Annotated in this window: 53 protein-coding genes and 1 tRNA gene (2 of these 54 running past the window's edge); 34 read left to right on the top strand and 20 right to left on the bottom strand. The window is 65.5% G+C overall.

Features of this window, described 5'->3' with window-relative positions; all coding sequences use genetic code 11:
- Positions 1-1,586 carry the 3' portion of a SulP family inorganic anion transporter gene (locus tag VHP37_07560; protein HEX2826185.1) on the top strand. 157 nt of this gene lie to the left of the window's left edge, so only the last 1,586 of its 1,743 coding nucleotides appear in the window; its start codon lies beyond the left edge, outside the window; it ends in the stop codon at positions 1,584-1,586.
- On the opposite strand, the gene VHP37_07555 is transcribed toward VHP37_07560, so the two are convergent.
- Genes VHP37_07555 through VHP37_07545 form a run of 3 tightly spaced genes read right to left on the bottom strand, consistent with a single transcriptional unit; the run spans position 1,541 to position 3,147 of the window.
- Complete coding sequence (locus tag VHP37_07555; GenBank protein HEX2826184.1) at positions 1,541-2,284, bottom strand: CoA-transferase; 744 nt, start codon at positions 2,282-2,284, stop codon at positions 1,541-1,543. The two genes, VHP37_07560 and VHP37_07555, sit on opposite strands and share 46 nt — an antisense overlap.
- Positions 2,281-2,835 (bottom strand): CoA transferase, encoded by a 555-nt coding sequence (locus VHP37_07550; GenBank protein ID HEX2826183.1) that lies wholly within the window; start codon positions 2,833-2,835, stop codon positions 2,281-2,283. Before VHP37_07550 ends, VHP37_07555 begins: the two co-directional genes overlap by 4 nt.
- 3 nt (positions 2,836-2,838) lie before the next feature.
- Positions 2,839-3,147, bottom strand: a complete 309-nt coding sequence (locus tag VHP37_07545; GenBank protein HEX2826182.1) for a hypothetical protein — start codon at positions 3,145-3,147, stop codon at positions 2,839-2,841.
- 90 nt (positions 3,148-3,237) lie between these two features.
- Between VHP37_07545 and VHP37_07540 the strand changes: the two genes are divergently transcribed.
- Positions 3,238-3,795 carry a cysteine dioxygenase family protein gene (locus VHP37_07540; GenBank protein HEX2826181.1) on the top strand — a complete coding sequence of 186 codons (558 nt, stop codon included), beginning with the start codon at positions 3,238-3,240 and terminating at the stop codon, positions 3,793-3,795.
- 27 nt (positions 3,796-3,822) lie between these two features.
- On the opposite strand, the gene VHP37_07535 is transcribed toward VHP37_07540, so the two are convergent.
- On the bottom strand, positions 3,823-3,909 hold the full coding sequence (locus tag VHP37_07535) for a YfbK domain-containing protein (GenBank protein HEX2826180.1): 87 nt from the start codon (positions 3,907-3,909) through the stop codon (positions 3,823-3,825).
- 63 nt (positions 3,910-3,972) lie between these two features.
- A complete protein-coding gene (locus tag VHP37_07530; protein ID HEX2826179.1) occupies positions 3,973-5,001 on the bottom strand; it encodes a tellurite resistance/C4-dicarboxylate transporter family protein in 1,029 nt (342 codons plus the stop codon).
- Positions 5,002-5,150: 149 nt separating this feature from the next.
- On the opposite strand from VHP37_07530, the gene VHP37_07525 reads away from it, so the two are divergent.
- On the top strand, positions 5,151-6,143 hold the full coding sequence (locus tag VHP37_07525) for a tripartite tricarboxylate transporter substrate binding protein (protein ID HEX2826178.1): 993 nt from the start codon (positions 5,151-5,153) through the stop codon (positions 6,141-6,143).
- 72 nt (positions 6,144-6,215) lie between these two features.
- Here VHP37_07525 and VHP37_07520 read toward each other — a convergent pair whose 3' ends face one another.
- The 4 genes from VHP37_07520 to VHP37_07505 form a co-directional block, all read right to left on the bottom strand.
- The gene (locus VHP37_07520) at positions 6,216-7,184 is read right to left on the bottom strand and encodes a tripartite tricarboxylate transporter substrate binding protein (protein HEX2826177.1); all 969 of its coding nucleotides are present in this window, start codon (positions 7,182-7,184) and stop codon (positions 6,216-6,218) included.
- A gap of 34 nt (positions 7,185-7,218) precedes the next feature.
- Positions 7,219-8,187, bottom strand: coding sequence for a tripartite tricarboxylate transporter substrate binding protein (locus VHP37_07515; protein ID HEX2826176.1), 969 nt, complete (start codon positions 8,185-8,187; stop codon positions 7,219-7,221).
- Positions 8,188-8,354: 167 nt separating this feature from the next.
- Positions 8,355-9,329 carry a tripartite tricarboxylate transporter substrate binding protein gene (locus VHP37_07510; GenBank protein ID HEX2826175.1) on the bottom strand — a complete coding sequence of 325 codons (975 nt, stop codon included), beginning with the start codon at positions 9,327-9,329 and terminating at the stop codon, positions 8,355-8,357.
- Positions 9,330-9,367: 38 nt separating this feature from the next.
- A complete protein-coding gene (locus VHP37_07505; GenBank protein ID HEX2826174.1) occupies positions 9,368-10,258 on the bottom strand; it encodes a DUF3014 domain-containing protein in 891 nt (296 codons plus the stop codon).
- A 257-nt stretch (positions 10,259-10,515) separates the two neighbouring features.
- On the opposite strand from VHP37_07505, the gene VHP37_07500 reads away from it, so the two are divergent.
- The 11 genes from VHP37_07500 (at position 10,516) to VHP37_07450 (ending at position 19,473) form a co-directional block, all read left to right on the top strand.
- Complete coding sequence (locus tag VHP37_07500; GenBank protein ID HEX2826173.1) at positions 10,516-11,514, top strand: ABC transporter ATP-binding protein; 999 nt, start codon at positions 10,516-10,518, stop codon at positions 11,512-11,514.
- Positions 11,511-12,542, top strand: coding sequence for an oligopeptide/dipeptide ABC transporter ATP-binding protein (locus tag VHP37_07495; GenBank protein ID HEX2826172.1), 1,032 nt, complete (start codon positions 11,511-11,513; stop codon positions 12,540-12,542). Before VHP37_07500 ends, VHP37_07495 begins: the two co-directional genes overlap by 4 nt.
- A 38-nt stretch (positions 12,543-12,580) precedes the next feature.
- Positions 12,581-14,197: an ABC transporter substrate-binding protein gene (locus VHP37_07490; GenBank protein ID HEX2826171.1), complete on the top strand. Its 1,617-nt coding sequence runs from the start codon at positions 12,581-12,583 to the stop codon at positions 14,195-14,197.
- Between the two features lie 60 nt (positions 14,198-14,257).
- Positions 14,258-15,229, top strand: a complete 972-nt coding sequence (locus tag VHP37_07485; protein HEX2826170.1) for an ABC transporter permease — start codon at positions 14,258-14,260, stop codon at positions 15,227-15,229.
- Positions 15,222-16,160, top strand: a complete 939-nt coding sequence (locus tag VHP37_07480) for an ABC transporter permease (protein HEX2826169.1) — start codon at positions 15,222-15,224, stop codon at positions 16,158-16,160. The genes VHP37_07485 and VHP37_07480 overlap by 8 nt, the downstream gene beginning before the upstream one ends.
- Positions 16,161-16,358: 198 nt before the next feature.
- A complete protein-coding gene (locus tag VHP37_07475) occupies positions 16,359-16,565 on the top strand; it encodes a hypothetical protein (GenBank protein ID HEX2826168.1) in 207 nt (68 codons plus the stop codon).
- 96 nt (positions 16,566-16,661) lie between these two features.
- Entirely contained in the window at positions 16,662-17,261 is a 600-nt protein-coding gene (locus tag VHP37_07470; GenBank protein ID HEX2826167.1) for a sigma-70 family RNA polymerase sigma factor, read from the top strand.
- Positions 17,258-17,710 carry a zf-HC2 domain-containing protein gene (locus VHP37_07465; GenBank protein ID HEX2826166.1) on the top strand — a complete coding sequence of 151 codons (453 nt, stop codon included), beginning with the start codon at positions 17,258-17,260 and terminating at the stop codon, positions 17,708-17,710. The genes VHP37_07470 and VHP37_07465 overlap by 4 nt, the downstream gene beginning before the upstream one ends.
- Position 17,711: 1 nt before the next feature.
- A complete protein-coding gene (locus tag VHP37_07460) occupies positions 17,712-18,173 on the top strand; it encodes a periplasmic heavy metal sensor (protein HEX2826165.1) in 462 nt (153 codons plus the stop codon).
- 128 nt (positions 18,174-18,301) lie between these two features.
- A complete protein-coding gene (locus VHP37_07455; GenBank protein ID HEX2826164.1) occupies positions 18,302-18,928 on the top strand; it encodes a DUF6448 family protein in 627 nt (208 codons plus the stop codon).
- 77 nt (positions 18,929-19,005) lie between these two features.
- Positions 19,006-19,473: a hemerythrin domain-containing protein gene (locus tag VHP37_07450; protein ID HEX2826163.1), complete on the top strand. Its 468-nt coding sequence runs from the start codon at positions 19,006-19,008 to the stop codon at positions 19,471-19,473.
- Between the two features lie 31 nt (positions 19,474-19,504).
- Here VHP37_07450 and VHP37_07445 read toward each other — a convergent pair whose 3' ends face one another.
- Together VHP37_07445 and VHP37_07440 are read right to left on the bottom strand one after the other, a co-directional pair.
- Positions 19,505-19,942, bottom strand: a complete 438-nt coding sequence (locus tag VHP37_07445) for a TA system VapC family ribonuclease toxin (protein ID HEX2826162.1) — start codon at positions 19,940-19,942, stop codon at positions 19,505-19,507.
- On the bottom strand, positions 19,939-20,184 hold the full coding sequence (locus tag VHP37_07440) for a type II toxin-antitoxin system VapB family antitoxin (protein ID HEX2826161.1): 246 nt from the start codon (positions 20,182-20,184) through the stop codon (positions 19,939-19,941). Before VHP37_07440 ends, VHP37_07445 begins: the two co-directional genes overlap by 4 nt.
- Before the next feature lie 600 nt (positions 20,185-20,784).
- Between VHP37_07440 and VHP37_07435 the strand changes: the two genes are divergently transcribed.
- Complete coding sequence (locus VHP37_07435) at positions 20,785-21,423, top strand: Crp/Fnr family transcriptional regulator (protein ID HEX2826160.1); 639 nt, start codon at positions 20,785-20,787, stop codon at positions 21,421-21,423.
- A gap of 24 nt (positions 21,424-21,447) precedes the next feature.
- On the opposite strand, the gene VHP37_07430 is transcribed toward VHP37_07435, so the two are convergent.
- From VHP37_07430 to VHP37_07420, 3 genes are all read right to left on the bottom strand, one after another.
- Positions 21,448-22,443 (bottom strand): tripartite tricarboxylate transporter substrate binding protein, encoded by a 996-nt coding sequence (locus tag VHP37_07430; GenBank protein ID HEX2826159.1) that lies wholly within the window; start codon positions 22,441-22,443, stop codon positions 21,448-21,450.
- 312 nt (positions 22,444-22,755) lie between these two features.
- On the bottom strand, positions 22,756-23,160 hold the full coding sequence (locus VHP37_07425) for a cupin domain-containing protein (protein HEX2826158.1): 405 nt from the start codon (positions 23,158-23,160) through the stop codon (positions 22,756-22,758).
- Between the two features lie 79 nt (positions 23,161-23,239).
- A complete protein-coding gene (locus VHP37_07420; protein HEX2826157.1) occupies positions 23,240-24,217 on the bottom strand; it encodes an ABC transporter substrate-binding protein in 978 nt (325 codons plus the stop codon).
- Positions 24,218-24,914: 697 nt separating this feature from the next.
- Here VHP37_07420 and VHP37_07415 point away from each other — a divergent pair.
- The 10 genes from VHP37_07415 (at position 24,915) to VHP37_07370 (ending at position 36,292) form a co-directional block, all read left to right on the top strand.
- Entirely contained in the window at positions 24,915-25,862 is a 948-nt protein-coding gene (locus VHP37_07415; protein HEX2826156.1) for an ABC transporter substrate-binding protein, read from the top strand.
- Positions 25,859-26,806, top strand: coding sequence for an ABC transporter substrate-binding protein (locus VHP37_07410; protein ID HEX2826155.1), 948 nt, complete (start codon positions 25,859-25,861; stop codon positions 26,804-26,806). The genes VHP37_07415 and VHP37_07410 overlap by 4 nt, the downstream gene beginning before the upstream one ends.
- A gap of 210 nt (positions 26,807-27,016) precedes the next feature.
- Positions 27,017-28,837 (top strand): ATP-binding protein, encoded by a 1,821-nt coding sequence (locus VHP37_07405; GenBank protein HEX2826154.1) that lies wholly within the window; start codon positions 27,017-27,019, stop codon positions 28,835-28,837.
- A 16-nt stretch (positions 28,838-28,853) separates the two neighbouring features.
- Entirely contained in the window at positions 28,854-29,228 is a 375-nt protein-coding gene (locus VHP37_07400) for a response regulator (GenBank protein ID HEX2826153.1), read from the top strand.
- 4 nt (positions 29,229-29,232) lie between these two features.
- Positions 29,233-30,405: a response regulator gene (locus VHP37_07395; protein ID HEX2826152.1), complete on the top strand. Its 1,173-nt coding sequence runs from the start codon at positions 29,233-29,235 to the stop codon at positions 30,403-30,405.
- A gap of 236 nt (positions 30,406-30,641) precedes the next feature.
- Positions 30,642-31,145: a cupin domain-containing protein gene (locus tag VHP37_07390; GenBank protein ID HEX2826151.1), complete on the top strand. Its 504-nt coding sequence runs from the start codon at positions 30,642-30,644 to the stop codon at positions 31,143-31,145.
- Positions 31,146-31,210: 65 nt separating this feature from the next.
- Positions 31,211-32,200, top strand: a complete 990-nt coding sequence (locus VHP37_07385) for an ABC transporter substrate-binding protein (protein HEX2826150.1) — start codon at positions 31,211-31,213, stop codon at positions 32,198-32,200.
- Between the two features lie 43 nt (positions 32,201-32,243).
- Positions 32,244-34,412 (top strand): SulP family inorganic anion transporter, encoded by a 2,169-nt coding sequence (locus VHP37_07380; protein HEX2826149.1) that lies wholly within the window; start codon positions 32,244-32,246, stop codon positions 34,410-34,412.
- A gap of 73 nt (positions 34,413-34,485) precedes the next feature.
- Positions 34,486-35,475 carry an ABC transporter substrate-binding protein gene (locus tag VHP37_07375; protein ID HEX2826148.1) on the top strand — a complete coding sequence of 330 codons (990 nt, stop codon included), beginning with the start codon at positions 34,486-34,488 and terminating at the stop codon, positions 35,473-35,475.
- A gap of 193 nt (positions 35,476-35,668) precedes the next feature.
- Complete coding sequence (locus VHP37_07370) at positions 35,669-36,292, top strand: ABC transporter substrate-binding protein (GenBank protein ID HEX2826147.1); 624 nt, start codon at positions 35,669-35,671, stop codon at positions 36,290-36,292.
- Between the two features lie 618 nt (positions 36,293-36,910).
- Here VHP37_07370 and VHP37_07365 read toward each other — a convergent pair.
- Complete coding sequence (locus tag VHP37_07365; protein HEX2826146.1) at positions 36,911-37,555, bottom strand: DUF642 domain-containing protein; 645 nt, start codon at positions 37,553-37,555, stop codon at positions 36,911-36,913.
- 596 nt (positions 37,556-38,151) lie between these two features.
- On the opposite strand from VHP37_07365, the gene VHP37_07360 reads away from it, so the two are divergent.
- Positions 38,152-38,397, top strand: coding sequence for a hypothetical protein (locus tag VHP37_07360; GenBank protein ID HEX2826145.1), 246 nt, complete (start codon positions 38,152-38,154; stop codon positions 38,395-38,397).
- 75 nt (positions 38,398-38,472) lie between these two features.
- Positions 38,473-39,450, top strand: a complete 978-nt coding sequence (locus tag VHP37_07355; GenBank protein ID HEX2826144.1) for a tripartite tricarboxylate transporter substrate binding protein — start codon at positions 38,473-38,475, stop codon at positions 39,448-39,450.
- 141 nt (positions 39,451-39,591) lie between these two features.
- Here VHP37_07355 and VHP37_07350 read toward each other — a convergent pair whose 3' ends face one another.
- The 3 genes from VHP37_07350 to VHP37_07340 form a co-directional block, all read right to left on the bottom strand.
- Positions 39,592-40,545 carry an ABC transporter substrate-binding protein gene (locus tag VHP37_07350; GenBank protein HEX2826143.1) on the bottom strand — a complete coding sequence of 318 codons (954 nt, stop codon included), beginning with the start codon at positions 40,543-40,545 and terminating at the stop codon, positions 39,592-39,594.
- An 842-nt stretch (positions 40,546-41,387) separates the two neighbouring features.
- On the bottom strand, positions 41,388-41,816 hold the full coding sequence (locus tag VHP37_07345; protein ID HEX2826142.1) for a hypothetical protein: 429 nt from the start codon (positions 41,814-41,816) through the stop codon (positions 41,388-41,390).
- Between the two features lie 640 nt (positions 41,817-42,456).
- Positions 42,457-42,532 (bottom strand) — tRNA-Asn (locus VHP37_07340).
- Between the two features lie 140 nt (positions 42,533-42,672).
- On the opposite strand from VHP37_07340, the gene VHP37_07335 reads away from it, so the two are divergent.
- Positions 42,673-43,962: a hypothetical protein gene (locus VHP37_07335; GenBank protein ID HEX2826141.1), complete on the top strand. Its 1,290-nt coding sequence runs from the start codon at positions 42,673-42,675 to the stop codon at positions 43,960-43,962.
- 55 nt (positions 43,963-44,017) lie between these two features.
- Here the strand turns inward: VHP37_07335 and VHP37_07330 are convergent, their stop codons facing one another.
- Positions 44,018-45,223: an amino acid aminotransferase gene (locus tag VHP37_07330; protein ID HEX2826140.1), complete on the bottom strand. Its 1,206-nt coding sequence runs from the start codon at positions 45,221-45,223 to the stop codon at positions 44,018-44,020.
- Between the two features lie 133 nt (positions 45,224-45,356).
- Here VHP37_07330 and uvrB point away from each other — a divergent pair, with 133 nt between their 5' ends.
- The gene (gene uvrB, locus VHP37_07325; protein HEX2826139.1) at positions 45,357-47,420 is read left to right on the top strand and encodes an excinuclease ABC subunit UvrB; all 2,064 of its coding nucleotides are present in this window, start codon (positions 45,357-45,359) and stop codon (positions 47,418-47,420) included.
- 11 nt (positions 47,421-47,431) lie between these two features.
- Complete coding sequence (locus VHP37_07320; GenBank protein ID HEX2826138.1) at positions 47,432-47,914, top strand: low molecular weight protein-tyrosine-phosphatase; 483 nt, start codon at positions 47,432-47,434, stop codon at positions 47,912-47,914.
- Between the two features lie 51 nt (positions 47,915-47,965).
- On the opposite strand, the gene VHP37_07315 is transcribed toward VHP37_07320, so the two are convergent.
- Positions 47,966-50,914: an Rne/Rng family ribonuclease gene (locus tag VHP37_07315; GenBank protein HEX2826137.1), complete on the bottom strand. Its 2,949-nt coding sequence runs from the start codon at positions 50,912-50,914 to the stop codon at positions 47,966-47,968.
- 491 nt (positions 50,915-51,405) lie between these two features.
- Between VHP37_07315 and VHP37_07310 the strand changes: the two genes are divergently transcribed.
- The 4 genes from VHP37_07310 to VHP37_07295 all read left to right on the top strand — a co-directional run.
- A complete protein-coding gene (locus VHP37_07310; protein ID HEX2826136.1) occupies positions 51,406-52,389 on the top strand; it encodes an RluA family pseudouridine synthase in 984 nt (327 codons plus the stop codon).
- Positions 52,373-53,029 (top strand): HAD-IA family hydrolase, encoded by a 657-nt coding sequence (locus VHP37_07305; protein ID HEX2826135.1) that lies wholly within the window; start codon positions 52,373-52,375, stop codon positions 53,027-53,029. The genes VHP37_07310 and VHP37_07305 overlap by 17 nt, the downstream gene beginning before the upstream one ends.
- Before the next feature lie 71 nt (positions 53,030-53,100).
- The gene (locus VHP37_07300) at positions 53,101-54,057 is read left to right on the top strand and encodes a S49 family peptidase (protein HEX2826134.1); all 957 of its coding nucleotides are present in this window, start codon (positions 53,101-53,103) and stop codon (positions 54,055-54,057) included.
- Between the two features lie 108 nt (positions 54,058-54,165).
- On the top strand, positions 54,166-57,671 hold the beginning of the coding sequence (locus VHP37_07295; GenBank protein ID HEX2826133.1) for a filamentous hemagglutinin N-terminal domain-containing protein. 5,296 nt of this gene lie beyond the right edge of the window; the window shows 3,506 of its 8,802 coding nt (coding positions 1-3,506); its start codon is at positions 54,166-54,168; its stop codon lies off the right edge, out of view.

Raw genomic sequence — 57,671 nt, 5'->3', positions numbered from 1 at the left:
CGTTCGCGACGATCGCCGGGATGCCTCCCGAATACGGGTTGTACGCCGCGATCGTTCCGACCATCATCGCGGCGCTGTTCGGCTCGAGCTGGCACCTCATGGCCGGGCCGACGACCGCCACCTCGATCGTGATCTTCTCGACCATGAGCGCGGTCTCGTCGCCGTTCTCCAACGAGTACGTGCAGCTCGTGCTCACGATGTCGCTCATCGCCGGGTGCATCAAGCTCACGATGGGGCTGATGCGCCTGGGGGTGCTGGTCAACCTGGTGTCGCAGACCGTGATCGTGGGGTTCACGAGCGGGGCGGGAATCCTGATCGTCGCCGGGCAGTTGCAGTACTTCCTCGGCCTCTCGATCCCGCGCGGCCTGGGCTTCGGCGAGACGCTGCGCTTCATCGTGCTGCGCGCCAACGACATCGATTGGTACATCGCCTCGGTCGCCGGCATCACTCTGCTGGCCGCGTTGGGGCTCAAGCGGCGTTACCCGCGATCGCCGTACCTCATCGCCGCGATGGCGGCGGGCGGCGTGTATGCCTATCTCCTGCGGTTCGTGCCGGGCTTCTCGGCGGCGCACCACATCCCGACGCTGGCGACGCTGCCGGGGCCGGTGCCTCACTTCGCGCCGCCGCGCATGTCGTTCGAAGTGCTGCGCAAGACCATGTCGCCGGCGGTCGCGGTCGCCATCGTCGGACTGACCGAAGCGATGTCGATCGCGCGCGCGATCGGCGCGCGCTCCGAGCAGCGCATCAACGCCAACCAGGAATTCATAGGGCAGGGGTTGGCGAACATCACCGGCGCGTTTTTCTCGGCGTACGCGGCGAGCGGATCGCTGAACCGCAGCGGGCTCAATTACGAGGCGGGCGCGAAGACGCCGCTGTCGGCGATCTTCTCGGCGGTCTTCCTGGTGCTCGCCCTCGTCGCGATCGCGCCGCTCGCGCGCTACCTGCCCGAGGCGGCCATGGCGGGCGTGCTGATGCTCGTGGGCTGGGCGTTGATCGACTTCAGGTACATGCGCAAGGTGCTGCGTGTAGGACGCTCGGAGACGATCGTGCTGACCGTCACGCTCGCCGCGACGCTCTTCGGCGACCTTGCGTTCGCGATCTATCTCGGGGTGATCCTGTCGCTGATGCTGTACCTGCTCCGCACGTCGCATCCGCACGTGTTCAGGTCGGCGATGGACGCGGCTTCGTACGAGGGACTGCGCGAGGTGCTGGGTCTGCCGCCCGGCGACCGTCCGACACAGTTGATCCGGATCCGCGGCTCGATCTACTTCGGCGCGGCGCAGCACGTGCTGGAATCGCTGCTCGACCTCGCCCTGAGCGCCGACAGCCCGCCCGACGTCATCGTCGACCTGAGCCGGGTCAACTTCATCGACACGAGCGGCGCGCGCGTGCTGGCCGAAGTCGCGCTGAGGGTGCGCCGCGGCGGCGCCTCGATGTATCTCTGCGGGGTCAACAACGACGTGCGCCACGTGCTCGTGCGCAGCGGGCGCATACGCGAGATCGGCCGGCGCAACGTCGTCGCCGCGCCCGCGCCGCCGCTCTATGCCGTGACCGCGCCCAGCGTCGCTGCCGCCCAGGACGCGTAGGTACCGGTGTCGATCATCGTGCTGCGTACGTGGCCGCGCAGCGTCGAGAGCTCCTCTTCGGTCGGCGCCGGGGTGGGCGGCGGAACTGTCGAGCCCACGTCGAAGCCGGTGTTCTCGCGTATCTCGTCGAAGCTGTAAGGCGCATGGATCGATTCGAGGCGCAGGCTGGCCGACGCGCGGTCGAACGCGAACGTCGCCTTCGGCGTGATCACCTTGCTGGGCCCGCCGAGCCGCACGGTCTCCGGCGGGCTGCTGCCTGCCGCGGAGATGAAATCCACGCGCTCGACCAGCGAGCGCCGCGTGTGCTCGGTGCGGAAGACGACCGTGCGCCTCGCGGCGTAGTAGATGAGGCCCCCGCCGTAGCCGCCGGGGAAACGCGCTTTCGGGTGGTCGGGATCGGGGCCGAGCTGGTGCAGGTTGTAGTTGCCGTGGCGGTCGATCTGCACGCCGCTCACGAAGAAGAGCCCGAGCTCGCCGCGCTGCGCGAGAAAGTGGAACTGGCGCGACGTCGCGAACGGCCTGAACGAGGTGTTCAGGATGATGAGCTCGGCGTCGGGTGAGTGCAGCGCCTTGGCGAGCAGCAGCGCGGCCGCGGGTATGTGCGACAGCGCGCCGCACGCCGACACTTCCCCGTCGCGCACCTCGCGCGACATGAGCACCGCCATCAGCTCGGAATCGTTGCAGTCGGGGCTCGTCACGTCGTGTGCTCCGGCGCTGCATGGGGCACGAAACGCGCGAGGTATTCGTCGTGGTCGCGCACGTCGAACACCTGCCGCTTCAGATACGCCTCGAAGGACGCGTCGTCGCGCGATGCGGCGACGTACTCGCGCAGCGCCGCGGCGTCGGGCGTGTAGCGGCGCGTCATCCCGCCCGGATATGCGCCGTATGGCGCGTGCACCACCGCATCGACGAGGATCGACGGGATGAACGTGCCGACCGCATTCGCTTCGGTGACGCGGTCGACGATCTCCTCGGCGGTCACCACGACGTGCGCCGAGGCTTCTGCGAGGATGACCGCTTCGGCGTCGTAGCCGCACGAGACGTTGCCGTGGCGGTCGGCCTTGTCGACGTGAAACACCGCGACGTCCGGCCGCATCGCTTTCGCGACCACCGTGACCTTGCCTTCGCCGAACGGATCCGGTGCAAGCACCATGTCGTCGCGCCGCTTGAGCAGATCGGTGCCGACCAGTCCGATCACCGGCACGTAAGGCACACCCATAGACCCAGCCTGGGCCTGTGAAAAGAGCACCCCTCAGGTGTTGTCGAGCGCCCTCACGCGCTCGCCGAGGACGTAGCGCGCGAAGTTCGGTCCGGTGCGCGCGAACTCGCCGAGCGTCACGCTGCACGTATCGACTGCCGCCACCGCGCCCGCGCCGACCAGGAAATCGATGTTGAGCTCGCCGCCGACCACGCCGATCACGCGTAAGGAGCGCACGCGCCGGCGCACGAGCTCGCGCAGGAACGCCATCGGCGAGCGCGTGAGGTTCGCGCTCATGACGAGGTGCGCGCCGTCTTTGACGCACGCGGCCGCTTCATGGAGCGGCTGGAGCTTGCTGCGCATGGCTTTCTCCGTAGAGCTGGACACGCGTCCGATTCTATCGCGGCCGGCATCGTGTCAAACTGCGGCACACGAGGAATGGAGGAGGTCCGTATGAAAGTTCACGAGCTGGTCGCGCGGTGCGCAAAGGCGGTCGAAGCGGACGATCCGATGGCCTCGGCCCGTGCGGTGCTCGAAGCGCTCAAGTCCGACGTCGGCGCGATCGACCGGGCGCTCGCCTACATCCCCGGCACCGGCGGCAACGCGCGCCAGGTGTTTTACCGCGCGCCCAACCTCACGCTCCTCAAGGTGTGCTTTCCGCGCGGCCGACGCACGCCGCCTCATGACCACGGCACGTGGGCGACGATCCTGCTCCTGTCGGGCGAAGAGAAGAACACGCTGTATCGCCGCGAGGACGGAAAGCTGCGCCGCGCCGGCGAGGCGACGCTCACCGGCGGATCGATCCTGTCGATGCGGCACGACACGGTGCACGTCGCCGAGTGCCTCAGCGAAGCGCCCGCCATCGGCCTGCACGTCTACGGCGCCGACATCTTCGAGCGCCCGCGGCTGATGTGGAACCCCGAGACGCTCGAAGAGCACGCGCTCGACTGGACGGTGTACGAGCGCTTCGCGCAGGCCGCATCGCGGGCGGCCGGCGCGCCGCTGGCGTAGCGCGCGATCATCGGGAGGCCGGGGCGCTCAGGGTCTGCGCCCTGCGCGGTACGCGCAGACCAGGGCAGGCTTGAACTCGACCTGCAGCTTCACGTCGTCCGCGATCGGGAACAGCGTGGAGCCGAGCGCTGCGGAGAGCGCCTTGCGCGCTTCCAGCAGCTTTGTGGCGGAAAATGATCATTGCGTGCGAAAGCGGCGGGCGAGGTCGAGCGCAAGACCGAGAAACGCGGCCGACCATGCCGCGAGCGCGACGTACAGGAACGCGTGAGGGACGAACTCCAGGAAGTCGAAGCGCATGGCGACGTTCATCTCGTGCGTCGCGACCGCGTACATGCCCAGCGGAAACACCGCGCCCCAGTACAGCGGGTCGTAGCGCAGCGGGAAGCGGCGGTAGACGTAGCGCCAGACGCCGAGGACGAGCAGCATGGGGATCCACCACGTGCCGGTCGCCCAGTAGAGGATCGTGAAGCCTTTGAGGAACGGCAGCAGCGCGGAGAGGAAAGGCGCGTCCGGCGCGTTGGTCATCAACAGCGACCCGGCGAGCGTGGAGATCGCCATCGCGCCCATGTTGATCCAGTACGGCGGGGCGAGGTCGCCCGGCGCGAGCCGGAAGAAGGTGTAGCGGTAGAAGATGAGCGACATCATCCAGATGTAGAGCATCCCGCCCCACAGCCACATCGACAGCGCGAGGAAGTTGATCTCCAGCCGATGCGGCTGATCGACGTGCGGCGAGAGGAGGGCGCTCAGGACCGCGATCGACTGCGTCGCGACGACCGAGAGCAGCCACGCGCCGCTGATGCCGCGGTCGAGCGTGGGTTTCTCCTCGCGGACCGTGAAGCCGGCGAAGATCGTGTACGTGAGCAGGACCCACAGCGCGATCGCCACGCCCCACAGCACCAGCGCCGCGCCGTAGCTGCCGCCGATCACGATGCACTGGCTGCCGAGCACGCTCGTCGCCGCGACGGTCGTGAAGAACCCGCTCCCGCGCAGGTGGTCGATCATGTCGCCGAAAAAGCGCCGCGGATAGAGCACGGCGCGCGCGATGGTGAGGAGCCACAGCGCGGCATAGGCGGCGACGGCGATGGCGAAGAGGGCGGTCGCGATGGGCGGCGCGCCGAGCAGGTGCGCGGCGATGGAGACGATGCCCGTCGCCATCACCAGTCCGAAGTACGCGGGCGAGAGATCGGCGAGACCGCTGGTTTTCATGGCGCGCGATCATCGCACGGTTCGGGCGCCGCGATCAAAACGCGAAGAGCCTGGAGTGCACTCCAGCGTTGTGTGGGGCGAAACATAGGTTTAGCGTAGGAAGCCCGCATGCCGGACGGACTGCGGACGCCAAAACGAGGAGGCTCCACATGAAGCGTGCACTCAGCATAGGGCTCGCAGTGGTTTGCACTTTCGTTTCGACCGCGCACGGCGCTGCGTCCGCGCCGGCCAAGCCGGAGAGCTACCCGACGCGCCCGATCCGCGTCGTCATCGCGCAATCGCCGGGCTCGTCGATCGACACCATGAGCCGCGTCGTCTTCACCAGGATGAGCGAGCTCATCGGCCAGCAGCTCGTCATCGACAATCGCACCGGGGCGGGCGGCACCATCGGCGGCGGCATCGCGGCGCATGCGGAGCCCGACGGCTATACCCTGTTCGCGGCCGCCACGGCGTCGCAGGTGATCGGGCCGCAGATCTACAAGAAGGTCACCACGTACGATCCGTTCCGCGATTTCCAGCCGATCTCGCAGTTCGCGATCACCCAGAACGTGATCGTGGTCACGCCGTCGACGCCGTTCAACAGCCTGAAGGAGCTCGTCGCGTACGCCAAAGCCAATCCGGGCAAGCTGCGGTGGTCCAACGCGGGGACCGGGTTCCAGAGCCACCTCGCCGGCGTGCTCTTCACCCACATGGCGGGTATCGACGTGCTGCACGTGCCTTACAAGGGCGCCGGGCCTTCGCTCAATGCGGTGATGTCCGGCGAGGCGCAGGTGAGCTTCGTGCCGGCGCCGTCGGTACTGGGCCACGTGCGCGCGGGGCGGCTGCGCGCGCTCGCGGTGGGCGGTGAGAAGCGGGCGGAATCCGCGCCCGAGCTGCCGACGGTGATCGAGGCGGGCGTTCCGGGATTCGTCTCGTCCGGGTGGGCCGGCCTGATGGCGCCGAGCAAAGTGCCCAAACGCGTCACCGACAAAGTGCGTGCGACGCTGCATGCGGCGGTGAACGATGCCGCGACCAACGCCGCGTTGAAGAAGGTCGGCGCCGAGCCCGTCGTCGGCAGCGCGGCCGACTTCGCCGCGCTCATCAGGAAAGACTGGAAGAGCTTCGGCGACGCGATCCGCGTCGCCAACCTCAAGGCGAACTAGCGAAAAGATCCACACCGCTCCTTCGGGCGCAACTGCGTGCTTAAGCGCCTGGCGGCGCTACATGCAATTCTTTCATTGCGGCTGGTAGCCGATCGCCTTCACGAGCTTCCCGTACTCGGCGGACTCTTTACGGATCCGGGCGCTCACCTGCTCGGGCGTATTGCCGATCGGCTCGAGACCCTGCGCGAGGATGGTGTCGCGCACCGACGGCGTCTGGAGCGCCTTCACGATCTCGTCGTGCATCTTCCTGAGGATCGGCTTGGGCACCCCGGCAGGAAACGCGAAGCTGTGCCAGGTCACGTTCTCGTAGCCGGGAAAGCCCTGTTCCGCCACCGTCGGCAGGTCCGGTAGCACCGGATTGCGCTTCAGCGAGGTCACCGCGAGCGCGCGAACCTTGCCGTTCCTGATGTTGGGAACGGCGATCAGCGGGTTCTCGACGAAGAACTGCACCTCGTTGGACAGCAGCGCCATCTGCGCCTGCCCCGTGCCCTTGTACGGGATGTTGACGAGGTTGATCCCCGCTTCCTTCTTGAAGCGCTCGGTCGCGAGCAGCGGCCCGGCGCCGGTCGTGGCGAAATTGAGCTTGCCGGGCATCGTCTTGGCGAGCGCGATGAATTCCTGCAGCGTGCCCGCCTTGATCGTCGGATTGATGACGAAGATGTTCCCGCCCAGCGTGAGCTGGGTGATCGGCTGGAGTTCCTTCAGGGGATCGTAGGGCAGCTTCTTGTAGACGTGCGGGTTGATGGTGTAGCCGCTGTAAGCCGCCATCAGCATGGTGTAGCCGTCGGGCGTCGAGTGCGCGCCCATCTCGAAACCCACGATACCGCCGGCGCTGCCGCGGTTGTCGGGGACGATCTGCTGCCCGAGGTTCTCGGACAGCTTGGTCCCCACCAGGCGCGACAGGAAGTCGCTGGGTCCGCCCGGGACGAAGGGGATGATGAGTCGGATGGGCTTGGTGGGATACACCTGCTGCGCGGCGCCGAGACCGGCTGCCGGGAACGCCAGGAACAACGTGCTTGCGACTACGGCGGAACGCATCATTGTCTTCTCCTTATGGTCGACTGCCTGCGCGCCGCTATTGCTGCGGCACGCCGAGCTGCTTGACCAGCCTGGCCCATCTCGTTCGCTCGCCCTTCATGAAGGCGGCCGCCGTGTCGGCCGGCATGACGTACATCTGAAATCCCTGCTCCATGATGCGCTTCTGCGTGTCGGGCTGCGCCAGCGCGGTGGCGAGGGCGCCGCGCAGGCGCTTGAGCGCGGCCTGCGGCGCACCGGCGTTCGTGCACAAGCCCTGCCACGAGACGACCTCGAAATCGGGCAGGCCCGATTCGGCGACGGTGGGCACGTCCGGCAACTGCGAGTCGCGCTGCTTGGACGTGATGGCGAGCGTGCGCACCTTGCCGCTGCGCGCCGACGACAGAACCGCCGGCACGGTCGAGGTCATGGCCTGCACCCGTCCGGCCATGAGATCGAGCAGGCCGGGCCCTACGCCCTTGTAAGCGATGTGCACGAGGTCGATGCCGGCCTGCATCTTGAAGAGCTCCATGGACAGCTGCGGCGAGGTGCCGATGCCCGCGGACGCGTAGTTGAGCTTGCCGGGACTGGCCTTGGCGAGCGCGATCAATTCAGGGAGCGTCTTGGCCTGAACCGACGGATTGACGCTGAACGCGTTGGGATTGCTCGCGATGAGACCGAGGGGCGCGAAATCGCGTTCGGCGTCGTACGGGAGCCTCTTGTAGAGCGCGGGGCCGACCGCGAGCGAGGCGATGTTGCAGGAGAGCAGCGTGTAGCCGTCCGGCACCGCGCGCGCCGCGATCTCCGCCCCGACGGTATTGCCGGCCCCGGGGCGGTTGTCGACGACGATCTGCACGCCGAGGATCTCCGACAGCGACTGCGCGACGACCCGCGCGAGCAGGTCGGACGCGCCCCCCGCGCCGGTGGCGACGATATAGCGGATGGGTTTGGCCGGGTAATCCGCGGCCTGCACGTCTGCAACGAACCGTCCTGCCAATGCGATGAAAACGACAAAGCAGAGGCTTCTCATCGTCGGTCCTCCTGTCCAGATCGATCACGCACCAAAAAGGTGAGTCTTCGCCCGTGAGTCGCGACGGCACAGTCCAGAAATCGTCGTGCGCTTGTGGGCCGTAGCACGCGGCTCGGCCCTGATGCGTAAGACCGGGCGAGCCGCGCGATCCTGTCAGGAAACCTCGATCAGTCGGCGGTCAAACCGAGGCCGTTCACCACCTTGCGCCACAGGGCGATCTCGGCGCGGATCTTCTTGTTGAGCGCTTCGGGCGTGCTCGCCTCCGGCACCATCCCGGTGGCGTCCAGCCGCGCCTTGACGTCCGGCAGACCGAGCACTTTCGCGGTGTCCGCATTGACGCGCGCGATGACCGTCTTCGGCGTGCCGGTCGGCACCACCAGCGCATACCACGCGCTGGTGTCGTAGCCCGGAACCCCGGCTTCGGCGACCGTCGGCAGGTCGGGCAGGAACGGCGAGCGCTGCGCCGTGCTGACGGCAAGCCCGCGCAGCCGGCCTGCCTTGAGCTGGGTGATGCAGGACGGCGTGGTGGTGAAGCCCACCTTCGCCTCGCCCGCGACCAGCGCCGTCACCGACGGTCCCCCGCCGCGATACGGCACGTGCAGCATATTGGTGCCGGTCATCGACTTGAAGAGCTCGCCCGCGAGGTGGGGACCGCTGCCGACGCCGGACGACGAATGACGCAGCTCCCCCGGGTGCGCCTTGGCGAAAGCCACCAGTTCCTTGATCGAGGTCGCGGTTATCGACGGATTGACGACCACGACATAGGCGGTGCTGCCGAGATGCGTGACCGGGACGAAATCCTTCACGAGGTTGTAGCCGAGCTTGCGATAGAGCGTGGCGTTGACCGTGTGCGTGCCGGTCATCAGGAACCAGGTGTAGCCGTCGGCGGCCGACTTCGCCGCGAGCTCCGCGCCGATGTTGGCGCCGCCCCCGCCGCGGTTGTCGACCACGATCTGCTCGCCCAGCGCTTCGCCGAGCCGGTTGCCGATGGCTCGCGCCATGGTGTCGGTGCCGCCTCCGGGCGGAAACGGAACGATGAAACGGATGGGATGAGTCGGATATTGCGCCTGCGCCTGCGCGTGCGCCAGGCAGGCGACTCCCGAGAGCAGACAGCAAAGCGAGGCACGATACGCATGTTTCATGGTTCCTCCTCGTGGTTGCGCCGAAGCGGCGCCTAAGCTCATCGCATGTCGTTCAACCCTTTCCGTGCGGTCGTCAGCTCGCGGCGGATCTCGAGCAGCTTCTGCTTCAGGACGGCCGCGTTGTCGGGCCCCACGCGGAGCATGACTTTCTGCCCCGCGGAGCGCGCCTCGAGATCGGGATCCGCGAATTCATAGAACACGCGCGGCCGCACGAGCAGAACGGGCGAAGACGGTTGCGGCGCCGCCAGCATGTCGTCGATCGCCTCGACGAGGCGATCGTTGAAATAGCGTCCGGGGTAGCCGAGGTCTTCGTAGGCGCGCTGGAACAGCGGATAGAGGCGGGTGTACGCCGCCACCAGCGCTTTCGCGTCGATCGATCGGGCGAGCGCGACGTACGGCGCATAGCGGCGCGCGTTCGCGTTGGCGATCGTCGGGCCGCGCGGGCTGGCCGTGGTTTCGAATGCGCCGCGCGTGGGCTTGACCGGCCTCATCCTGAGCGGCGCTTTGTGCCGCGGCAGGTTGTCCACGGTCGCGACGATCCTGCGCACGATCGAATCCGGATAGAAGAGCTCCGCGAGCCGCGCTTCGCCGAAGAGCATCGCCAGCGCATGGAGCAGCGCCGGGTCGCTGTCTTCGAGCCGCGGCAGCGCCTGTTCGGGCTCGGCGGCGATCGGATAGCGCACGGCGGGCTCGGCAGGCGCAGCGGGCGGTGCCTCGCTCGCGCTCTGAGGCGGCGGCTGCGCGGGCGGGAGCTCGGCCGGCAGAGGTTCGGGCTGCGAACGGTAGAACAACAGCACGGCGATGCAGCATACCAGGATCAGCGCCGGGATCGCCGCCCAGAGCAGCGCCGATCGGGGGCTCGAGCGCTCGCGGCGCGGCGGCGTCATCAACGCCTCGGGAGCGCTGTCAGGTGCAAGAAAAGGGTCCATGGCGTCTCTCCCGGATGCGCGCGCGAGGCGCGGCGTTGCTCCACAGCATTAGACCGGCGCCGCGGCGGGTTGCTTACTCGCGCAGCGCGCGACCAGGCCATTTTTGTCCGCCGCACCCGTACAGGACTCTGGTCCACGCTCCGCAAGTAACTGCGCCAGCGCCTGACAGGTTTTTTCCCGGCCGACGGTCTCTAGCTTCACCCATCGCGTCCTGCCGCGCGCTCACAAGAGAACGACCTTCGAGGAGATTTGCCGGCGTGCCCGTGCTTCTGGAAGCCGAGGATCTTCATACCGAGTTCGAGACCGTGGCCGGCGTCGTGAGGGCGGTCGACGGCATCTCCTATACGGTCGACGAGGGCGAGACGGTCGGCATCGTCGGCGAGTCCGGCTGCGGCAAGTCGATCAGCGCGCTCTCCATACTCCGGCTCATTCCCCAGCCGCCCGGCCGGATCACGCAGGGACGCGTGCGCTTCGAAGGGCGCGACCTGCTGGCATTGAGCGAAGCCGAGATGCGGCAGGTGCGCGGCGGCCGCATCGGCATGGTGTTCCAGGAGCCGATGACCTCGCTCAATCCGGTGCTGACCATCGGGCTGCAGCTCTGCGAAGCCATGGAGCTGCACCTTTCGCTCACGCGGGAACAGGCACGCGCTCGCGCCGTCGAGCTGCTCGGACTCGTCGGCATCTCCGAGCCCGAGCGGCGCCTGCGGCAATACCCCCATCACCTGAGCGGCGGCATGCGCCAGCGCGTGATGATCGCGCTCGCGCTGTCGTGCAAGCCGAAGCTGATCATCGCCGACGAGCCGACCACCGCGCTCGACGTGACGATCCAGGCGCAGATCCTCGAGCTCATGAAGGACCTGACCAAGCGCTTCGGCGTGGCGCTGGTGATCATCACCCACAACCTCGGCGTGGTGGCGCGCTATGCGGACCGGGTCAACGTGATGTATGCCGGCCGGATCGTCGAGAGCGGCACCGCGTCGCAGATCTATCACCACCCGGTGCATCCATACACGGTCGGGTTGCTGCGCAGCGTGCCGCGCCTCGACCGGCCGCGCACCAGCCGGCTGATTCCCATCGACGGACAACCGCCGGACCTGAGCCGCCGCATCCGGGGCTGCGCGTACCGCCCGCGCTGCGCCTACGCGGTCGAGCGCTGCGCGCACGAAGCGCCGCTGCTCGAGCCGGCGGGCGAGGGCCACGTCTGCGCGTGCTTCGAGAAACAGCGGCTCGAGCGCTTGCTGGAGGAGGCGTCGTGAACGCCTTCACCGGTGCGATCTCGTTCGGCAACGTCGCGGAGATCGCGCCGGCGCCGCGGCCGCTCCTCGAGGTGCGCAATCTCAGGATGCACTTCAGCGTGGACGACGGGGTGCTCTCGCGCAAGTCGGCGTCGGTCGTCAAGGCCGTCGACGACGTGAGCTTCAGCATCCGCCGCGGGGAGACGCTCGGCCTGGTCGGGGAGTCGGGCTGCGGCAAGACCACCACCGGTCGCTGCATCCTCAGCCTGGAGCGGCCGACGTCCGGCGAGATCGTGTTCGACGGGCAGGACCTCGGCAAGCTCGACCGCACCAGCCTCAACGCGATCCGCGAGCGCATGCAGGTCATCTTCCAGGACCCCTACAGCTCGCTCAACCCGCGCATGAAGATCGGCGACATCATCGGCGAGCCGATGAAGGTGCACGCCATCTGCAGCAATCGCCGCGAGCGCACCGAGCGCGTCGCGGAGCTGCTCGGGCTGTGCGGCCTGTCTCCGGGATTCATGGACCGCTACCCGCACGAGATGAGCGGCGGGCAGCGCCAGCGCGTCGGCATCGCCCGCGCCCTGTCGCTGCGCCCGCAGTTCATCGTGTGCGACGAGGCGGTCTCCGCGCTCGACGTGTCGATACAGGCGCAGGTGATCAACCTGCTCGAAGACCTGCGCGAGCGCTTCGGCCTGTCGTATCTGTTCATCGCGCACGATCTCTCGGTGGTGCGTCACCTCTGCCATCGCGTCGCGGTGATGTACCTGGGACGGCTGGTGGAGCTCGCCGATACCGACGAGCTCTTCGGCAATCCCCTGCATCCCTATACCCAGGCGCTGCTCGAGGCGGTGCCGGTGCCCGACCCCGACATCGAGCGACAGCGATCGCATCGGGTGATGAAGGGCGAGGTGCCGAGCCCGATGAACCCGCCCAGCGGATGCGTATTCAACCCGCGCTGCCCGAACGCCGTCGGGGAGTGCGCGCAGCACGTGCCGGAGCTGCGCCAAGTGAAGACCGGGCACTGGGTGGCGTGTGCCCGAGTATGACCGCCGAACGAGGAAGGAAACGGGAGCGAGGATCTACCATGAACAGGATCGGAGCAAGGGCCATCGGCGTGTTGCTGGCGTCGATTGCGTTCGGAATGGCCGCATCGGCCTCGGGTGCCGAAACGCCGAAGCGCGGCGGCATCCTCAAGTACGTGGTGCCTGACGAGCCGCCGAGCTTCGACGGGCATCGCGAGACCACATTCGCGCTGATCCACCCGATACGGCCTTTCTACAGCCTGCTCATCCGGGTCAATCCCGACAATCCGTCCTCGACGAGCGATTTCGTGTGCGACGTGTGCGAAGGCAAGGTGCCCGAGCCCACCGACGGCGGCAAGACCTACACGTTCAAGATCAGAAAAGACGTGAAGTTCCACAGCGGCCCGCGCCTGAAGGCGCAGGACGTCGCGGCGACGTTCAAGAAGATCATCTTTCCGCCGCAGGACGTCGTGAGCGCGCGCAAGGCGTACTACACGATGGTTCAGAGCGTCGAAGCGCCCGACGACTACACCGTCGTCTTCAAGCTGAAGTACCCCAGCGGCGCGTTCATTCCCGCGCTGGCGGTGCCGTTCAACTTCATCTACCAGAAGGCGATCCTCGACAAGGACATGCACTGGTACGAGAAGAACGTCGACGGCACCGGCCCGTTCCGCTTCAAGGAGCGCGAGGCGGGCGCGGTGGTGCGCGGCGTGCGCAATCCCGATTACTTCGTGAAAGGGCGGCCGTATCTCGACGGCTTCGAGGCGATCTTCGCCAAGAAGGAATCGCTGCGGGTGCAGGCGATCCGCGGCGATCGCGCGGCGATCGAGTTCCGCGGCTTCCCGCCGAAAGCCGCCGAAGACCTCGTCGATGCGCTCGGCAACGACATCACGGTGGAGAAAAGCGACTGGAACTGCGGCCTGCTCGTCACGCCCAATCACAAGCACAAGCCTTTCGACGACGTGCGCGTGCGGCGGGCGCTGACGCTGGCGATCGACCGCTGGGGCGGATCGAAGTATCTGTCGAAGATCGCGATCGTGCAGGCGGTCGGCGGCATCGCTTTCCCGGGGCACCAGCTCGCCGCGAGCAGGGAGGAGCTGCAGCAGATCGCAGGTTACTGGCCGGACCTGAACAAGTCGCGCGCCGAGGCGAAGCGGCTGCTGAAGGAAGCCGGCGTGGATCTGTCGAAGACGTACTACTTCAACAACCGCGCGGTCGACCAGCCGTACAAGATCGTCGGCACGTGGCTGCTCGATCAGTGGAAACAGGTGGGGCTGAAGTTCGAGCAGCACGTCGTTCCGACGGGCCCCTTCTACGACATGCTGCGCCAGAAGAAGGAGTTCGACGTCTCGATCGACTTCAACTGCCAGTCGGTGGTGAACCCGCTGCTCGACGTCTCCAAGTACATCTCGGACGACAAGTCGGGGTCGCAGTACGGCGGGTACCAGGACCGCGAGGTCGACGCGCTGTTCGAGAAGATGAACCAGTCGGGCGACAAGAAAGAGCAGCGCGATCTCATGCGCCAGATGGAGAAGCTCACGCTGGACACCCACGCCAACCAGTTCATGACCTTGTGGTGGCACCGCATCGTGCCGCACCGCTCGTACGTCAAGGGCTGGAAGATCAGTCCCAGCCACTATCTCAATCAGGCGCTCGACAACGTCTGGCTGGACAAATAGGCGTAATCGGGGAGACCGGGCGCCCGCAGCGCATCGCGGGCGTCCGGATCGGAGGCTGTCGTGTATCGCTACATACTGAAGCGGCTGCTGCTGGTCGTGCCGACGCTGTTAGGCGCGGCCGCGCTGGTGTTCATCCTGCTGCGGCTCATCCCGGGGGACATCTGCGAGCTGCGCATGGCGGGCAGCGGCGGCTACTTCGACGAAGACGCGATCCGCATCTGCCGTGAAGAGGTGGGGACCGACAAGCCGAAGCTGGTGCAGTTCGGAAACTTCGTATGGGGCCTGGTGCGCTTCGATTTCGGCAAGTCGATGTGGACGGGGCACCCGATCGTGTCCGAGATCGCGCTGCGCTTCGAGCTGTCGCTGCAGCTCGCGATCATGGCGACCATCGTCGCGATCCTGGTCGCCATTCCGCTCGGAACGATCTCGGCGGTGAAGCAGAACACGTGGGTCGACTACATCGTCCGCGGCATCAGCATCGCCGGCACCGCGATGCCGTCGTTCTGGCTGGGCATCCTGATCATCCTCGGCCTGCTCATCGGTTCGCAGCACTTCCTCGGACGTCCGTGGATGCCGCCCATCGCCTACAAGCCGATCTGGGAGGCGCCGCTCTACAACCTCTCGATGCTGATCTGGCCCGCGATCGCGACCGGCTACCGCTACTCGGCGGTCGCGACCCGCATGACGCGCTCGGCGCTGCTCGAAGTGCTGCGCGAGGATTATGTGCGCACGGCGCGGGCCAAAGGCCTGGCGCAGCAGCTCATCCTGCGGCGGCACGCACTGAAGAACGCGATGCTGCCGGTGATCACCGTGATCGGGATCGAGTTCGCGTTTCTCATGGGCGGCCTGGTCGTCACCGAGCAGGTGTTCAACCTCAACGGCCTCGGCAAGCTCTTCGTCGAATCGGTGGTCAACAACGATTACACCATGACCCAGGCGCTGGTGATGCTCGTGGTCATCGTGTTCGTCATGACCAACTTCCTCGTGGACATCTGCTACGCGTGGCTCGACCCGCGCATCCGCTATGCCTGAAACCCTGACCGCACCCGGAACCGAAGCCATCCCCGTCGCGGCCCCGCACGGGCTGATCGATCAGCAGGAGCTGGCCGCGGCGCGTGCGCCGCGAGGCAAGGCGTTCCTCAAGTGGATACGGCGCCAGCCGCTCGGCGCGGCCAGCGCGCTGTGCGTGCTGTTCATGATCGCGGTGGCGCTGTTCGCGCCGCACATCGCGCCATTCGATCCGATACAGAACCACTACGAAGCGATGGAAGTCGCGCCGAACGCCGAGTTCTGGCTCGGCACCGACCAGTTCGGGCGCGACCTGCTGTCGCGGATCATCTGGGGCGCGCGCACGGCGCTGTTCATCGGGTTCTCGTCGGCCTTCATCGGCGCGTTCGCAGGGCTCATCCTCGGCGTGACCAGCGCGTACTTCGGGGGTCTGTTCGACTTGCTGTTCCAGCGCGTGATGGACGTCTTCCTCGCGTTTCCGCTCATCATCATGGCGCTCGCCGTCGTGGCGATCTTCGGCACCGGCCCGGAGAACGTGATCATCGCGATCACCATCCCGTTCGTCCCGCGCTGCGCGCGGGTGGTGCGCGCGAGCGCGCTGGCGCTGCGCGAGATTCCCTACATCGACGCTGCGCGTGCGCTGGGTTACAGCCACACGCGCATCATCCTGCGCCACATGGTGCCCAACTGCGTCGCGCCGTTCCTCATCATGCTGACGACGTTCCTCGGCCAGGCGATCCTCCTGGAAGCGTCCTTGTCGTATCTCGGCCTGGGCGTCCAGGAGCCCACGCCCGCGTGGGGCCTCATGCTGCAGGGCGGGGCGGAGGAGTATGCCGAGAGCGCGCCGTGGATCGCGGTCTTCCCCGGGTTGGCCATCACGCTCGCGGTGTTCGCGTTCAATCTGTTCGGGGACGCGGTGCGCGATACGTTCGACCCGAAGCTGCGGAGCCGGTGAGCGCCTCGACCTCAGTCGTCTCACGCCGGCCGAACCCGCCAAAGCTCCGAACCCCTCCCGCAAGCTAGAGGGGCCTCCGGGGCTCGCGTCGATCCGCGCCGTCTGTCGGCCGGTCTTGTCGGCTGCACTATTCGTTCGGGTTTACTTACCGCTTCGGGCAAGCTCCTATCGGGCGAGTCGAAGAGCTCGCACCAGGACGTGACCGTCGCGTTCGGCTATGCGAAAAAAGTCTCGCTGGCCGGCCGGAGCCTGTTCGTCGCGTTCGGCGCGCCGCCGACCGCGGTCGAGACGATCTCGATGAAGCAATATCTATTCAGAATGGCGTACTCGTGGCCGTTTGAGTATCGCTTCCGAATTTGCAAGAAACTCCGGCGCGCCAAGGTTCCTGCCGCCGCTCACCGGTAAACGGTGAAAGCTTGATCTCCATCAATCCCCGGCGCCGAGCAGGCTGGAGGATGGAAGTCGGGGCGGATCCCGTCCGTTCCCCTTGGAACCTTTCCCATGCCGGTTCGTTTAACAGAGCAGCCGGACCGCGTCGCGGGCTCGGCGCCTTCGGCCGCGGAAGAGGAGCGCGAATGGATCCGTCGCGCACAGGCGGGTGAACGAGCCGCCTATTCAAAGCTCGTCGGACGCTATCAGGGTCGGCTGTACCGTTTCATTCTGCGCATGGTCGGCACACGCGAAGAGGCGTTGGAATTGTCACAAGACGTGTTCATCAAGGCATGGCAGGCATTGCCGCAGTGGACGCCGGGCGCGGCTTTCCATACCTGGCTGTTTCGCATCGGCTCGAATGCGGCAATGGATGCGCTGCGCCGGCGCAAGGTGGTGGAGTTCACGGCGCTCGACCCGCAGTACGATGCCGTGTCAGGCAATCCCGGCCCCGAAGCTCAACTGGAATCGAAGCAGCGCCTGCGGGCGCTCGAAGCCGCATTGGCATGGCTGCCGCCCGAGCAGCGCGAGGCCCTCCTGCTGCGCGAGGTGGAGGGCCTGTCGTACGCGGAGCTCAGCGCCGTGCTCGGAGTGAACGAAGGCACCGTCAAGTCGCGGCTGGCGCGCGCGCGAACGGCGCTCGCCGCGAGATTCGAAAACGCCGACGCATGATGCCGCAAAGCCAGGATTGCCCGCGTGCAGAGGCGCTGTCCGCAATGATCGACGGCGAGCTTTCTGCGCGCGAGCACGAGCGGATCACGGCGCACGCCGCCGTGTGCCCGTTGTGCGGGACGATGCTCCGCCAGTTCGTCGCGCTGCGCGGGGCGTTACTGGGCAGCCCCGATCCCGACGCCGGCGTCGATGTCGCCGCGCTCGTCGAACCGCGACTGGCGCCGAGGGAACCTGCGGGCAGAGCGCATGCGCGCCGTCATTGGCCCTGGCAACACGCTCCCATGGGCGCTGCTGGGGTCGGCGTGCTCGCGACCGGCGTTTATCTGGGAATGCTCCTGATGGGCGGAACTGCCGCGGTGGCCACGCGGCCGGCTGCGATGGCCGTATTCGATGCAATTCCGCCGGGCGGGCTGTGTGTCGGTGCGTCGTGCGCATCGGGAACGAGGTGACATGACCCAAGCAAAATTCAAATATGCGCTTGCGCTGTCGGTGCTGCTCAATCTGGGCGTGCTGGCAGCGGTCGGCTACACAGCGGCCCGGCAAGGGGGTGTGTCGAGAATATTTCGGACCGAGTCGAGCGCCGCTGATTACCTCAAGCTCACGCCGCAGCAGCGGCAGCAATGGCACGCGCTCGAAGCGGGTTTTCTGCGGGAATTCCAGTCCGATGTGAAACAGATTGCCGAGCATCGCGAGAAGCTGATTCGCGGGATGTTCTCGGACCGGCCGGACCTGGAGCAGGTCGAGGCGGAGCGCGTAGCCATCGCGCGGCTGCAGGCGCAGCAGCAGAAACGCGTGATAGCGCAGGTTCTCCAGGAGCGGGAACTACTCGATGTATCGCAACAGCAGGCGCTTGCGGAACTGCTGAGGCAGGCGCCAGGCGCCAGCGCGGTGGAGCGTCTTCACCGCCAGTAGTCGGTCTACAGGCGCGATCGTGTATGCGCCTGACAAGGACGTCGATCTTGCCGGCGCTCCGTTCGCCCTGGAACAAAACCGCCGGTCGCTCGTTTAACGGGTGAGCACTACTACTTACAGGAGCTTTTATGAGCACAGGCAAATCGCTGCCCTTCAAACGCGCGCTGACTATAGTCGGCGCGATCCTCACTTTCGGCTGGGCCGCCGGCGCACAAGCCCATTGCGACACGCTCGACGGGCCGGTGGTGGGCGCGGCACGCAAGGCGCTCGATACCAACAACGTCAATCTGGTACTGGTGTGGGTGCAGAAGAACGACGAAGCGGAGATCAAGAACCAGTTCCAGAAAACTATTGCCGTGCGCAAGGCCGGCGGGCAGGCGAAGGAGCTTGCGGACATGTACTTCTTCGAGACTCTGGTGCGCATCCACCGCGCCGGCGAAGGTGCCGGTTACACAGGCCTGAAAGCGGCGGGCAAGATCGAGCCCCCGATCGCGGCTGCCGACAAGTCGCTCGAGACCGGCAAGTTGCAGGACGTGGCGCAGCTCATCTCGAAGCGGACGGAGCAGGGCTTGCATCGGAGCTTCGAGGCGGTCGTGGCCAGGAAGAAATACAACGCGAACGACGTCGCCGCGGGCCGCGCGTTTGTCAGCGCCTACGTCGAATACACGCATTATGTCGAGCGTCTGTATAACGCGGCCGAAACGTTGGCGCCCGAGCATGTGCAGAAAACTGCGCCGAGTCTCCACACGCATTGATCTCGGCTGAAGCAGATCAACGCGAGGCGGCATCGGAGCACCGTTGCAGAAACCCGTTCGCACACTAAGGAATGACCATGACATTCGATATTCCGAAATCCCTTCAAGTCGAGCACGAGGAGCTGCATGCCACGCTCGCCAGGGCAACCAAGGAATCCGGCGCCGTGGGAGAAGCGGCGCGTGAGGTCGCGCGCTACCTGCACCCCCACTTCGTCCGGGAGGAACAATTTGCGCTGCCGCCGCTCGCGCTGCTCGCGGACGTTGCCGCCGGCAGCATTCGCCCCGAGATGGCCGAGGTCCTGCCGATGACCAGGCGGCTCAAGGCCGAGCTTCCCGCGATGCTGGCCGAGCACAAACAGATCGTCGCGGCGCTGGAGAAGCTGCGGGCCGCGGCTCGAGCTGCCGAGCGTGCCGAGTACGAGCGATTCGCCGAGGCGCTGGTGCTGCACGCGCAAACCGAGGAGCAAGTGATGTATCCCGCCGCGCTCCTGGTGGGAGAGCAGGTCGCGCGCGCATTGAAGGCAGACACCTTCGAGACGACCTAATCGCCGAATCGAAGGCATGTTGCACCACGAATCAGCGCGGTATCAGCGGGTTTACGGCCATGAGTCCCGGGAAACGGCTGAAGTCGCGATCGGCGGTCCACAGCTCGCGCACGCCGTGCTGGATGCACAGCGCGGCGACCCGCGCGTCATGCACCTGCGGTCCGGAAATGCGAGCCCCCTCCAGCAGGCGCCGGAGCTCGCTCCAGTGCGCAGTGGACTCGGACAGCAGCGTGAGCGTGGGCGATTCCACCCAGGCCTCGATCTGATCGATCGCTTTCGCTGAAGGCGTGGGTGGAGCGAATATGCGTGGGTGCGTCGCGATCGCGAAGAATTCGTGCACGCACGGCCACGGGATGCACCATTGGCCGCGGCCTTCCGCGAGCTCGCGCATGCGCGCCGCGGCGACGTCGTGGAACTCGGCGTCCTCCCGGTGCGCGTAAACGAGGATGTTCGTGTCGACGGCGATCAATCGCCGCGTCCCTCGTAGGCCATTTCACGCAATCGATCCCAGGACGCGCCCTGCGCGCCGGGCTGCAAGCCGCGTCCTTTGAAGCTGGCACGGCGCAGCCGGAATTTGCCGCGCTGCTCGCGCTCGTCGATGACGCGTCGAAGGCCGGCTTCGACCAGGGCCTTGACCGTCGTTCCTTCGCGCTCTGCGACCCGCCGCGCCTTCTCGAGCAGGGGATCCGCGATATCGATCGTCGTTTTCATCAGCCGGCAATCCCGAGAGATGTTGCTGGCAACATTCTAGCGTACGGGCTGACTGCAGCCGCGGGTACGCGGCATGTACGCCCGCGGGAGCTGCTTACAGCTCGAAGCGGCGGGAGGAAAAACTCGAAAAATCGAGGAAGCTCGCAAGGCGCGCACGGGAGCGCCGGGCGTGAGTGCTTGAAGGAGGTGGCTCCCCGACCTGGGCTCGAACCAGGGACCTGCGGATTAACAGTCCGTACGGAAAAATTCGCTAAGCCGTTGATACGGATAGATTATGCATCAGTGCGGTCTTGCATATTCCCGCGGATTTCGGGGAATTTCCGCTGAAAATTCAGACCCGCTGAACCGGATATGTAAGCGGTGCAGACAGGGTAGACATCGCCTCTACTGATGCGGCTGAGCGCTGGAACCGCGTTGCTGAACCCACAGCAGTAATCCCGCGCGTTGCCCGAACGCGACGATTGAGCGGTATATCGTGCGTCGTGCAGCTGCCATCCGACGACCACTCCGATTGCCGGCGCGAGGAGACGTCAGCACATTGACATTCCACAACCTGCTGCGCACGATGCCCTGCCCACGACAACAATAAGGCGTCACAGAATGAGAGCGGCAATTGCGGCAAGGCGCGTCGGCCTGGACGATATCGACGGGCTCGTGAAGCAAGGTATCGTCAAGGCGTATCCGAGGAACGCGGTGATCGTCAACGAGGGCGACGACACCGACGCTTTCTATCTGATCATTTCCGGCCGCGTGAAGGTTTACCTCAGCGACGATCAGGGGCGCGAGATCGTGCTCACGACGCAGGAGGCCGGCGATTATTTCGGCGAGATGGTGCTCGACGGCGGACCCAGGTCCGCTTCGGTCATGACGCTCGAGCCGTCTCGTCTGGCCGTGCTCCCCAAGCGCAACTTCCGTGCATTTCTCGAGTCGCATCCGACGTTCTCGTCGCATCTCGTCGAGCGCCTGATCGGCCGCGTGCGGGAGCTCACCGGAAACGTGAAGAGCCTCGCGCTGATGGACGTCTACGGCCGGGTGGCACGTCTTCTGCTCGATCTGGCGGTCGAGGAGAACGGCCGCTGGGTTATCACCGAAAAATTGACGCAGCAGGACATCGCCGATCGTGTCGGGTCGTCGCGCGAAATGATCAGTCGCATCTTCAAGGATTTGACCGCCGGCGGCTACATGAGCATCGACAAGAGGCGCATCACGCTCCTGCGACAGCCGCCGCGGCACTGGTAATGCCGCGGCGGCCATCGCGACGCGTCAGTCGGCTTTCGCGCCGGCCGCTTTTACCAGCTTGCCTTTGGTAGTGATCTCGGATTTGATCCGGGCCGCGAAGTCGTCCGGGGAGTTGCCGACGATCTCCATGCCGGCGTCCACGAACTTCGCCTGTACCTCACGCAGCGCGATCGCGCGAATCACCTCGTCGTGGATCTTGTGGACCACGGCATCAGGCGTGCGAGCCGGCGCCAGAAGGCCCGCCCACGCGACGGCTTCGAAACCGGGGAAACCGCTCTCGGCAACCGTCGGCATCTCGGGGGCGGAGCTCACGCGCGTAGCGGAGGTCACCGCGAGGGCGCGCACCTTGCCTTCATGCACCAGCGGCAGCGTGTTGACCATCGTCCCGAACCACACGGCAACGCGGCCGGCGAGGAGATCGGGCAGGATCTGCGCGTTGCCCTTGTACGGCACGTGCAGCATGTCGACGCCACTGACGCTTTTCAGCAGCTCGGCGCCGAGATGCTGCGAAGTTCCGGCGCCGGCGGACGCGTAGCTGATCTCATCCGGACGCGCTTTTGCGAGCGCCACGAGCTGTTTCATGCTCTTTACAGGAAGCGAAGGATGCACGACGACGATGTTCGGCATCACTGCGATCATCGTGATCGGCGCAAAATCGCGCGTCGGGTCGTATTTGAGCGCAGGGTAGAGCGCAACGTTCGTCGTCATGGCGGCATCGCCCGTGAGCAGGAGCGCATGACCATCGGGCGTTGATTTCGAGATACGCTCCGCGCCGACGCTGCCCGCGGCCCCCGGCAGATTCTCGACTACGACCGGCTTCCCCCACGCCTTCGCGAGCTTCGGTGCGAGCACGCGCGTGACGTGGTCGATCCCGCCGCCGGGCGGGAAGGGGACGATCATGCGAACGGGCTTCTGAGGATAAACGGGCTGAGCCCACGCGCCGGCGGCTGCGAATATGAGCGTCGTCGACAGCGCGCCGAACACGTGTTGTTTGATGGCCTTGGTGCGGCTGCTTCGCATAACGGTCTCCGTGTGGTTGAGGTGCGAAGCCATCGTAGGTTCGCGCGTCGCATAGCACACGTAAGCAGTCGACACCGGTTGCGTGAAAATTCACCCCATCGATTTCGCCGCAAGATCGGATTCGTCGAGGCGGATGGCGGTGTGCCGGGCCGCAGGCGTTCGCGTGGATGACGCGCCTGTTGAACGCGCGAACTTCTCCGCCACTTCTGTGCTCCTGCTAAGCATCGACCCGGCGAAAATAGTTCGAGGCCGATGAATCGACTGCCGTTCGGCGGACGCCGATCGCGGGTTACGTCGGGCGCGCTGTTCCCGTTACTTGACGGGTGTGGAGTACGGCTTACCTTTGTCGACCAGCAGAACGCCGATCACTTTGGTCGGCTTGTCGCTCTTGTTCATGATGCCCATGACAGTGCCCAGCGGTGCCGAGAACGTCTCGCCGGCGTTCACAGGCTTGTACTCCTCGTCGCCGATCTTCACCATCAAGTTGCCCTCTACGACCGTCCCGTGCTCGTCGCCCGGATGTGTATGAAGCCCGCTGGCGCCGCCGGGCTCGAGCTCGATCGAAAGGATCAGCAACTCCTTGTCCGGCATGCCGCTGACGGCCTTTTTGGCAAGCGGTGTCGACTTGATGCCTTGCCGCTCCTGCGCATGGCCGACGGGCAGGGACAACGCGACCAATGCGGCTGAGACGAACAGATACGTTGAAGCTCTTTTCATTCGATTCCTCACTGGTTCAGAGATCGGACGCCACGTCTTCGACGCAGCCGATGGCAATCTGCACTTCGTTGAACGTTCTTTAGTCAATCAAGGCGTCTGCGCGCGCAATCAGCGAAGGCGGTATCTGTACGCCGGCGGCCTTCGCCGTTTTCATGTTGATGACGAGCTCGACCTTGGTCGACTGCTGCACGGGGAGGTTTCCCGGCCGTTCGCCTTTCAGAATGCGTCCGGCGTAAACGCCCGCCATGCGGTACGAATCGGTGTCATGGCCGCCGTAGCTGATGAGCCCGCCATCGTCGGTGAACGCCCGGTAGAAGTACATCGTCACCAGCCGATGCTGCGCCGCCAACGCAATGACTTGCTTGCGACGTGCATTGAACACTGCATCCGCAGCAAACGTGACGGCGTTGACGCGCTGCTGCGCAAATGCTGCAAAGGCCTCGTCGATCTCTCGTTCGCTACCTGCGTTACGCACGGCAACCTTTACCCGCAGCGCCGCGGCCGCAGCGTGGATGTCCTTCAATTCGGACTCCGCCGCCGGGTTCTTCGGATTGACGAGCACGCCCACCGTTGCCGCACTCGGCAGCATCTCGCGCAGCAGCTCCAGTCGCTTGCCCGCGAGCGAGTTCACGAGGAACGTCGTCCCGGTGACGTGACCTTCAGGGCGGCTAAGACTTTGCACCAGTCCCAGCGCAACCGGGTCGCCGCCGATACAGAACACAACCGGGACCGCGTTCGCAGCCGCCTTCGCAGCGCGCGGCGCATTCGCGCTTTGCATCGCCACGATGACCGAGACACGCCGCTGCACGAGATCGGCTGCCAGCGCCGGCAGCCGGTCGAAGTGTCCTTCTGCGCCGCGGAACTCGATCGCCACGTTGCGGCCGTCGGTGAATCCCGCTTCTTTCAAACCTTCCTGCACCGCGTCGATGAGCCGTGGGTCGCGGTTCGTGCCACTCAGGATCCCAACGATCGGCAGCGCCTGTTGGGCCTGTGACAGTCCGAACTGGCTCCATACACCCAGAGCGGCGATGGCTGAACTGAAGCGCCTGCGGTTCAATTAAGGCTTTCCGTTTGTCGTGAAACGTGGACGAGATTCAGAGCACACCCGGGTACTGGACTGCACGAGCAGGAGAAGCCATATTAGGATCGCAGGAAGCGCGAAGCAACGTAAGCAGTGCTCACCGGGGCCGTGAATATTCACATTCGGTGCGGCAAGCTCCTCGACTTGGTGAAGCAGCTAGACCACCGGGTTTCGTTCCTCTGAGGATGCGATCGACATAGACCGCTGTTCGCCGGAAGAGGTCTACGGTATCCGCCGAATACGACATCAGTGCGCCAGCTTCCACGTCAGGACGCTCTCCAGCCATTGACACGTCAGCAGTCGACACCGGTTGCGTGAATATTCACGGCGGCCGATCGGCATCGCGCAGGGTTGACACGGCAGAGCGCTGCACTCACGATCGAGAGCTCCATAAAAGATGTTAACGAGGAGGGGACGTGCGTACACTGCCGACCGCAAGCGGCGTGAATATTCACGCTGCGGCTGCGACTTGCTTGGCAGAGACGACCCGGGGGCTGGGCCGAAGATGGTGCTTCGAGCCATCCATCGGAGATCGTCATGCGCACCCGCCGCTATACCGTCGTTCCTTTGCTCCTCTTGATTGCGGTCGTATTCGTCGCCTCTCAGCTCGGCGAGGGGCCGGCGCCCGGGCAGGCGTCGGCCGCCATGGCGCACCCCGAAACGAGATGAGCCGATGAATCGTCGAGATTTCGTAGTGCTGGCCGCGGCGGCGGTGGCGTTCCCCGCGCGCGCCCAACAGACGCGGATGCGCCACGTCGGCGTGCTCACGCACCTTCCCAATCCCGAACCGATCTGGGGCTACTTCAGGGAGGGATTGCGCGATCTCGGATACGTCGAGAACAGGAACATCAGACTCGAGTACCGCTCCGCCAACGGCAGTGTGAGCCGGCTTCCTGAGCTTGCGGCCGAGTTGCTGCGAACAAACGTGGAGCTGATCGTCGGTATCCAGACGCCGTCCGTCGAAGCGGCGAGCCGGGCGACGAAGCACGTCCCGATCGTGATGCTGGCCGCCGCCGATCCGGTCGCCGCGGGGTTCGTAAAGACGCTGTCGCATCCCGGCGGCAACATTACTGGCGTCACCACGGCGACCGCGGAGCTCGCTGGAAAATCCGTGCAGATCATGCGCGAGCTCGTGCCGTCGGTGAAACGAATCACGGTGCTGCTCAACATGGCCGACCCCTTCAACAAGCCGTTCTCCGAACAGGTCGAGTTATCGGCGAAAGTTCTGGGAATAAGGCTGACCACGATAAGGACGCGAGCTGAGGAGCTGCCTGCCGCCGTCGCGGCCATCGCTAAGGATCGGCCGGATGCGCTGGTCATCCAGCCAAGCCTGCCAACGACGGCGGCGGCGTTCGCAATGAACGAGCGCATTCCGGCCGCCGCTTCGTCGACCTTGTTTGCGGACAGCGGCGTGCTCTTCAGCTACAGCGCGAACGCCGCGGATTTCTCGCGCAAGGCCGCGACTTACGTCGACCGCATCCTGAGAGGTGCCAAGCCTGCAGACCTACCGGTCGAGCAACCGACGAAGTTCGACTTCATCGTCAGCCAGAAAGCCGCCCGTTCACTCGGCATTACCCTGCCGCAGTCGGTCGTGTTGCGGGCCGATAAGGTGATCGAATGAACCGCCGCCACTTCGTATCGCTCGGCGCGGCGCTCGCTGCGTTTCCCCTCGTTTCGTCCGCGCAGCAGCGCGTGTTGAAGATCGGCTTCATCACGATTGCGAGCATCGCCGAGGCCTACCTGACACCGTTTCGCACGGCGCTTCGCGACAGAGGCTATATAGAAGGCAAGACGGTGCAGGTCGAGGTGCGCACCCCCGCGCGCGCACCGGAGCTCGCACAGGCCGCTGCCGAGCTCGTCAACGCGCACGTCGACGTCATCGTCAGCGTGCTCACCGTCGCGACGAATGCGGCGAGGAAGGCCACGACATCGATACCGATCGTGTTTCTCGGCGTGGGCGATCCCGTCGGTACCGGCGTCGTCGCTTCCATGAACCGCCCCGGCGCGAACGTCACCGGCATCGGCGACAGCTCCGCCGAAGCGAACGCGAAGACGCTCGAGCTCCTCTCCGAAGCGCTGCCTGCGGCGAAGCGCGTCCAGGTCATCACCGATCCTCGCGACCCGTACGCGAAAACCTTCATGGATCATCTGCGCGAAGTCGGCAAACGTCGGTCGCTGGACGTACAGCCTCTCGCCATCACGACCCCGGATGCGCTCGATTCGGCCGTAGCCGACTTGAGCCGCCAGAAGCCCGATGTGGTGATCATCCAGGGGAGCTTTCCGAGCCGAACGGCCGCGCTGCTGCTCGAACGCGGCATACCGTCCGGCGGTACGCCGGAATCGTTCGCTAACGCCGGAAGCCTCCTCTGCTTCGCCATCGACGTTCCGGACATCTGCCGCCAGGGCGTGGATTACGTGCAGCGCATCGCGCGCGGCGCGAAGCCCGCGGACCTTCCGGTGCAGGTGCCGAAGCGCCATGTCGTGCTCAACCTCAAGACTGCGCGCGCACTCGGCATCGCAATTCCGCAGGCGCTGCTCGTGCGCGCCGATCGGCTGATCGAATGAGCAGCTCCCGTGGATCCCGCTTTGCACGCCTGCGAAGGCGCCGCCGGCCGCTAGAGTCGAGCCGCGCGGGGATCGGGGAGTGCTGAAGGTGAACATTCATGCAGGCAGGTCCTTGTCCCCGCCGGCTGCTCGTGCGACAGTGATTGCTGCCAAGGGAACATGGGGAAGGCGCGCTTGATCCTGCGCGGTTCATTATTTCGTAAGTACGCGGTGTACTTCGTCGCCGTCGTCAGCGCCGCGCTCATCGCCAGCGCACTCGTACAGCTCTACTTCACCTACCAGGAAAACAAGGACGCGCTGCTCAATCTGCAGCGGGAGAAAGCCGCAGCGGCGGCGACTCGCATCGAGACGTACGTGCAGGAGATAGAGCGCCAGCTCGATTGGATGCGTCTGCCTCAGGTGGGGCCCCAGACGCCCGAGCAGCGCCGCATCGAATACCTGAAGCTCCTGCGCGTCGCACCCGCGATCACGGACGTGATGCTCCTCGACGCCGCGGGCCGGGAACAATTGCGGGTCTCTCGCCTGAGCATGGATGTGAGCGGCGGAGAAGCCGACTATTCGAAGGACCCGAAGTTCACGGAGGCCCGCAGCGGCAAGACGTATTTCGGCCCGGTGTACTTCCGCAAGGAGACCGAGCCCTACATGACCATCGCGGTGGCGAGCATGGGCAACGAGGCCAACGTGACGGTCGCCGAGGTGAACCTCAAGTTCATCTGGGACGTGATCTCACGCATCCGGATCGGCAAAGGGGGCCTTGCCTACGTCGTGGATTCGCGCGGTCGACTGGTGGCCCATCCCGATATCAGCTTTGTCCTGCAGAAGCGCGACCTTTCGCATCTGCCCCAGGTCGAGGCCGCGCTCCACAGTAGAGGCGAGGACACCCAGACTATTTCGATCGCTCCGGGCCCGCAAGGCTCGCAAGTACTGACGGCGCACGCGCCCATCGCTTCGCTGGGCTGGCACGTGCTCGTCGAGCAGCCGCTTAGCGAAGCATTCGCGCCGCTGTATGCGGCATTGCAGCGGACAGGTTTTCTTCTACTCGCCGGTCTTATTTCGGCGTTCCTGCTGAGTCTGTATGTCGCGAGGCGCATGGTCAAGCCGATCGAGATCATTCAAGGCGGCGCGGCGCAGCTCGCGACGGGCAAGCTCGACCAGCGCATCGAGGTGAGCACCGGAGACGAGCTCCAGGCGCTCGCCGGGCAGTTCAACGACATGGCGGCGCAACTGCGGGAGTCGTATGCAGACCTCGAGCGCAAAGTCGAAGAGCGCACGCGGGAGCTTTCTGACTCGCAGAAGCAGCTCGAAGTCGCCAACCGACACAAGTCCGAGTTCCTCGCCGGCATGTCGCACGAGCTGCGGACCCCCCTGAACGCGATCATCGGATTCTCCGAAGTGCTGTCCGAGCAGATGTTCGGTGACGTCAACGCGAAGCAGGCGCAGTACTTGAGGAACATACACAGCTCCGGCACGCACCTGCTCTCGCTCATCAACGACATCCTCGACCTCTCGAAAATCGAGGCGGGGAAGATGGAGCTCGAGCTTTCGCGATTTGACCTTCGCGCAGCGCTGGAAAGCGCGATCGCGCTCATCCGCGAGCGTGCGATGAAGAACAACGTCCAGCTCGCGCTCGAATGCGCCGACGGCGTCGGCGAGTGGGTCGCGGACGAGCGCAAATTCAAGCAAATCATGCTGAACCTGCTTTCCAATGCGGTTAAGTTCACGCCGCAAGGCGGCAGGATCACCGTGCGCGCGGCGCGCCACGAGGACCAGGTCGAGATCGCCGTCAGCGATACCGGCATCGGCATCAAGCCCGAGGACCAGGAGCTCGTCTTCCAGGAATTCCGCCAGGCAACCGGCAGTTATCTGAAGAAAACCGAAGGGACGGGCCTCGGCCTCGCCCTGACTCGCCGCTTCGTCGAGCTTCATGGCGGCATGCTCACGCTGCACAGCGAGGTGGGCAAGGGATCCACGTTTGTTTTTACGCTCCCGCAGAAGGAGCTGCAGCCCGTTTCCGCGGAGCTGCAATCATGACTCAGCCGGAGGTGGAGTGAGCGTCATCCTGATCGTCGAGGATAATGAGAACAACATGATGCTGGTGCGCGACGTGCTCCAGTTCAAGGGCTATGAGACTCTCGAAGCGACGACCGGGGCCGAGGGGGTGCGACTCGCGATCGAGCGCAAGCCCGATCTGGTATTGATGGACATACAGCTTCCGGACATCGACGGCCTCACAGCGCTCGCGCGGATTCGCGAAGAGCCGGCGCTCAAGGACGTGCCGGTGCTGGCGGTGTCGGCCTCCGTGATGCCCGACGACCAGCAGCGCATCGCTGCGTCCGGCTTCAACGCGTTCATTACGAAGCCCATCAACGTGAAAAGCTTCGTCGCAACCGTCGAGGGCTTCTTGCCCGCTGGCAAGGATTGAAGCGTTGGTACAGAAGATCCTCGTCGTCGACGACCAGCCGATGAACGTGACGCTGCTCGCCGACGTGCTGGAAGTGAAAGGCTACAGCGTTGCCACCGCCAGTTCCGGCCCGGAAGCGCTGTCGCTGATCGAGGCCGACGCACCGGATCTCGTGCTCCTCGACGTGATGATGCCCGAGATGACCGGCTATGAAGTCTGCGAGCGGCTGCGTGCCGCCCCCGCGACGGCGCTGCTTCCCATCGTCATGGTGACGGCGCTCGACGCCAAAGAGGAGCGTATCAAGGGCCTGGAGGCGGGCGCGGACGATTTTCTCAGCAAGCCGGTCAATCAGCAGGAGCTGCTCGCACGGGTGCGCTCGCTGCTGCGCATCAAATCCTTGCACGACGAGGTCCAGGCGCAGAAGGTCGAGCTTGCGGAATCGCTCGCGCGCATCGAATCGCTCTACGCCGAAGTGCAGGCGCAGAAGGCGGAGCTCGCGGAGTGGAATCGCACGCTGGAGGAGCGGGTCGCGGAGGGCGTGGCGGAGCTCGAGCGCCTGTCGCGCATGAAACGGTTCTTCTCCCCTCAGGTGGCGGAACTCATCATCTCGGGAGATACGCGCGATCCGCTGAAGAGCCATCGCACCGAGATCACCGTCCTGTTCATCGATCTGCGCGGTTACACCTCGTTCACCGAAAGCGCGGAGCCCGAAGACGTCATGGACGTGCTGAGGGAATATCATGCCGAGATGGGGCGTCTCATCATGAAGCACCATGGCACCGTCGAGCGCTTTGCAGGCGACGCGATCATGATCTTCTTCAATGATCCGATCCCGCTCGAGAATCCGGCGGAACATGCTATACGCCTCGCACTCGACATGCACGAAGCCTTCGAAAAGTGCGCGATCACATGGCGCAAGCGCGGCTTCGACCTTCACATCGGGATCGGCATCGCTCAAGGCTATGCGACGATCGGCGCGATAGGCTTCGAGGGGCGTCTGGACTACGGTGCGATCGGCGGCGTTTCGAACGTCGCCGCGCGCCTGTGCTCGGAAGCGAAGGGCGGGCAGACGCTCGTCCAGCAGCGCGTGCTCGGCCGCGTGGAAGACCTCGTCGAAGCCGAATCGGTCGGCGAGCTCGCACTGAAGGGCATCAATCGGCCGATCACGGCTTACAACGTGCTGCGGCTGCGTGCCTGAAATTGGCGCCATACTCACCGCGGGTGCCGGCGTCGGTGCGCGTGTTGTGAATATTCACGCCACACGTGCCAAGGTGTTCACCGAGCGGATGCGGCCCCAGACCTACGATGGTCCTGCAGTCAACCCACAGGAACCATCATGAAAAATGCTCATCGCGCCGCTTTTGGTTTCGCTCTCGCAGTTATTCTGGCTTCTCTCAACGTTCACGCATTCGCGCAGCATCACGCCGGCCCAAGTTGCTGGCGGAAAAGAAGCTGGCGAGGCTGCCGACGGGCCCGCTTTTCTGGCGCATCGACAACTTCCGCACGCTCGCAGAGGCGCAGGCAGCGGCGGGCCCCACGGCCTTGATCGCCGAGGCGGTGGGCAAGATATGGCTCTTCACGTTGGGCCCCACGGGACATGCCCCGTCTGGCGGCAGCAAAGTAGCCGAGATCGGCCCTGTCCCGGTTGCGACCGGGACCCAATATCACCTGCAGGTGCGCGAAGCGAACAATATCCCGGGATTCCGCTCACCTGTGCACACGCACCCTGGATCTGAAGCGTTCTACGTGCTCTCCGGCGAACTTGCGCTGAAGAGCAGTCGAGGTGTCGAGCGCGTGACTGGCGGTCAGTCTCTGCCGGGTCCTCACGCCGGCAATGCGATGCAAGCAGCGAATGAGGGCTCGACCAATCTCCACATGTTCGTCATGTTCATGCTGGACGCCGATAAGCCATTCTCGTCGCCGGCCACCTTCGACTGACAATATGCTGGCCGGAGGTCGGCCTGTTCCGGGTCAGCATCCTGGCTCACCAAGGAGTTGCTCGCATGCTTACTCGTCGCGGATTTCTGATTTCGCTCTCCTTCGCAGCGGCGGCCGGGACGCAGCTCGTGTTCGCCCAGCAAGCACGCCGGGAAGCCGCACGAATCGGCCTGCTCGAGCCCGCATCGGCTGCGAGCTTCGGGCGCTGGCGGCGGGCGCTCGTATCCGGACTGGAGGAGCAGGGATGGAGCGAGGGACGCAACTTCACGATCGAGTCACGATGGGCGGAGGGGAAGTACGAGCGGCTCCCGCAGCTCGCGGCAGAGCTCGTCCAGGCCAAAGTCGACGTCATTGTCGCGGCCTCGGGCCCCGGAATCCGGGCCGCGCAGAAGGCCACGGCAACCATTCCCATCGTGATGGTTCGCACCGCCGATCCGGTCTCTGCGGGCTTCGTGGCAAGCCTCGCTCGGCCAGGCCGCAACATCACGGGCTTGTCGAACGTGCATGTGGACGCGAGCAGCAAATATGTGGAGCTTCTGCGCACGGTGATACCTAAGCTCAACCGGGTCGGCGTGCTCATGAATCCCGGCCATCCTAATCATCCTGCTTTCCTGAGGGCGGCGGAAGCGGCTGCGAAAGCGCATGGCGTCATGGTCGCACCTGCACAGGCGGACACGGCCGGCGCTTTCGAAGCCGCTTTCGCAGCGATGGTCAAAGATGGCGCCCACGCGCTGATCACGCTACCGGACCCGTTCTTCTTCGCGCACGCGCGGCGCATCGCCGAGATGGCGACGCAGCGCGGATTGCCGTCGATGTTCTGGGCGCGCGAGGCGGTCGAGGTCGGCGGACTGATGGCTTACGGGCAGGACAATGCCGAGCATTACTATCGCGCGGCCGTTTACATCGACAAGATACTGAAGGGCACCCCGCCCGCGGAGTTGCCCGTCGAACAACCCACCAAGTTCGAGACGGTCGTCAATCTTGCGACCGCCAAAGCGCTCCGCGTGCGCGTCCCGGATGAGCTGCTGCTGCGAGCCGACGAGGTGATTCGTTGATATCGCTCAACCCACCGGAGACCGCCATGCGCAAAGTGACGAGATGAGCGGCCTCGGCAAGGCCGCGACCATCGCGCTGCTCAACCTCTCGCTCGTGCTCGCCCTGGGCTCCCTGGGCGCGACAGCGCTCGGACAGTCCGCGCTCGGCGCCGGCATCGTCGCCGCCTTCATCGCAACGAGCGTTGGGGGCTTTCTTGTCGCGCTGATCGCTCGCGCTCCGGCGGAAATTGCCGGTGCCGCGTCGTCGACAACGATCATCTACGCAGCGCTCGCTGCCGATCTGGTCGCGCATGCAGGCTCGCATACAAGCGTTGCGCAGGTTTGGGCAGCGCTCTCTGTCGCGGTGATGCTCGCGGGCGTGCTCGTGGTGGTTGCGGGCTATGCGCGCTTCGCAAGCGCGATCAAGTTCATGCCGGCGCCCGTCAATGCAGGCTTCGTCACCGGTCTCGGACTGATGGTCGCCTGGTCGCAGCTCGGGCCGCTGCTCGGAGTCGAAGGACGACTGTGGGCCCACGGGTGGAGCGGGGTCATCGCGCACGTGAAACCCGCATCAGCCGCAGTCGGCCTCATCACGGCGTTCACGGTGTGGGCCGCTCCGAAGCTGAGCCGACGAGCGCAGCCGGCGCTCGTGGCGCTCGCGGCCGGCACCACAGCGTATTACCTCATCGCCTCGATGGAGGGCTTGGCGGTGCTCGGCCCTACGCTCGGCAAGATCGCTCCCGCAGCCATAGCCCCGGCGACGGTAGCCTCGATATGGAGCTTCTTCGATGCGCACTGGTTCTTCGCCACCGCATGGTACGTCGCGCCTTACGCTGCGTTCCTCGCGTTCCAGATCATCATGAATACCGCCCTCGGAGCCGCTGCGGTCGGCGCGATTCGCGGCACGCGCTCGAACGTGAACCGCACGCTCAAGACCGAAGGTTGGGTGAACGTGTTGTGCGGTTCCGCCGGTTCGCTGCCCGTGACGACGATCGGGTCCATCGCGTTGCCTGCCGCGCGCATGGGAGGCGTCACGCCATCGGTGGCGGCGATCAGCTGTGCACTGCTGTTCACGGCGGTTTTCGTCGCGAGCGATCTCCTCGCGCGCATTCCCGTCGCGGTGATCGCCGGGATACTCATCATGAACGGCTTCGCGATGGTCGATCGCTGGGCGCTCGGCCTCTTGGGCACTGCACGACGCGCCACAGTCGGACGCGCTCAGGTGCTGTGGAACCTGGCAATCGTCGGCGCCGTGGCCGGGATGTTCTTCCTCGGGAGCGTGCCGCTGGCACTCTTCGTCGGCGCTGTAATGGCGATGGTGCTGCTCGCACTGAGCCTCTCGGAGGCGACCACGTTCGAGAGCATCGACGGTGGCGGGCTCGCTTCGACTCGCGTATGGCCGCTCGAGCAGGCGCAGTGGCTCGCCGGCGAGCGCGGCTGCATCGCCGTGTTTCGCCCGCGCGGCAGCGTCTTCTTCGGTACCGCCGATCAGCTTTCCGCGCGTCTCGATGGCGTCGAGACGGGCGTGAAGTTCGTGGTGCTCGACCTCTCACGAGTGACCACAATGGACGCGACGGGGTGTCAGATCGTCGCAGCCGCCGCTAAAAAGCTCACCGGCAAAGGGGTGACGACGGTGCTCGGAGGCGTGCGGCCCGGCAGCGCCCGCGGTCACGAATGGCGTGCGCTGGGTCTCACACAGCCGGATGCCAAAAGCCACTGGTTCGACGACTTCGACCACGCCCTGGAATGGGTCGAGCTCGCTCTCTTGCGCAGCCGCTGGCCGGCGCTGGAGACGCGCGCCGCAGACCTCACCGATACGCCGCTCACGCAGGGTTTGTCGGAAGGCGAGGTCGACGCCTTGAGAGACTATGTGAAGACCGCTGACGTGCCGGCGGGGCCGCTTTTCACGCGAGGTGACCCCGGCGCTTCCATGTTCGTCGTCGCTTCGGGTTTTGTCGAAATCCGCATCGCCGACGAAGCCGCGCAGTCGACGCGACTCGCGGCCTTCGGCCCCGGCAGTATGTTCGGTGAGATGGCCATGATGAGCGGCGAAGGGCGCAGCGCAGACGCGGTGTGCCTCGAGCCCACACGGCTGCACGAGCTGACGCGTGATTCGTTCATGCAGCTGGCGATGCAGTCGCCGGCGCTCTATACGCGGGTCGTCGAAAACCTGAACCGGCATCTGGCGAACCGCCTGGTGATCTCCACATCGCTGGTTCAAGCCAGGCGTTGAAAAGCCGCCGTCGATCCGTCCGGCCAGGACTATCGCGTCTACAAAACCAACGAATGAACCGAGGAGAGTGTGAATGAACCGGAGAGAGTGTATTTCCCTGCTCGGCGGAGCGGCGATGGCCGCGGCTGCGCCTATCGCGAAGGCGCAGCAGCCCGGCCGCGTGGTTCGCGTAGGCCACCTGTCGGCGCTTGCACACAGCGTAAACAGGGTATACGTCGATGCCTTCCTCGCGGCCATGCGCTCCCTTGGTTACGTAGAGAAGCAGAACCTGGTTTTCAGCGAACGCTACGCCGAAGGAAGAGTGGACCGGCTGCCGGCACTTGCCAGGGAGCTGGTCGGCTCGGGATGCGATGTCCTGCTCGCTTCGACCACGCCCGGCAACCTTGCGGCCAAGGCGGCGACGACTACGCTGCCCATCGTGATGGTGCTGATCGCCGATCCGGTCGGTTCCGGTATCGTGCCCAATCTTCAAAAACCCGGCGGCAACATTACCGGCGTCACCAATATCATCGCTGAGCTCGCCGGCAAGCGCCTCGAGCTTCTCAGGGAGATCGTGCCGAACGCCTCACGCATCGCGGTGTTCCTGAATTCGAACGATCCGAACGTGCCCCTGCAGACGCGCTACGCCGAGGCCGCCGCGCGGAATCTGAAGGTCGATCTCAAGCCCGTGATCGAGATTCGCACGCCGGCCGACCTGAAAGGGGCGTTCGACACCGCGGCGCAGGCCGGGGTGCAAGGCGTGCTTCGCATGGTCGACCCGCTAGCCTTTACGCTGCGGCAGCAGACCGCCGCGCTCGCGGTGCAATACAGACTGCCCATGATGCATGTGCTTCGCGAAGCCGTCGACGCGGGCGGGCTCGCTGCGTATGGCGCCGACGTAGCGGAGCAGTACCGCCGGGCCGCGACCTTCGTCGATAAGATCCTGAAGGGCGCGCGGCCCGGCGACCTGCCGGTGGAGCAGCCAACGAAGTTCGAGCTGGTGGTGAACCAGAAGGCGGCGCGCGCGATCGGGCTGACGATCCCGCAGTCGGTACTGCTGCGCGCCGACGCGATCGTCGGATGAACGACAATTCGCCGTGAATATTCACGGCGCGCGTGTTGACTTTGTCATCGGATCCGATATGCAGCACCGGTTACAGTGGTTTCGCACCCGCAGCGGTTCAACGCGCGGTGCAGAGAGCGAGACCGTGTGAAAAAGCTATCTGTGATGATGTGTGGTGTTGTTACCCTCGCCGCGGTAACCAGCCATCCCGATCGTGATCACTCAGGTGCCCGACGCAGTCGCCACCGGCTTGGTGGATAGCCTTTCACGTCCAGGACACAACGTAACCGGCGTCCAGTTGAATACCGCCGAGACCGCGGCGAAGACACTGGAGATCCTCCGCGAGATCCTGCCTCGTGCTCGGACTGTTGTTTCGCTCGTCGATCTCTCGTCACCGGTGACCGGCTTCTACAGCGCGGAAGTGGCGCGGGCCGCCAAGCTCCTCTCGCTCAGTTTTCAGACGATCGCGCTCAAATCCAGCGGCAACCTCGACGCCGCATTACCGGAGCTTTCGAGGCTGCGACCGCAGGCGGCCCTCGTGCAGCCGACGCTCGGCCTGCGCGCTGCCGAGATGCTGTTGACGCATGGAGTGCCTGCGGTGTCGCCGAGCGCCACTCTCGCCCCTTCCGCCCTCATAACGTACTCTGCCGACCTTTCCGACATCTACAGAATCGCTGCGGGTTACGTCGATCGCATTCTGAAGGGCGCGAGACCCGCCGAGCTTCCGGTACAGCAACCCACCAAGTTCGAGCTGGTGATCAATCACAGGACCTCGCGGGCGCTTGGCATCGACTTCCCAGCCTCCATCGTCGCGCGCGCCGACCGCGCGATCGAGTGATGCGGACAGGAGAAGGTTTGGGACTCATCTTCCGGCGAAGCTAGCATTTCAGCTCGGCCGCTCGCGTTTACATACCGAGCGCCGAGAACTCGGCGACGAATAACTCGTTGCGGCAGCGAGTTGGCGCACTCGCGTGAGCGCGGGAGCGAGGGTCACTCTGTCCGTCGGCCTTTCAGAGCAAAGACTCGCTGCATCTATGCAAGGCGCGCGAACGCGAGAGCTCCTTCGATAGTCCGCGTCGACAAAAAATCGCCAAAAATCGGCGAAGTTTGCAAGAGCGCGGGAGAGGGCGCCGCGCGCAAGTGCTCGAAGTGATTTGGCTCTCGGACCTGGGCTCGAACCAGGGACCTGCGGATTGACAGTCCGCTGGCAGCCGGCCCGGGCGCTCGCCCCGCGGCACGTGCCGCCAACCGGTCTCAGCCTTCGGTTATGCTCGTTGGCGCGGTGCGCGCGCGCGTAATCGGCCTGTACTTGCAAGAAATAGCATGCAGCACCCGGATTTGCGTTCGAATCCCCGTGGGGGACGCCAGCTCAACTCCGTGCGCCAATCGATACGCTTGAGCAAGCCACCAAGGAAAACGGCGCCCTAAGGCGCCGTCGCACGAACTCAGACGCCGGTCAGGCGTCTTTGCGTCTGCGGCTCAGGCCGAGTGCGGCGAACGCTGCGCCCATCAGCGCGAGCGTGCCCGGCTCGGGCACGGCGGTGAACGAGACGTTGTCCAGGCCGGCCATGTTGTCCCCGGGTGGGGTTGCACTGACAAAAGCGATCGTCGTCGAGTTGCTCGCCGCTATCACCGGAAAAGTGAATTGCAGCCAGTTGAGGTCTCCGGGCGTGCTGTTCGGATTGACGAATGTGCCCATCAAAGAGCCGTCGATGAAAAGGTTGACGGCCGAATCCAACGTGTAATTGGGCTTGCTGTCGTCCTGGTTGCCGACGAAGAACGTCAGCGTGTACGTCGCGCCTGCCGTGGTCGCGACGCTTTGCTGCACGCCGCCGAATCCCGCGTTGCCGAGGCCCGTCAGGTCGAGCGACTGATCGCCGTGCTGGGCGCTGAAAGCCAAACCGGGTTCGGTGTACGTGTCGTGGATGAGCAGAACGTGCGACCCGATGACGGTCCATCCGACGATGGAGGGGTCGCCGGGGCCCACTGGCGCGAATCCGGAACCGATCCCCGGGGTCTCGAAGCTTCCGTTGATCAGAGCTGCGGAGGCCGCGAATGGCGTCAGCAAAGCCGCCAGGAACAGCGCCGATAGCTTTTTCATCTTCCCTCCCTTGTGTGTCCGCGCTTCGAGCACAAAGCGGGCCGGAATTAATGTTCTCGCAGAAACAGTAACTTACACGCGGTCGGGTGATGCGTGTGTAAACCACACCGACACCGACGTTGGCCCTGAATTCGACGGCAGTTCATGAGTAGAGGTAGTCGGCCTCCATCGACCCTTGGAAAGGGGATGGGACGAGGAAGAAAGCGAACTTTTCGGGAGAGCAGATCACGTACGCGTTGCGCCAAGCTGATGGCGGCAGCGCCGGTCGGGGACGTATGCCGTCAGCTCGGCATATCTGAAGCGACGTTCTATTTCTGGAAGAAGAAATACGGCAACTTGGGGGGAAGCGAGCTTCGTGAGATTCGCCAGCTGTGTGATGAGAACGCGCCATTGAAGCGCGTGGTGGCGGATCTCACGCTCGACAAGCACTCCTCTCGGAGGTCCGCCCAAAAAAGCTTTAAGGCCGGCACGGCGGCGAGAGCTTGTCACTTGGATTCAGGAGACATTCCAGGTGAGCACCCTGCTCGTGCGCACTCGCGCACGCGCCGGATCTTCGCGACGTCGCTCTCGACTATGGGGATCGCATACTCAGAGGGTTGGCGAATGCCGCCGACCTGCCGATCCAGCAGCCGACGTCGTTCGACTTGGTGGTGAACGTCGTCGCTGCCAAAGCGGTCGGCGTCAATCTGCCGGGATCGTTCTCCTTAGGTCATCGTGGTTACAACGGTCTCGTGGATTATGTCCGCGCCAACGTCGGCCCGCCGCAACGACGCAGCAGTTCGGAAGCAGTTTGGATTTGCCGCGCATCGGGCGCCCGTGAATATTCACGTTTCCACAGGTAACTCCGCACATCCCGCAACCCACCCAAGTGGATAAAGTCGACCTGCATCCAACGACTAACGACAGGAGATCACACGATGAAAACCACGCTGGTGAAGAAACCGTTGGTCGCAATCGCGACGGCGGCGCTGAGCATGATGAGCACGACGTCCGACGCCGCCGATTACCCGGTCCGTCCTATTCGCTTCGTGATTCCGTTCCCTGCGGGCGGCCCCACCGACGCCGTCGGGCGCATCCTGTCGCAGACGCTCACGCCGACTCTCGGACAGCAAGTAATCATCGACAACCGCGCGGGCGCCGACGGCTCGATCGGCGCCGAGATCATCATGCGCGCCCAACCGGACGGTTACACACTGCTCATGGGCACGAGTAGCACCATGGCCGCGGTCCCGGCGTTGCGGAAACAGGCGCCCTACGAGCCGACGACCGACTTCGCGCCTGTGACGATGCTGGGTTACCTCAGCATGGTCATGGTCGTGAATTCCAGCCTCTCCGTGAAGACCGTTGGCGAGCTGATCGCCTACGCGCGCGCGAACCCCGGCAAGCTGCACATTGCTGCCGCGAACCCGCCGACGATCTTCGCGCTGGGGCAGCTCCGCTCGTTCGGCAAATTCGTTGCACTCGACGTTCAGTACAAGGGCGATGTCGCAGCGATGCCGGACCTTCTGACAGGCCGCATGAACGTGATGGTGGGCGGCACGAACCTCCTGCTGCCTCATGTGAAAGACGGCAAGCTCCGAGCGCTGGCTACGCTCAGCGAGACGCGAACGCCGCCCGCGCCGGATGTTCCCACGATGGCCGAAGCGGGGTTCCCGAAGTTCTCGATTTTCCCGTGGGTGGCGCTTTTCGCCCCTGCAAAAACCCCAACTGCGGTGATCGAGCGGATCACGCGTGAGGCCGGAGCCGCGCTAGACAATCGCGAAGCGCGGGCGCAGTTCACGAAGATCGGATTCGATCCGCAGGCTTCAACGCCCGCAAAGCTGCACGAATTCGTGAAAGAGCAGAAGGTCGCATGGGCGAGCGTCGCGCGGGAGATCGGATTGCCGCAGCAATAGACGGGGGTGATGGACATGGCCTGCTGCGCCACCCGACATCCCACCCTCGCAACGAGGAGGGTGCATGACGGGTGGCGGAAGCCCGGCGCATCGCTTGGTTTGGATGATCTCAAGGCGCCGTTCGGCGCCTGGCGCATTCCATCAATCGATCACCTTGTCGGCTCGCAGCAGCAGCGTCTGCGGCACCGTCATACCGAAGGATCGAGCGACCTTGTGGTTGATGACGAGCTCGAACTTGGTCGGGAGCGCGACCGGCAGATCAGAGGGACGCTGACCCCTGAAGATGCGGTCGACGTAGCTCGCGGCCTTGTAACAAAGATCCCGCGGATCTGCGTTATACGAGAGCACGCAGCCCGCATCGGCAAACGCCGAGTTGGTCCCGATTGCCGCGACACGGTGCTTCACTGCCAGGGCGACCGCGGGAAAACCGAGCGTGTTCACGATGATCGCGGCCTCGGAGCGCGCCTTGACGAGGGCGGGGAATGCCGCCTCGAGCTCGTCATTGTTCTTCACACTGTAAGGTTGAACATCGACGGCCATGGTCTTGCCGGCCGCATTGATCTGCTCGAAAAACGGCTTGGAGTAGGGATTATTGGCATCCAGCAGCACGGCAATACGCTTCAGCGTCGGGAGCAGCTCGCGCATGAGCTCGAGCGTCTTGGCGGCGGCCTCGGGGCCGCTGGCCGAGACGCCGGTGATGTTTCCGCCCGGCTGCGCCAGGGACTTGATAAAACCGGCGCCCACGGGGTCGCCCGCCGGCGCCATCACGATCGGTATGTCCCTGGTCCCGGCTTGCGCAGCGCGTGTGGCGGGAGTCTGGTTCGTTACGATGATCGCCACCTTGTCGCGGAGGAGATCGGCCACCATGTCCGGCAGGACCTTTGCGGTCGCAGCGGATTTGACGTCGACGACGATGTTCTTGCCTTCGTGCAAACCGAACTCCCGCAACCCTTGCCGAAAGTGAGTCAGGTACGGTTCGGCGTTCGAGCTTAGCGTGAGATACCCCAGGCGCCGCAGGGCCGCCTGTTGTGCGTAGCCATGCGATGGCCATAGTGCAGCCGCCCCGAGCGTTGCCAGAAAGTTACGCCTGCGCATGCAGTCACCCTCCGTTTAATTGTGCCCATACCGCGCGGTTGTCATCCGATCAACTCGTCGACGCGCACGAGAACCGACTGCGGAATCGAACTCCAGCGTCTTCGCGGTATTCGGGATCGTCACCGGTGGTGAAGACCCCACGGGAATCGAGCTCGCGGCCGCTTTCAACGCGATGGCAGCGGCCGGATCGTGAGTAACGATCACCGCGACATTACGGCTCCCGAACTCGGCCGCGAACTAGCGAGCTTCTCCTATTCACGCCCGCCCGTCGGTATTCCACCGCGACATTCCGATCTTCGACGTAGGCGCTCTCTTAGAGTCCCTTGCGGGACGCGGCGACGAGGTGGACGCGTTGCTTTCGGAGGCGCTGTTGAGAGAGCCGATGAAGCGCAGGCTCGGCTCCTGCGCTCTCGCCGTGAATGGGACCATCAATGCCGCACACGCGCCCGACAGGAATCTGCGTCTTCGCATCGGAACCTCCCGCGATTTCCATGAACCCCGCTTGATCTTAGCGAATAATGCGGTCCAGTTGTCGCCGCGGCACGTTCATCGCAACGAGCATTGAGGCCTTTTCGTCGCGCTGTCGCCCGCGCTCCGGCGGAGACCGCTCGGGCTGCATCCTCGACCACGATCATCTATGCAGCGCCGGTGTCGATCTGGTCGCACGCGCCGGGTCGCAGGCGAGCATGAAGCGAAGAGAGCGTATTTCCCTGCTCGACGGAGCCGCGATTGCGGCGGTCACGTCCATCGCGAAGGCGCAGGAGCCCGGCCGCGTGTTTCGCGTCGGCCATCCTCGGCGCTTGCACACAGCGTACGAGGCCATACGTCGATGCCTTCGCTGTTCATTGCCCCGAGCTCCGCCTTCTCGCCAGAGTATCTGTCCCGCCGCTTTCTGTGCCATCGAAAAAAGCATTGCTGTTCCCGCCGGAAAAATGGACCGGTTCGTAGTCACGCATGTCGAAGCCCGCAGCGGTATTGCTGGCGCCGTCCTCGCTTCCGTCGAAGAACGCGTTCGTATTACCGCCTGAGAAGTGGACCGGCTCGTACTCGCGCACGTCGAACGCCTGGGCGCTATGGCTGGGCCGGACGGCTCCGCCGGGGATCTCGCCAGCGTGAGCGTTGAGCGTAGGGAACATAAGGGCTAGAGCCAAAACAAAAGCGGGACGAGTATTTTTCATGATGGGCTCATGTCGGTTGAGTTCAGGGCCATCGTAGGTCTGCCGCCAAATTGCATCGGCGAACAAGTTGGCACGCTCGCCGTGAATATTCACGCCGCGCGCAGCGACCTCAAGGTCGGGCAGGGGAGTGCTGCTGCTTCGGTCGCGCAGGCGCAGAATCTTGTAGGCCGGGATCGGGCGATTGATGCCCTTCAGCGCGAGCGCCGATGGCTCGCCTTATCATGATGGCATCGCCCGCGGAGCTCGACGATGCCGTCGTGCTTCAGGGTGAGGCGTCCATCGCTGTGGTAGTCGCGCAGGACGTCACGTCTTCGGCTCGGCGCTTTCAAGAAAGGCGCGTGTAGCCGCGCTGCTCGCCGGTTGACGGCAGGGACACCCGGTACTCATCTTCCGAGCCCTGACCGACAAAGGAGCGGCTGGCATGTGCGCAGGGGCGACAGTTGCGCCGCCGAAGAGAATGTTCCAACTCAGCCGCTCGCGTTTACATACCAAGCGCGGCGAACCGTGCGGTAAATAACTCATTGCGACAGCGAGTTGGCGCACTCCCGTGAACGCGGGAACGACGGTCACTCTGTCCGTCAGTCTTTCAGAGCGAAGATTCGCTGCGCATATTCCAAAGCGCACGAACGCGAGAGCTACTTCGATAGTCCGCGTCGGCAAAAAAATCGCCAAAAAGCGTCGAAATTTGCAAGACTCGGAAGAGGGTGCCGAGTCGTAAGTGCTTGAAGTGAAGTGGCTCCCCGACCTGGGCTCGAACCAGGGACCTGCGGATTAACAGTCCGTCGCTCTACCGACTGAGCTATCGGGGAATTGCCTAGTCTTACGCGGGCTGACCTGTTGCTGTATCCCGCGTCAGGAAGGCGCGTATATTACCGGCTCGCTCCCTCCCGGTCAACGTCCTTCCTGCCAAATCTTCAAGCTTATGAAGTGGTTAAAGGGCATAGCTCTAGTGCTGCTGGCGCTCGTCTGCGCAGCAGCGCTCGTGCCGTTCTTCGTCACGCTCAACGACTACATCCCGATACTGGAGAAAGAGCTGTCGGCGCGCGTCGGGGAGCCGGTGTCCATCGACAATCTGCAGGCCGCGCTCCTGCCGGTGCCGCACGCGCGGGTGGAGGGCATATCGATCGGCACCGCGGAGGACGTGCAGGTCGGGAAGGTCACGCTGAAGCCCGACCTGTGGTCGCTGCTGCGCTCGCAGAAGGTCATCCGCAGCGTGGAGCTCGAAGACGTCACGCTCACGCAGAAGTCGCTCGGCGCGCTCGCGGCGCTGTCGCAGGGCGACAGGGGCGCGGGCAGCGTGCGGGTCGGGAACGTGCGGCTTTCCAATGCGGTCGTGAAGCTGGAGCGCTCGAAGTTCGGTCCCTTCGACGTCCACGTGCGGGTGAGCGGGGCGGGCGAGCAGGGCCTCGTGACGCTGAAGACGCGTGACAACGCGCTCGAAGCTAAGGCGATCCCCGACGGCGAGCAGTACAGGATCGAGATCAGCGCCCGCAAGTGGACGCCCCCGATGGGGCCCGCGTTCGTCTTCGATCAGCTCGAGGTCAAAGGTGTGGTGCGCGCCGAGGACGCCGACCTGCCGGCGATCACCGCGAAGCTCTACGGCGGTACTGCGACCGGCGCGGTGAAGCTCGAATGGGACAAGGGCATTGCGATCAAAGGCAATCTCGATCTCCAGGCGATCGAGGTCACGCAGCCCGTCGCGATCCTCTCGCCGAATACGCGGGTGAGCGGCCGGCTCGACGCGAAGCCCGCTTTCAGCGCGCACGCGGCGAGCGCCGAACAGCTCGACGACGCGCTGAAGCTCGAGTCGCCGTTCACCGTGCGCGACGGTGTGCTGCACGGCTTCGACATCGCGGCGGCCGCGGCGAGCCTCGGCAAGCACACCAGAGGCGGCGAGACGCGCTTCGACCGGCTTTCGGGGAAGCTCGCGGTCGAGCGCCGCAGCTATCGTTTCACCGATCTGAACATCGCTTCGGGCGCGCTCGCCGCGCGCGGCAACGTCGCGATCTCGCCTTCGAAGGCGCTGTCGGGTCAGCTCAGCGCGAACGCGACGACGCTCGGCAAATCGGTATCGATTCCGTTGGCGGTGAGCGGGACGCTCGATTCGCCGATGCTCCTGCCGAATGCGGCCGCGATCGCCGGAGCGGTGGCGGGCACAGCGGTGCTGCCGGGCATAGGGACCGCTGCCGGAGCGAAGGTGGGAGAAGTGGTGAACGGGTTGTTCGGGAAGAAGCAGTAACGCCCGGTAGCAAACCGGGGTCTGACCCCAAAAAGCCGGGGGCAGACCCCGTCAATTACACGAGCACGCTCGCGACGGCCTTGGTCACGTAATCGATGTTCTTCGACGACAGCGCCGCGACGCAGATGCGGCCGGTGTCGATGGTATAGATCGAATACTCCTCGCGCAGCCGGCGCACCTGCTCGCGATTGAGGCCCGAGTAGGAGAACATCCCGCGCTGCTCGATCACGAAGCTGAAGTCGAAATCGGCGCGCTGCGCACGGATCTTCTCGACGAACTGGCGGCGCATCGTCTTGATGCGATCGCGCATCTGCCCGAGCTCCTTGTCCCACAGCGTGCGCAGCTCCGGGGTCGTCAGCACCGTCGTGACCGCCTGGCCGCCGTGCGTGGGGGGGCTGGAGTAATTGGTGCGGATGACGCGCTTCACCTGCGACAGCACGCGCGAGGCTTCTTCGGCGCTCTGCGTCACCACGTGGCACGCGCCGACCCGCTCGCCGTAGAGCGACAGCGACTTCGAGAACGAGCTCGACACGACGAGCGTCGGGCACGCGGCGGTGAAGCGGCGCACTGCGCTCGCGTCGGCGTCGAGGCCGTCGGCGAAGCCCTGGTAAGCGAGATCGAGGAAAGGCACGAGTCCGCGGCGGTTCACGACCTCGATCACGCGTTCCCACTGCGCATCCTTGAGATCGACGCCGGTCGGGTTGTGGCAGCACGCGTGCAGCAGCACGACCGAGCCCGCGGGCATCTTGTCGAGCGCGTCGAGCATCGCGTCGAACTTCAGCCCGTGCGTCTCGGCGTCGTAGTACGGATAGGTGTTCACGCGATAGCCGGCGAACTCGAAGATCGCGCGGTGGTTTTCCCACGACGGATCGCTGATCCAGACGTCCGCGGTCGGATTCACGCGCCGGAGGAGGTCGGCGCCGGTCTTCAGACCCCCGGTCCCGCCGATCGTCTGCACCGTGACGATGCGGCCTTCGCGCACCGCGGCGCTGTCGGCGCCGAAGAGCACTTCCTGCACCGCGCGGTCGTAGGTCTTGAGCCCGTCGATGGGGAGGTAGTTGCGCGGCACCGCGTTCTCCGCCATCTGCAGCTCGGCACGGCGCACGCACTCGAGCACCGGCACCTTGCCGTTGTCGTCGGTGTACACGCCCACGCCGAGGTTGACTTTGCTGGGGTTGGGATCGTTGTGATACGCCTCGGTGACGCCGAGTATGGGGTCGGTGGGCGCCATTTCGACGCCGGCGAACAGAGATGAGCTCATGGAGGGGTCTTCGCGGCTAAGGTCATGAATCTGAAGGCCGCATTCTAGCATCGCAGCGCGGCAACCCGGGCTTGAAGTGGCGTCGCCGCAGCCCGATATGCGAAAATCCGCTGTTAGCCTCCCGCTTTGTCCGATGGCCGCCAAACCCGCCAGGAAGTCCCAGGAACCGCAAGCCCAGGTTCTCACCTTTCCCGACAGCCCGTACCGGTTGCACCAGACCTTCCCGCCCGCGGGCGACCAGCCGCTCGCGATCGAGACGCTGGCCGATGGCGTGCGCGACGGGCTTGCGTACCAGACGCTGCTCGGGGTGACCGGGTCGGGCAAGACCTACACGATGGCGCACGTGATCGCGCGCCTGGGCGTACCCGCGCTCGTCATGGCGCCCAACAAGACGCTCGCGGCCCAGCTCTATTCGGAGTTTCGCGAGTTCTTCCCGGAGAACGCCGTCGAGTACTTCGTCTCGTACTACGACTACTACCAGCCTGAAGCCTACGTCCCCTCCAAGGACCTCTACATCGAGAAGGACTCGAGCATCAACGACCACATCGAGCAGATGCGCTTGTCTGCGACCAAGTCGCTGCTCGAGCGCCGCGACACCATCATCGTGGCGACGGTGTCGTGCATCTACGGTATCGGCGATCCCGGCGAGTACCACGGCATGATCCTGCACCTGCGCGAGCGCGAGAAGAATCCGCAGCGCGACATCATCCAGCGCCTGGTGGAGATGCAGTACCAGCGCAACGATTTCGAGTTCAAGCGCGGCGTCTTTCGCGTGCGCGGCGACGTGATCGACATCTTTCCCGCGGAGAACTCGGAGACCGCGGTGCGCGTCACGCTGTTCGACGACGAGGTCGAGACCATCAACATCTTCGATCCGCTCACCGGGCAGGTGCTGCAGCGGGTCGGGCGCTACACGGTCTACCCGTCGAGCCACTACGTGACGCCGCGCTCGACGACGATGCGCGCGGTCGAGGCGATCAAGGCGGAGCTGCGCGAGCGCATCGCGTGGTTCCAGCAGCACAACAAGCTCGTGGAGGCGCAGCGCATCGAGCAGCGCACGCGCTTCGATCTCGAGATGCTGAACGAGATGGGCTTCTGCAAGGGCATCGAGAACTACTCGCGCCATCTCTCCGGCCGCGCGCCGGGCGAGCCGCCGCCCACGCTGCTCGACTATCTGCCGCGCGACGCCATCATGATCGTCGACGAGTCGCACGTGACGATCCCGCAGGTCGGCGGCATGTTCAAGGGCGACCGTGCGCGTAAGGAGAATCTCGTCGAGTACGGTTTTCGCCTGCCTTCGGCCGTCGACAACCGGCCGCTCAGGTTCGACGAGTTCGAGAAGATGATGCGACGGACGGTCTTCGTCTCGGCGACGCCGGCAGACTACGAGCGGCAGCACCAGTCGCAGGTGGCGGAGCAGGTGGTGCGGCCGACCGGCCTCATCGATCCCAAGCTCGAAGTGCGGCCGGCGTCGACGCAGGTCGACGACCTGCTGTCGGAGATCAACGACCGGGTCGCGAAAAACGAGCGGGTGCTCGTGACCACGCTGACCAAGCGCATGGCCGAGGACCTGACCGACTATCTCGCCGAGCACGGCATCAAGGTGCGCTATCTGCACTCGGACATCGATACCGTGGAACGCGTGGAGATCATCCGCGACCTGCGTCTCGGCGAGTTCGACGTGCTGGTCGGCATCAACCTGCTGCGCGAAGGTCTCGACATCCCCGAGGTGTCGCTCGTCGCGATCCTCGACGCTGACAAGGAAGGCTTCCTGCGTTCCGAGCGCTCGCTCATCCAGACCATCGGCCGCGCGGCGCGCCATCTCCACGGCACCGCGATCATGTACGCCGACGCGGTGACCGAATCGATGCAGCGGGCGATCGACGAGACCGAGCGCCGGCGCGCGAAGCAGGTCGCGCACAATGCAGCGCACGGCATCACGCCGCAGGGCGTTTCGAAGCGCATCAAGGACATCATCGACGGCGTGTACGACGCCGAAGGCGCCAAGAAGGAGCTCAAGGCGGCGCAGAACGAAGCGCGTTACGAGCACATGCACGAGAAGGACCTCACGCGCGAGGTGAAGAAGGTCGAGAAGGAGATGCTCGACGCGGCGAAGAACCTCGAGTTCGAGCGCGCGGCGGCGCTGCGCGATCAGCTCAAAAAGTTGAAAGAGCGGCTGTTCATCAGGGCGGCATGACGGATGAGGCGGTGAATAAACAAGTCAGGATTCTGTTCGTCTGCCTCGGCAACATCTGTCGGTCACCGACCGCCGAGGGCGTGTTTCGCCATCTGGTCGAGAATGCGGGCCTCGCGGACCGCATCCTGATCGATTCTGCGGGCACCGGCGAGTGGCACGTCGGTTCTCCGCCGGACGCACGCGCATGCAAAGCGGCGGCGGCGCGCGGCTACGATCTGACCAGGCTGCGCGCGCGGCTCGTCACGCCGAAGGATTTCGAGACCTTCGATTACGTGCTGGCGATGGACGAGGAGAACGTTCGCGCGCTGGAGCGCATCGCGCCGCGCGCGCTCAGGCACAAGATCAGGCTTTTCACCGAGTTCGGGGCGAACGGTGCGAGCCACGTCCCCGATCCCTATGCGGGAGGTCCGAAGGGGTTCGAGCTGGTGCTCGATCTCGTGGAAGACGCGGCGCAGGGTTTGTTGCGCCACGTGCGCTCGGAGCTTCACGTATAAAAAAAACCGGGATGCGACGCATCCCGGTTCTTGTTTTTCCCGCGCGTTCTATTACGCGTGCATCTCGGGCTCGCGGCGGCGGGTTTCCACCTGGACCAACGGCTCGGTCGAAGGCGGCGGCAGCGGCTTGCGCGCGCGCGGGATGCGCCGCGGCGGCTCGGGCTGCGGCTGGGCCGCGGCGGCGGCTGCCTTGCCCGGATCGGTCTCGACCTGCACGAGGTCAGCCGGCCATTCGAGCTTGAGCGCGAACGGAACGGCGGGCCGTTGCTCGGGCTCGGGCGCGCGAGCGGTGGTCTCGACCGGCGCAGGGTGCGCGATGGGCTGCGGCTGCGTTTCGAACACGGGCTCAGGCGCGGGCGCGGGCGCCAGCGGGGCGGTGGTCTGCACCTGCTCGGTCACGACTTCCGCCTGCGGGTTTGCTTCGGCGACCGGCGCTGCTTCGGCGACCGGCGCAGTGGGGAACGCACGATGCGCGCTTTCCTCGGCGCTGATCTCTGCGCCTGCCGCGGCGATCTGCGGTTCGGTCACTTGGTCGGAGAGATCCGCGACGAGCGCAGCGGCGCCGCTTCCGGTCTCGAGCGTCGGCATGCCTTCGCTGCCGGCCGGTGCTTCTCCGCGATGCTCGCCGTGACCGCCGCGGCCGCGGCCGCGCCGACGACGACCGCGACCTTCGCGGCCTTCACGCGCTTCGCCTTGCTCGCGCTGCTGACCTTGCGCCTGAGCTTCTCGCGGCTCATGTGGTTCGCGCTGCTCGCGCGGCTCGCGTTGTTCCCGAGGCTCACGGGCTTCACGCGGCTCGCGCTGTTCACGCGGCTCGCGTGCTTCGCGCGGCTCACGCTGTTCACGCGGCTCACGCTGTTCACGCGGCTCGCGCGCTTCGCGCGGCTCACGTTGCTGCTGTCCGCCGCCGAGCGCGTCCGCCTGCTGGCCTTCGGCCGCGCGGCCTTCGCCGTGACGCTGCCGGCCGCGGCCGTCGCGACGGCCTTCGTGACGCTGCTCGCCGCGCTCACCGCGTTCCTGGCGCTCACCACGCTCACCGCCGCGGCGCTGTCCGTCGCGATCCCGGCGCTGGTCACTACCTTGGAGCGCGCCTTCGCCACGCTGGCGCTGACCGCGCTCTCCGCGCTCGCCGCGGCCGCCGCCTTCACGCTGCGATCCGCGCTCGCCTTCGCCGCCAGGTCGGAAACGGTTCATGTCGCGGCGGCCGCGAGGCGCGGGACGCACGGCCGGACGTTCGGCTTCGGCCGGCGCCATGGGAGCGGCAGGGGCCGCGTCGGGCTTGCGCTGTTTGAACCAGCCGAAGATCTTGCCGATGATGCCCTCGTCCGCGGCGGGCACAACCGACGGCGTTGCAGGCGCCTCGGGCGCCGCCTCGCGCGCGATCGGCGCGGGCTGCTGCGGCGTGATGCCGCGCACCGCGGCTTGCGGCCGCGGCGCCGCGGGTTCGGCCGACGTCGCGCCGATCGTGTTCTCCTCGGCCGGCGCCTCGACCATCTCGTAGCTCGCGGGCAGCGGCTCGGAATTGTTGAGATCGTCGTGACGCAGACGCTGCACCGTGTAGTTCGGCGTCTCGAGGTGGATGTTCGGAATGAGGGTGACGCTCACGCGGTGGCGCGCTTCGATGAGCTGGAGATCGACACGCTTTTCGTTCAGGAGGAACGTCGCCACGTCGACCGGCACCTGCGCGTGCACCGCGGCGGTGTTGTCCTTCATGCCTTCCTCCTGAATGATGCGCAGGATGTGAAGGGCGGTGGATTCGGTGCCGCGGATGTGTCCGGTGCCGTGGCAGCGCGGGCAGGGGCTGTGGCTGGACTCGCCGAGCGACGGCCGTAGGCGCTGGCGCGAGAGCTCCAGCAAGCCGAAGCGCGAGATCTTGCCGGTCTGTACGCGGGCGCGGTCGTACTTGAGCGCGTCGCGCAGACGGTTCTCGACTTCGCGCTGGTTGCGCCCGCTCTCCATATCGATGAAGTCGATGACGATCAGCCCGCCAAGGTCGCGCAGCCTGAGCTGGCGCGCGATCTCGTCGGCGGCTTCGAGATTGGTCCTGAAGGCGGTCTCTTCGATGTCCGCGCCCTTGGTCGCCCGCGCCGAGTTGACGTCGACCGAAACCAGCGCCTCGGTGTGGTCGATGACGACCGCGCCGCCGGCGGGCAGGTTGACCGCACGCGAGTACGCCGATTCGATCTGGTGCTCGATCTGGAAGCGCGAGAACAGCGGAACGTCGTCCTTGTAGAGCTTCACGCGGTTCACGTTGTTCGGCATCACGTGCCCCATGAACTGCTGCGCCTGCTCGAACACGTTCTCGGTGTCGATCAGGATCTCGCCGATGTCCTGGTGGAAGTAGTCGCGGATCGCGCGGATGACGAGGCTCGATTCCTGGTAGATCAGGAACGCGCCGCCCTGCTGGTGAGCCGCGCCTTCGATCGCGCGCCAGAGCTGGAGCAGGTAGTTCAGATCCCACTCGAGCTCTTCCTTGGAGCGCCCGATCGCCGCGGTGCGGCCGATCACGCTCATCCCCTGCGGGATGTCGAGGTTGTCGATGATGTCGCGCAGCTCGTTGCGGTCCTCGCCTTCGACGCGCCGCGACACGCCGCCGCCGCGGGGGTTGTTGGGCATGAGGACGAGATAGCGGCCGGCGAGGCTGATGAAGGTGGTCAGCGCGGCGCCCTTGTTGCCGCGCTCGTCCTTGTCGACCTGGACGATGACTTCCTGGCCTTCCTTCACCGCGTCCTGGATGCGGGCGCGGCCGACGTCGATGCCGTCGCGGAAGTAGGCGCGGGCGATCTCCTTGAACGGGAGGAAGCCGTGACGCTCGCTGCCGTAATCGACGAACGCAGCCTCGAGGCTGGGCTCGACGCGGGTGATGACACCCTTATAGATATTGCTCTTGCGTTGTTCCTTGGCGGAGGACTCGATGTCGAGATCGATCAGCTTCTGACCGTCGACGATGGCGACGCGCAGCTCTTCGGCCTGCGTCGCGTTGAACAACATGCGTTTCATTTCTTGTTTTCTCCCGCGCTCGGGCACGACACGGGAAGAGCTGCACGGCTGCAGCCTGCGACGGGCAGGGTGTCAGGAGAGAGGCGATCACCGGATTTGCATCGTCAGGAAATCGTGACCACTCGGTCGGAGTGCAGTTCTTGAGCAGGTGACGCGGCGTGCGCATCGCGTGCGAGCACGCGGCGGAAAGCGCGTAACCAGGGATTCTGAAGTGCCGTGAGCGCGTAATTCGTCTACTATCGCTGCTTCGTCTGGTGAGCGACATTAACCAGGAATCGCGCCGTTCGGTTCCGAACGACGCCGATTCTGCGACGCTTCGTCGCAATGCCCTTCGTTGCACTGATACACACCAGTCTCAGCTCGTGTCGCGGTCCCGCTCGTTTTTCCTGCAGGGAAGGCTTACGTCGGTTGCCGGTCGCGCCTGCTGCCCGCATTTCGAGCAGATCGCACAGACCGGGGTCATGGGCTGGTGCGCGGAATAGTATAGGCAAATGAAAGGGTTAAGTAAAGAATCCGCAACGTCGCACGAAGTCGGGGAAGAAGGCGAGGCCCAGCGCATCGACAACTACCTGACGCGGCTGCTCAAAGGCGTGCCCAAAAGCCACGTCTACCGCATCCTGAGAAGCGGGGAAGTCCGGGTCAACAGCCGCCGCGTCGGTCCCGAGCATCGGCTCAAGGCCGGCGACCGGGTGCGCGTGCCGCCGATCCGGGTGGCGCACCGCAGCGAGACGGCTGCGGGTCGCATGCCGGCCGCGCCGCGGACCCCGGTGGCCCCGCGCTTCGCCGGGCGCATCCTGTTCGAGGACGATGCGCTGCTCGTCATCGACAAGCCCGCCGGCGTCGCGGTCCACGGCGGCAGCGGCGTGTCCTCGGGCGTCATCGAGCAGCTTCGCCACGAGCGGCCGCAGGCGCGGTTCCTGGAGCTCGTGCATCGCCTCGACCGCGACACCTCGGGCGTGCTGGTGCTCGCCAAGAAGCGCTCGGCGCTCACCGACCTGCACCGGCAGCTCCGCGAGGGCGCGGCGCGCAAGCTCTACCTCGCGCTGACCAAAGGCCGCTGGACAGGTCCGGCGCGCACCGTGGCGGCCCCTTTGCATAAGTACGTACTGCCGTCCGGCGAGCGCCGCGTGCGGGTGCACGACGAAGGGCAGACGGCGCGGACGATCTTCCGGGCGAAGCGCCTGTGGTCGGGCTACAGCCTGGTCGAGGCCGAGCTCAAGACCGGCCGCACCCACCAGATCCGGGTACATCTCGCGCATGTCGGTCATCCGATCGCCGGCGACGACAAGTACGGCGACTTCGATCTCAACAAATCGCTCGCGCGCGAAGGGCTCAAACGCATGTTCCTCCACGCCTGCCAGCTCACGGTGCGGCACCCGGTCAGCGGCGAAGCGGTGACTTTCGAAGCGCCGCTGCCCGCAGAGCTCGCGACTTTCGTCGATCGACTGAACGCTGCCGATGCCCCGACGCTTTGATCTGCTCGTCTTCGACTGGGACGGCACGCTGATGGATTCGGCGCGCTGTATTGCCGAGTCGTTACAGGCCGCATGCGGCGATTGCGGCTATCCGGTTCCGAGCGATCGGGACGCGCGCTATGTCATCGGGCTCGGCCTCAACGACGCGATGGCGCACGTGCTGCCGGGCGTAGCTCCTTCGGACTATGCGACCGTCGTCGAGCGCTATCGCCATCATTTTCTGTTGCACGATAGCGGCACTACGTTGTTTTCGGGAATCGCCGAATTGCTCCAGCATCTCAAGGACTCGGGTCACCTGCTCGCGGTGGCGACGGGCAAGACCCGCCGCGGGCTCGATCGCGCGCTGGAGCAGACGGGGATCCAAGGTTGCTTCGACGCGACGCGCTGCGCCGACGAATCGCAGTCCAAGCCGCACCCCGAGATGCTGCATTGGCTGATGAAGAGCCTCGCAGTCGCACCCGAACGCACCCTGATGATCGGCGACACGACTCACGATATGGAAATGGCGCGCAACGCGGGCGTCCCGCGCCTCGCCGTGGCGCACGGCGCCCATGCGTCGTGCGCCCTCGTGGAGTACGAGCCGCTCGCATGCGTCGACGATTGCGCAGGCTTGCGCGAGTGGCTCGAGCGCAATGCGTGACGCGCCCGCACAATCCAGCGGCTATACTAGACGCAGGCTTCTTAGTCGCGAAGAACAGGTTCAGGTGAGCAATGGCTGAGCTCGAAAGGCCAACGGAAGACAACTGGGAGCGCAAGGCGCTCGAGCGCGTCGCGATGGCGGCGATCCAGGAGCAGCGCCGCGCGCGCCACTGGGGCATCTTTTTCAAGATCCTGCTGTTCGTCTATCTCTTCGCCCTGCTGTTCATCGCCCTCGGCTGGACCGGTAAGAAAGACGCGTCCACCGGCAAGCACACCGCGCTCGTCGAGCTGCGCGGCGTCATCAGCCCCGAGAGCGCGGCCAGTGCCGATAACGTCGTCTCCGGGCTGCAGGAAGCCTTCAAGGACAAGCGCACCCAGGGCGTCATCCTGCGCATCAACAGTCCCGGCGGCAGCCCGGTGCAGGCCGGCCACATCAACGACGAGATCAAGCGCCTGCGCGCGAAGTATCCGAACATCCCGTTGTACGCGGTCGTCGAGGACATCTGCGCGTCCGGCGGCTACTACGTCGCCGTCGCCGCCGACCAGATCTACGTCGACAAGGGCAGCATCATCGGCTCGATCGGCGTGCTGATGGACGGCTTCGGGTTCACCGGACTCATGGACAAGCTCGGCATCGAGCGCCGCCTCCTCGCCGCGGGCAAGAACAAGGGCTTCCTCGATCCGTTCTCGCCGATCCGCGAAGACCAGAAGGAATACGCCGAGACGATGCTGGGCGAGATCCACCAGCAGTTCATCAACGTCGTGCGCCAGGGCCGCGGCAAGAAGCTCAAGGAAACGCCCGACCTGTTCTCCGGATTGCTGTGGGTCGGCACGCGCAGCGTGGAGCTCGGGCTCGCCGACGCTCTCGGCAGCGTCGATTACGTGGCGCGCGAAGTCATCAAAGCGGAAGACATCATCGATTTCACGCAGCGCGAGAGCATCGCCGAGCGCGTCGCACGCCGTTTCGGATCCGCGATGGCCGAGACGCTGGTGCGCGCCGCGAGCACGAACCCGGTGAGCTTGCGCTGATACGCCGGGCCGTCGCCCGACGCGACGGCTGTAGTTTGCACGATCGGCCCGGTGGCCGGATACAGGCTCGCGCGAGCGGCGCGCGAGGCGGGTGCAGGGGAGGCTACGGTGAAAAGCAACGCATGGCTGTTGCGGCCCATGGTCCTGGCCGTCAGCAGTTGCTTCGGCATGTCGGCGTGGGGCAATCCGCTCGGACCGCAGGTCGTGCAGGGCAACGCGACGTTCCAGGGTCTGGGCACGAACTCGCTTCAGGTACGTAACGCCCCCGGCACCGTCATCAACTGGCAGGGCTTCTCGATCGGCCAGGGCCAGCTCACCAACTTCATCCAGCAGAACGCGTCGAGCGCGGTGCTGAACCGCGTGGTCGGCGGCGACATCTCGCAGATCCACGGCACGCTGCAGTCCAACGGGCGTGTGTTCCTCATCAATCCTGCCGGCATCGTCGTCGGCTCGACCGGCATCATCGACACCGCGGGGTTCGTCGGCTCGACGCTCAACATGCTCGACGCCGATTTCCTCGCCGGCCGCTTGCGCTTCCAGGGCGATCCGAACGCCGGCGGCATCACCAACCAGGGGACGATACGCACCAGCTTCGGCGGCAGCATCGTACTCATCGCGCCGCACATCGAGAACGGCAAGGACGCGCTGATACAGACGCCCGGCGGCGAGCTCATCCTCGCCGCGGGACAGAAGGTGACGATCGGCACGCTCGACGCGAACGGCGTGCAGTTCGAGGTCCAGGCGCCGGGCGACTCGGTCGTCAACCTCGGCAAGTTGATTGCGGAAGGCGGCGCGGTCGGCGTCTTCGCCGGCACGCTCAAGCACAGCGGCGACATCCGCGCCGATGCGCTGGTACGCGACGCAGCGGGCCGCATCGTGCTGAAGGGCCGCGACACGGTCACCGTGGCGGGCAGCGTCAGCGCAACGAGCGCGGCAGGCCGGGGCGGCGACATACAGGTGCTCGGCGATCGCGTGAACGTGCTCGCCGGGGGAACGATCGACGTGTCGGGCGCGGCCGGCGGCGGCCGCCTGCTCATCGGCGGCGATTACCAGGGCGGCAATCGCAACGTGCCGAACGCGTCACGCACGTTCGTGGCGCAAGGCGCGAACCTCTTTGCCGATGCGACGAGCCAAGGCGACGGGGGCCGCATCATCGTGTGGGCGGACAAATCCACGCGCTATGACGGCAATCTCTTCGCACGCGGCGGACCGCTCGGCGGCAACGGCGGATTCGCCGAGGTCTCCGGCAAAGAGAACCTCGTCTTCACCGGCTTCGCGAATCTCTCCGCGCCGCGCGGCGCGCTCGGCACGCTGCTGCTCGATCCGCTCGATCTGTACGTCTCCGCGACGGGCGGTCTCAATCCGGACATCATCGACGAAGCCGGCGATTTCCCGAACAACGCGGTCACGGTCTCGCCGGACACGCTCGCCAAGATTCCGGGCAACGTGACGCTGTTCGCGTCGCGTTACATGCGTTTCAACGACGCAGTCAATCTCACCACGGCCGGCCAGACGTTCACCGCGCAGGTCGGCCGGGTGACCAACACCGATTTCCCCGGCACCACGTCGGACCTGTTCCCGTCGAACGGCCTGATCAACGGCATGGACATCGGCGCCAGCATTACGACCAACGGCGGCGCGGTGTCGCTGACCGCGCCGACGATACGCTCGTTCGGCAGCAGTCTCATCAGCATCACCACCGGCGGTGCGGCGATCACGCTTTCGCCGACGGCGGCGTCGACTCCGACACCGCTTCTGGTGCAGGCAGGCCTGCTCAACCTCAACGCCGGCACGGGCGTGGTTACGATCAATCAAGGCGGCAACGTACAGGTGCGCGACATCACCAGCGCACCGCTCACGATCAATGTGACCGGTTCGCTGAGCACCGGCGCGATCACGTCGACCGGCGCGGTCGATCTCACCGGCGCGTCGGTGTCCACCGGCGCCATCGGCGCGGGCGGCCTCGTCAACCTGACGGCGAATACGGGTTCGATCTTCACCGGTGTCGTTACTGCCAACGGCGCGATCACGGAGATCGCGCCGGGCACGATCTCGAACAGCTCGCTCGCGAGCGGGGGCGGGGCGGTCAGCCTCATGGGCTCCGGTACGAGCGCACCGAGCATCAGTACCGGCAACATCACCGCGGGCGCGGGCGCCGTAACCCTGAGCGGCCGCAGTATCTTCACCGGCACGATCGACACCACCGCGGCGGTGAGCCTCACGGCGTCGGCAGGCTCGATCTTCGCCACGGTCGACAACGCAGCGAGCGTCGTGGCCAATGCCACCAGCGCCGGCAGCCTGAGCGTGCAGGTTTCGTCCTCGACCGCGCTCAACGCGAACAACGTGAGCGCGATCGCGACCGGATGCACCGGCTTCACCGTCTGCAGTTCGGCTAACGTAGCGCTCAGCGGCGCGAACGGCGTCAACGTCGGAACCGTGAAGGCCGAGTCGCCGATCCATCCGGTGACGAACAACCGCAACAACTCGGTCACGATCAGCTCGAGCCGCGGCTCGGTCGTGGGAATGGCGGCGGATTCGCAGGTAACCGCCACCGACGTCACGCTGGGCACCAACACCGGATCGGGCGGCGGCATCCGCGGCGCGGGATCGGGCGCGTTGAACGTGAGCGCGGAACGCCGCTTCACATTCGCGCCCAACGGCGCCTTCAACGTCAACCTGAACGGCACCGGCCCGAACGTGCTGAGCGTTGCGCCGGGCCTCGCGGCGACCGGCTCGTCCTATACCGGCACGCTCGCGCGCCAGGGCGCGGGAACGTGGCTCGACGTCTCGGCCAGCGATGCGCTCGTCACGGTGAATTCATTCGCACCGACCGGGTTCAACGATCGCGTCTACAACATCGAGCCTGCGATTGCGCTCTCCGTGCCCAACGGCGATCTGCGCGCGGTCTCCGTCATTGCCCCGCAGGGCGACACACGTCCGTCCGATCCGCTGGTACCGTTCACGACGGCGTCGCTGCCGGTCATGATCAGCGCCAGCGGCAACGTCACGATCGATTCGTATACGCGCGAGGCGACGGCCGCGAGCCTCGCCAAGAGCACGACCATACGGTCCGACGGCTTCGGTTCGGTCACGCTCGGCTCGATCAACGCGAACAAGGACAGCGTCGACGTCTTCGGACCCGGCGGCGTCACGATCTCGTCGTCGACGCTGACGTCCACCGGTCCGATCTCGGTCAGCTCCACGTTCGGCACCATCAACGGCGGGCGCATCGTCGGCGGCAGCAGCGTCAGCCTGAGCTCCGACTCCGGCACCATCAACACCGGGCAGATCACCTCCGCCGATTCGACCAGCGTGACCAGCGACAGCGGCAGCATCTTCGTCGGGCGGATCGACGCCACGGGCGCGGTGACGCTGAACAGCGCTTTCGGAGCGATCGGGGCGAGCGCAGAAGGCGCGACGCTCGAGGTCGTGTCCGCCGCATCGATCGATGCCAGCGCGCCGACGATCGGCCGCGCGGGATTCGCCAATCCGCTCGACCTGCAAGCGCCCGCCATTACGCTGAGCAGCACCGGCTCGGGCGGCAGGATCGGCTTCCTCGATCCGGCGACGCCGGCCGCGCCGGTGGTCGCGCTCACACCCGACCTCACGATCAA

Source organism: Burkholderiales bacterium, from assembly GCA_036262035.1.
GTDB lineage: Bacteria > Pseudomonadota > Gammaproteobacteria > Burkholderiales > SG8-41 > JAQGMV01.
This window is presented reverse-complemented; position numbering and strand designations above follow the sequence as displayed.

Bases quoted from the DNA above. Each gene is read 5' to 3' on its own strand.
- VHP37_07545 (HEX2826182.1), bottom strand. From the start codon at position 3,147: ATGCGCAGCAAGCTCCAGCCGCTCCATGAAGCGGCCGCGTGCGTCAAA.
- VHP37_07540 (HEX2826181.1), top strand. From the start codon at position 3,238: ATGAAAGTTCACGAGCTGGTCGCGCGGTGCGCAAAGGCGGTCGAAGCG.
- VHP37_07530 (HEX2826179.1), bottom strand. From the start codon at position 5,001: ATGAAAACCAGCGGTCTCGCCGATCTCTCGCCCGCGTACTTCGGACTG.
- VHP37_07525 (HEX2826178.1), top strand. From the start codon at position 5,151: ATGAAGCGTGCACTCAGCATAGGGCTCGCAGTGGTTTGCACTTTCGTT.
- VHP37_07520 (HEX2826177.1), bottom strand. From the start codon at position 7,184: ATGATGCGTTCCGCCGTAGTCGCAAGCACGTTGTTCCTGGCGTTCCCG.
- VHP37_07515 (HEX2826176.1), bottom strand. From the start codon at position 8,187: ATGAGAAGCCTCTGCTTTGTCGTTTTCATCGCATTGGCAGGACGGTTC.
- VHP37_07510 (HEX2826175.1), bottom strand. From the start codon at position 9,329: ATGAAACATGCGTATCGTGCCTCGCTTTGCTGTCTGCTCTCGGGAGTC.
- VHP37_07505 (HEX2826174.1), bottom strand. From the start codon at position 10,258: ATGGACCCTTTTCTTGCACCTGACAGCGCTCCCGAGGCGTTGATGACG.
- VHP37_07490 (HEX2826171.1), top strand. From the start codon at position 12,581: ATGAACAGGATCGGAGCAAGGGCCATCGGCGTGTTGCTGGCGTCGATT.
- VHP37_07480 (HEX2826169.1), top strand. From the start codon at position 15,222: ATGCCTGAAACCCTGACCGCACCCGGAACCGAAGCCATCCCCGTCGCG.
- VHP37_07470 (HEX2826167.1), top strand. From the start codon at position 16,662: ATGCCGGTTCGTTTAACAGAGCAGCCGGACCGCGTCGCGGGCTCGGCG.
- VHP37_07465 (HEX2826166.1), top strand. From the start codon at position 17,258: ATGATGCCGCAAAGCCAGGATTGCCCGCGTGCAGAGGCGCTGTCCGCA.
- VHP37_07460 (HEX2826165.1), top strand. From the start codon at position 17,712: ATGACCCAAGCAAAATTCAAATATGCGCTTGCGCTGTCGGTGCTGCTC.
- VHP37_07455 (HEX2826164.1), top strand. From the start codon at position 18,302: ATGAGCACAGGCAAATCGCTGCCCTTCAAACGCGCGCTGACTATAGTC.
- VHP37_07450 (HEX2826163.1), top strand. From the start codon at position 19,006: ATGACATTCGATATTCCGAAATCCCTTCAAGTCGAGCACGAGGAGCTG.
- VHP37_07440 (HEX2826161.1), bottom strand. From the start codon at position 20,184: ATGAAAACGACGATCGATATCGCGGATCCCCTGCTCGAGAAGGCGCGG.
- VHP37_07435 (HEX2826160.1), top strand. From the start codon at position 20,785: ATGAGAGCGGCAATTGCGGCAAGGCGCGTCGGCCTGGACGATATCGAC.
- VHP37_07430 (HEX2826159.1), bottom strand. From the start codon at position 22,443: ATGCGAAGCAGCCGCACCAAGGCCATCAAACAACACGTGTTCGGCGCG.
- VHP37_07425 (HEX2826158.1), bottom strand. From the start codon at position 23,160: ATGAAAAGAGCTTCAACGTATCTGTTCGTCTCAGCCGCATTGGTCGCG.
- VHP37_07415 (HEX2826156.1), top strand. From the start codon at position 24,915: ATGAATCGTCGAGATTTCGTAGTGCTGGCCGCGGCGGCGGTGGCGTTC.
- VHP37_07410 (HEX2826155.1), top strand. From the start codon at position 25,859: ATGAACCGCCGCCACTTCGTATCGCTCGGCGCGGCGCTCGCTGCGTTT.
- VHP37_07385 (HEX2826150.1), top strand. From the start codon at position 31,211: ATGCTTACTCGTCGCGGATTTCTGATTTCGCTCTCCTTCGCAGCGGCG.
- VHP37_07380 (HEX2826149.1), top strand. From the start codon at position 32,244: ATGAGCGGCCTCGGCAAGGCCGCGACCATCGCGCTGCTCAACCTCTCG.
- VHP37_07375 (HEX2826148.1), top strand. From the start codon at position 34,486: ATGAACCGGAGAGAGTGTATTTCCCTGCTCGGCGGAGCGGCGATGGCC.
- VHP37_07365 (HEX2826146.1), bottom strand. From the start codon at position 37,555: ATGAAAAAGCTATCGGCGCTGTTCCTGGCGGCTTTGCTGACGCCATTC.
- VHP37_07355 (HEX2826144.1), top strand. From the start codon at position 38,473: ATGAAAACCACGCTGGTGAAGAAACCGTTGGTCGCAATCGCGACGGCG.
- VHP37_07350 (HEX2826143.1), bottom strand. From the start codon at position 40,545: ATGCGCAGGCGTAACTTTCTGGCAACGCTCGGGGCGGCTGCACTATGG.
- VHP37_07330 (HEX2826140.1), bottom strand. From the start codon at position 45,223: ATGAGCTCATCTCTGTTCGCCGGCGTCGAAATGGCGCCCACCGACCCC.
- uvrB (HEX2826139.1), top strand. From the start codon at position 45,357: ATGGCCGCCAAACCCGCCAGGAAGTCCCAGGAACCGCAAGCCCAGGTT.
- VHP37_07315 (HEX2826137.1), bottom strand. From the start codon at position 50,914: ATGAAACGCATGTTGTTCAACGCGACGCAGGCCGAAGAGCTGCGCGTC.
- VHP37_07310 (HEX2826136.1), top strand. From the start codon at position 51,406: ATGAAAGGGTTAAGTAAAGAATCCGCAACGTCGCACGAAGTCGGGGAA.
- VHP37_07305 (HEX2826135.1), top strand. From the start codon at position 52,373: ATGCCCCGACGCTTTGATCTGCTCGTCTTCGACTGGGACGGCACGCTG.
- VHP37_07300 (HEX2826134.1), top strand. From the start codon at position 53,101: ATGGCTGAGCTCGAAAGGCCAACGGAAGACAACTGGGAGCGCAAGGCG.